This is a genomic window from Rhodanobacter thiooxydans LCS2 (assembly GCF_000264375.1).
In the GTDB taxonomy this organism is placed as follows: Bacteria; Pseudomonadota; Gammaproteobacteria; order Xanthomonadales; family Rhodanobacteraceae; genus Rhodanobacter; species Rhodanobacter thiooxydans.
On sequence record NZ_AJXW01000061.1, the window covers coordinates 1 to 52087 of the forward strand.

The following is a 52087-nucleotide window of genomic DNA, read 5'->3' on the forward strand; positions in this document are numbered from 1 at the left end:
CCAGCGCCGCCTCCACCTCGTCGTTCTTCTGGCTGGCGGTGCCGTGCAGGTTGATGTAGTCCACCAGCGCCGCGTCGAGGCCGGCGCGAGCCAGCGCGTCGTTGAGCGCCAGCTCGGCGCCGAGGCCGTCCGGGTGCGGCGTGGACATGTGGTAGGCGTCGCTGGATTCGCCGTAGCCGAGCAGCTGCGGTGCATCCGGCGCCGCCTCGATGCGCTCCAGCAGGGCGAAGCCGGCGGCCTCGCCGATCGAGATGCCGTTGCGTGCGCTGTCGAACGGGCGGCACGGTTCGGGCGAGACCAGTTCCAGCGCGTTGAAGCCGAACAGCACGCTGTCGCACAAGGTGTCCACGCCGCCGACCAGCGCCGCGTCGACCAGGCCGAGGCGAAGCATCCGCTCGGCGCTGGCGAACACCTTGGCGCTGGACGAGCAGGCGGTGGACACGGTCAGGCACGGCCCTTCCAGCGCGAGCGCGGCGGCGACGAAGCCGACCAGCGAATGCGGCGCGTGGATCGCCGGGCGCAGCATGTCGTCGGGCATGCCGCCGTCGGCATCGAGCCGGCGGTAGGCTTCCTCGGTGGCGCCGATGCTGGCGGTGGAGGTGCCCAGCAGCAGTGCCACGCGGGTGGCGCCGTAGCGCGCGCGCGCCGCGCGCACGCGGTCGAGCAGGCCGTCCTGCTGCAGGCCCAGCCAGGCCAGGCGGTTGTTGCGGCAATCCCAGGCGGCGAGCGCGGCGGGCAGGACGACGTCTTCCACGCCATCGACGCGGCCGATCCAGCACGCCAGCGGCGCGCTGCTGAAGTCGTTCGGTCGCAGGCCGCTGCGGGCGTGCGCGAGCGCGTCGAGCTGCGCCGCCAGGCCGCCGCCCATGGCGGAGGTGGCGGTGTAGGCGGTGACCGCGAGGGGAGTCATCGGGGAAGGCATCCGGAAAGCGTAGCGGCCACCCCTGTGAATGCCTAGTCTGCAAGCGGCGCGCGTTCAGCCGCCGAAGTGCCGCAGAAGGCGCGCGGCGACTATGCTGGTGCGTCCCGAATGCCACGCTTGCTCCGTGCCGCCGAATCCGTCTCCAACCCGCACTCCCTGGCGCTACCTGCGCGACCGCGACGTGCAGCATGCCGCGCTGGTCACCGCGCTGGCGCTGCTGTTCAGCGCGGGCCTGGTCTGGCTGGGCTACCTGATCCACGTCTGCCGGGTCGCCGCGCGCAGCCCGCTGGCGCCGCCGCGGCGCATGGTGGCGCTGGTGTTCGGCCGCCGGCTCGAGCGCGATGCGCCGGAGCACGACTACCAGCAGCGGCTGCGCCGTGCGCTGGCGCTGACCGAGCAGCAGCACACCGGTCACCTGCTGCTGCTCGGCGGCTGCAGCGGCAGCCAGTGCAGCGAGGCCGCCGCCGGCCAGGCCTGGCTGCGGCAACACGGCCTGCCCGACACGGTGCGGCTGGAGCTGGAGCAGGACTCGGTCGATTCGCTGGAGAACCTGCGCCACGCGCGCCGCCTGCTGTTGGCCGAGGCGGGCGACGGCGGCCTGCCGCCGGTGGCGCTGGTGACCAGTCGTTATCACCTGGCCCGCTGCCTGCTGCTGGCGCGCCGGCTCGGTTTCGACGGCAGCCCGGTCGCCGCCGAGCCGGCGTTGCCGCGGCAGCGGCGCTACCTCGGCCTGCTGCTGGTCGAGGCCAGCTACCTGATGTGGATCGACTTGGGCATGCGCTGGGCGCAGCTGATCGGGCACCGGCGGATGCACGCGCGGATCAGCTGAGCGCCGCCTTGTGCGCCGCGCTACCGCCCGGCAGACTGCACGGGCCGTGCGCTTTGCCGGCCTATCAGGGAGGAGACACCATGCCGCGTTCACGGCTCTTGTTGCTGTTGCTGCTGCCCATGCTGCTGCTGACCATGGCGTTCCGCCAGACGCCACTGGTCGACCCGCCGCCGATCGACGTGCCCGCCGGCCTGACCGCGGTGCAGGTGAGCAAGGCGGTCAAGGGCGCGCTGATCGGTCGTACCTGGGTCGTTACCGCCGAGCATGCCGACGGCATCGACGCGGCGCTGAACGGCAACGATTACCAAGCGAAGATCCACGTCGCCTTCGACACGCACCAGGTCAAGATCAGCTACGTCGACAGCACCAACCTCAAGTACAAGGTGAAGAAGGACGGCACCCGCCTGATCCACACCAACTACATGAACTGGATGCGTTACCTCAGTGGCGACATCGGCCGCGATCTGCAGCTGATTTCCGCCGGCGCCGAATCGACGCCGATGGCTTCGCCGGGCGGCTGATTCCCTCGCCATCCGCGATGACGACGGCCCCGCACGCGGGGCCGTCGCCGTTTCCGCGCGACGCCACGCCGCATCCGCCGCAGCGGTCGCCTTGCTAAGCTCGCCGCATCGAACCGACGACGCCAGACGATGAGCGAGCAAGCCAACCAGGCCGAAACCTTCCTGCGCGAACTGCAGGACCGCATCTGCACCGCGATCGAGCAGGCCGATGGCGGCGCGCGGTTCACCGAGGACGCATGGACGCGTGAGGCCGGCGGCGGCGGCCGCACCCGCGTGCTGCGGGATGGCGCGGTGTTCGAGCAGGCCGGGGTGAACTTCTCGCGCGTGCACGGCCACCCGCTGCCGCCCAGCGCCACCGCGCACCGGCCCGAGCTGGCCGGCGGCAGCTTCATCGCCACCGGCGTGTCGCTGGTGCTGCACCCGAAGAACCCGCACGTGCCCACCACCCACGCCAACGTGCGCTACTTCGAAGCGCACAAGGAAGGCGTGGAGCCGGTGTGGTGGTTCGGCGGCGGTTTCGACCTCACTCCGTTCTACCCGGTGGACGAGGACGTGCGCCACTGGCACACGGTGGCGCGCGACCTGTGCGCGCCGTACGGTGCGGACGTCTATCCGCGCTACAAGCAGTGGTGTGACGAATACTTTTATTTGAAGCACCGCGACGAGACGCGCGGTGTCGGCGGGCTGTTCTACGACGATCTCAACGAAGGCGGCTTCGAGCGCTGCTTCGCCTTCACCCGCGATGTGGGCCAGGGTTTCCTCGATGCCTACCTGCCGATCGTCGAACGCCGCAAGGCCACGCCGTACGCCGAGCGCGAGCGCGAGTTCCAGCTGTACCGGCGCGGCCGCTACGTGGAGTTCAACCTGGTCTACGACCGCGGCACGCTGTTCGGCCTGCAGTCGGGCGGCCGCACCGAGTCGATCCTGATGAGCCTGCCGCCGCGGGTGCGCTTCGAGTATGCGTACCAGCCGGAAGCCGGCTCCGCCGAGGCGAAGCTGGCCGAGTACCTGAAGCCGCGCGACTGGCTTTGACACAGCCTCGCGCGTAGGGCGGGCACGGCCCGCCGATTCCCGTTGGCATGCCGTAGGGGCGGGCAGTGCCCGCCCCTACGATCTTACGGCGTGGCACCGCTGAACTTCACAGGCGTTGCGCCCTTCACCGGGCCGATCTGCGCGCTGTCGCTGACCTTCAGCACCACCTCGCGACGAAATTCCAGCGTGCCCTGCACCACCGCGTGCGGGCCGATCACGATCAACGGCTTGCGCTCGCTGCCCCAGTGGAACCAGCCGTTGTTCGGCTTGTCGACCAGGACGCCACCTTCGACGCGCGAATCGGCGCCCACCGTGATGTCGCCCGCCACCGTGCCGATGCCGCCGGCGACGTGGGCGCCGTCCAGCGTGATCGCGCCGTTGACGTTGCCGACCCGGCCACCGACGTCGGCGCCGCGGGCCAGGCGGATGCTGCCGTTGACCGTGCTCACCTCGCCGCTGACCCGGCTGGCGCTGCCCAGGCTGATCGCGCCGTTGACCGTGCCCAGCTTGGTGGCCTGGGCCTTGTCGCCCAGCTCGACCTTGCCGTTGACGGTGCTGGCCTCGCGCACGCTGGCACCGTCGCCGACATGCACCGCGCCGTTGACCGTGCTGACGTCGCCAACCTGCTGGCCGGCTTCGACCTGTACCGAACCGTTGACCTTGTCGAGGTCGTTGTCGCGTGCGCTGGCCTGCGGCGGCAGGCCAAGGCCCAGCGCAAGCGCGGCGAGGATGAGGATTGTCGGGAATCGACGCATGGTGGTCTCCTTGAATGAGGGTACCGCACTAGGATGCGCCGCCGTCGCGAAGGGTTGGCCATGACCTGTGGCAGGGCCGCATTTGACGCTGCCCGGATCGGCCGGCACCATTTCGCATTTACATCCATCGTTGAGCACCTCCATGCACAAACTCGTCCTGATCCGCCACGGCCAATCGCAGTGGAACCTCGACAACCGTTTCAGCGGCTGGGCCGACGTCGACCTCACCGAGCAGGGCATGGCCGAGGCGCGCGAGGCCGGCCGTCTGCTGCGCGAGGACGGCTACACCTTCGACGTGGCGCATACCTCGGTGCTCAAGCGCGCGGTGCGCACGCTGTGGGGCGTGCAGGACGCGATGGACCTGATGTGGATTCCGGTGCTCACCGACTGGCGTCTCAACGAGCGCCACTACGGCGGCCTCACCGGCCTCAACAAAGCCGAGACCGCGGCGAAGTACGGCGAGGACCAGGTGAAGATCTGGCGGCGCAGCTACGACATCCCGCCACCGCCGCTGGAGCGCGACAAGAACGAATCGGTGCACGACCCGCGCTACGCGGCGCTCGATCCGAAGCAGATCCCCGACACCGAGTGCCTGAAGGACACTGTGGCCCGCGTGCTGCCGTACTGGCATGAAGTGCTGGCACCGGCGATCCGCTCCGGCCAGCGCGTGCTGGTCGCCGCGCACGGCAATTCGCTGCGCGCGCTGGTGAAGTACCTCGACGGCATCTCCGACGAGGCGATCGTCGAGCTGAACATCCCCAATGGCGTGCCGCTGGTGTACGAGTTCGACGACGAACTCAAGCCGCTCCGGCACTACTACCTTGGCGACGCCGAGGCGATCGCGGCGAAGATGGCCGCGGTGGCGAACCAGGGCAAGGCAAAGTAGCCGGCGAGCGGTGCAAGGCGGGCATGAGGCAACCTAGGGCGGACACCGTCCGTCGGCTTTTTCGTCCCAGCCCCATGTCGCGGCAGAGGCGGCGGGCGGTGCCCGCCCTACAGGTGTTCGGCATGGTGACGGGTGACAAACGTTAATCGTCAGTCGCGTGCCGCTCGACTAAGCTGCACGCAATTCACCCTGTGCCGATGCCGATGCCAGCCCACCTGACCCACTACCTGATCATGCTGCCGCTACTGGCCTGGATGGTGTGGCGGCGGGTGAGTCGCCAGTTCGGCCGCCAGCCGATCCGGCGCAAGCGGATGATTTTCCGCGTGGTGGTGTTCGCGATCATCGGTGGCCTGCTCGCGCTCGGCGGTTTCCATCGTCTTGCGCTGGCCGAAGGCCTCGCCGGCGGCATGCTGCTCGGCGCGGCGCTGGGCCTGCTCGGGTTGCGCCTGACCCGCTTCGAGGTCGACCCGGTCAAGGGCGACTGCTACGTGCCCAACCCGTGGATCGGCGCACTGCTCACCGTGTTGCTGCTGGGCCGGTTGGGCTGGCGCTTGTTGGTGGCGTGGCCGCAGATGCAGCAGGCGTCGGCCGAGGCGGCGTATGCGGGGCAACCGATGGGCTACGCCGCCAGCCCGCTGACCATGCTGGTGATCGGCCTGCTGGTCGGCTACTACCTCGCCTACTTCAGCGGCCTGCTGATCCACCACCGCCGCTTTCAGCGGGCGCATCCGGGTCGCGACGCCGCGCCGTAGGCCGCGACGGCGGGGCGCGCCGCTCCTCAGGAGGCCGGCGCGTCGAGGTAATCCAGGCTGGCCTGCAGCATCGAGGCCATGCCGATCTTCAGCGCATCCTCGTCGAGGAAGAATTTCGGCGAGTGGTTGGCCGGCGCCTTCGAAGCATCCTGGCCGACTGGCGTGGCGCCGACGAAGAAATACACGCTCGGCACTTTCTGCGCAAAGTAGGCAAAGTCCTCCGAGGCCATCCACGGCCGCGCCTCGATCACATGCTCGCCGCCGATCGCCTTGCGCAGGCTCTCGCGCACGCGCGCAGCCAGCGCGGGGTCGTTGACCAGCACCGGGTTGCTCTCGCCGAGCGGGATCTGCGTCTCGACGGTCGCGCCGTTCGCGGCGGCGAGGTGCTCGGCGATGCCCTTGAGGTTGTCGATCGCCTGCTGGCGCATGCCGGCGTCGAACGTGCGCAGGGTGCCCTGCAGTTCCACCTTGTCCGGCACGATGTTGTAGCGCGAGCCGCCCTCGACGATGCCGAAGCTGAGCACCGCCGGCAGCGTCCCGATGTCCAGCTTGCGGCTGACGATGGTCTGCGCGGTGCTGATGATCTCGGCGGCAGTGACGATCGGATCGACCCCGTTCCACGGCATCGCGCCGTGGGTCTGGCGTCCGTGCACCACCAGGCGGAACCAGTCGGAGCCGGCCATCGTCGGCCCCGGCCGCACCGCCACCGTGCCGGTGTTGAGCGCGCTGACCACGTGCATGCCGAACATTGCGTCGGGCTTGAAATCGCGCAGCATGCCCTGCTTGAGCATCAGCGCGGCGCCGCCCTCCTCGCCGGCCGGCGCGCCTTCCTCGGCCGGCTGGAACACGAACAGCACCGAGCCGTGCAGCCGCTGCTTCATCCCGGCCAGCGCCTGCGCCATGCCCAGCAGCATCGCGGTATGCGCGTCGTGGCCGCAGGCGTGCATCACCCCGACGGTCTTGCCGCGGTACTCGCCCTTCGCCTTCGAGGCGAACGGCAGGTTCACTTCCTCGGTCACCGGCAGCGCGTCCATGTCGGCGCGGAGCGCCAGCCGCGGCCCGGGCAGGTCGCCCTTCAGCAGGCCGACCACGCCGGTGTGCGCGATGCCGGTGTGCACTTCCAGCCCCAGCTTCTTCAACTCCTGCGCGACCAGCGCCGCGGTGCGCACCTCGCGGTTGCTCAGCTCGGGGTGCTGGTGGATGTCGCGCCGCCACGCGACGACCTGCGGCAGTTCCCGCTGCGCCATGGCCTGCGCGCCGGCGGCGTCGGTGGCGTGCAGCGGTGCGATGGCGGCGGCCAGCGCGATGGCGAGGGCGAGGGCGGTGCGATGCATGGGTGTCTCCGTGGGGTGGGTCGATGCCGGCGCGCGGCCGTCGTGGCGGCCGGTTCAGGGCACGATGCTGAAGTCGATTTCGATCGGATAAGGCGCCGGCGTGGCCGGGGGTGGCGGCAGCGTCCAGCCGGTGAAGCGGCCCGCCATGCAGGTGGCGACCGGCGTCGGCGGCAGCACCTCGATCCGGGTTGGCCGGCCGTCGGCCCGCAGGTCGGCGACCAGGGTGAACGGCGACTTGTCGGCCGGCGCATGGTGGGCGATGCAGTCTTTCAGCGCCGTGGTGACGGGATCGCCGATCCTGCTCCACAGCTGCTTCTGATAGGCCGGTCCGCCGGCGGCGGCCTCGGCCAGCCGGCCCTGCGTCACGCGCGCACTGAAATCCTGGCTGGGCGGCCCGGGGGTAGTGGCGAACAGCAGGGCGACGGCAAGCGGAAGAGGCATGGGTGGCTCCGGCAGCGATCCTCAACCGGCACGGTAGCAGTTCATTCGGGCCGATGCTCCAGCGCCAGGTACTCCTCGCTCTGCATCTCGATCAGGCGCGATTCGGTGCGGCCGAACTCGGCGCGCAGGCGTTCGCCGTCGTACAGCTCGGTGATCGGCGCGGCGGCGGACAGTACCAGCTTGACGTGGCGGTCATAGAACTCGTCCACCAGTTGCACGAAGCGCTTGGCGGGGTCCTCGCTGTAGATGGTGAATTGCGGCACGTTGGCCATGATCACCGCCGGCACTGCCTTGGCCAGCGCGATGTAGTCGGCCACCGCGCGTGGCCCTTCGCACAGCGCGGCGAACTCGAACCAGGCGATGTCATCGGCGCGCTTGACGAACGGGATGTCGCGGCCGTTGACGTGCAGGCTGCCGTGCTCCTGCACGTGGCCACGGGCCTGGCCGGCGAAGATCCGTTCCAGCGCGCGATGCGCCTCGGCGCCGGGCGGGGTGAGGTAGACCGACGCCTGGGTCAGCGCGCGCAGGCGCCAGTCGTGCGAGGAGGCCATCTCGACCACGTGGCAGTGCCGTTCGATCAGCGCGATCGCGGGCAGGAAGCGCGCGCGCTGCAGGCCGCCCCGGTACAGGTTGGCCGGTGCGGTGTTGGAGGTGGTGACCAGGGTGACGCCGCGCGCGAACAGCGCGTCGAGCAGGCCCGAGAGGATCATCGCATCGCCGATGTCGTTGACCAGGAACTCGTCCAGGCACAGCACGCGGCAGCGTGCGGCGAGACCGGCGGCCACCTCGACCAGCGGGTTCTGCCGCTCGCCCAGCGTGCGCAGATGCGCGTGCACCTCACCCATGAAACGGTGGAAGTGCCGGCGCAGCACCACGCCGTGCGGCAGGCTGGCGGCGAACAGGTCCATCAGGAAGGTCTTGCCGCGGCCTACCGTGCCCCACAGGTACAAGCCCGGCACGGCCTCCGGCGGCTCGTTGCCGAGCAGCGATTTCAGTCGGCCGAGCAGGCCATTGCCGTTCGCCGCCTCGGCGCACAGCGCTGCATGCATGCGGTCGAATTCCGGCAACAGCGCCAACTGGGTCGGGTCGAACTCCCAGCGGTGCGCGGCGACGCCTTCGAGATAGCGCGCACTGGGCGCGGGCGTGGGGGTTTCACTCATCGAGCGGGCAGGTCTTCGGAGGGGCGGCCGGCGTCAGGCATGCCGCTTCGGCGGCAGCCAGCCCTGCACCGCATGCTTGATCGCGCCGCGCAGGTCCATCAGCCGGCGGTGGAAGAAATGGCTAGTCTCGGGCATGCGCACCAGCTCGGGCCGATGCGCCAGCGTTTCAACCCAGTCGAACACCGCCTGCGGCTCGACGATCTCGTCGGCCTCGCCCTGCACGATCAGCCACGGGCAGCTCGGCAACGCGATCGCGTCGAATGGCCAGCGCCCGACCGGCGGCGCGACGCTGACCAGCGTGTCGGCGTGCAGGCGCACCGCGTTGGCGATGCTCACGTAGCTGCCGAACGAAAAGCCGGCCAGCCACAAGGCGTCGTGCGGGCGCATGCGGCGTACCCAGGCGACCACCGCGGCCAGGTCCTCGCCCTCGCCATCGCCCTTGTCGTACTCGCCCTGCGAACCACCAGCGCCGCGGAAGTTGAAGCGCACGGTGTCCAGCCCGGATTCGCGCAGCGCGCGCTCGACCATTGTCACCACCTTGTTGTGCATGCTGCCGCCCTCGATGGTGAGCGGGTGGCAGATCACCGCCACGCCGCGGCGCGCGCAGGCCGCTTCGGCGACGTCGCTGATCGTCTCCAGCTTGCCCGCCGGGCCGTCGAGCATGAAACTGGCGGCGATATCCGGAAAGCCGGCAGGTGCGGTGGAGAGCTCGGTGGGAGTCATGCACGTGATGATAACCGCCGCGCGCGCCGGCTGCCGCAGGTGCCGCGGATGAACCACCTGGCGCACGCGCTGCTGGCCGGCGACGAGGAGGCCCTGCGGCTGGGCGGCATGCTGGGCGATTTCGTGCACGGCCCGGTGAACGCGGCGCCGTTGCCGCCGCGGGTGATCGCCGGCATTCGCCTGCACCGCGCGATCGACGTCTATACCGACGCCCACCCCGAGGTGCTCGCCGCGCGGACGCTGCTGCCCGCGCCGTATCGCCGCTACGCCGGCATCCTGCTGGACATGTGGTTCGACCACTGCCTGGCGCGGGATTTTCCGCAGTGGAGCGCGCAGCCGCTGGCGGAATACTCCGCCGCGCTGCGCGCGCTGCTGTGGCGGCAGGACGCGCTGCTGCCGCCGGCGCTGCGGCGCTTCCGCGGCTACATGGAGACGCATGGCCTGCCGGCGGCGTACACCGACGACGCCATGCTGGGTGTAGCGCTGGGCGGCATCGGCCAGCGCCTGCGCCGCGCCAACCCGCTGGCCTCGGCGCTGCCGGTGCTGCAGCAGCGGGAAGCGCAACTGCAGCAGCGCTTCGAGGCATTCTTCCCGGAGTTGCGGGAGTTTGCGCGGGAGTGGGTCGGCACGCACGCGCAGTGAGTGGGTGTACTCCCTCCCCAGCGCAAGCAGGGGAGGGTTGGGGAGGGGTGCTTTTGATCTTCCCGGTGACGCGTAACCCCCTCACCTGAAGGACTTCCTGCAGGGGAAGGGGCAAACGAAAACGCCGCCGGAAGGCGGCGTTTGGCGAAAGCTTGTTGGATCAGGCGAAGTTACTTGGCCTGATCGGCCAGCCAGTGCACGGCGTTGGTCACCTGTTCGGCGGTGAGCGCCGGGTTGCCGCCCTTGGGTGGCATGAAGTTGCCGTCCGGGCCGTGATAGCCGTCGATCGCGTGCTTGACCAGGGTGTCGATGCCCTGCGCCAGGCGCGGGCCCCAGGCGGCCTTGTCGCCGGTCTTCGGCGCGCCGGCGACGCCGGAGCCGTGGCAGCTGGTGCACAGGTGGTCGTAGATCGCCTTGCCGTCGGTGGTGCCGCCATAGGCAACCTGCGAAGCGGCGGCCTTGGCGGCGACGTCAGCGGCCACCTGCATGGCGGCGCGGCCGGTGTTGCCGGCATAGACGGCGCCGTCCGGCGCGAGCCGCGCGCTGACGCGGGCCGGCTGTTTCGGGTTGGTTTCCTTCGGCTCGTGCTCGTGGATCGCCAGCGCCGCGAGGATCAGCACCACGGTCAGCACGACCAGACCGCCGATCATGATCGAGAACTGGCGCAACACGCTCTGGTCGGATTTGCTCATGGAACCGCTCACGCACGTACTCCTGTCAGAGGGCGGAGCGGAACGCCACGATGGCTGCCCGGCCTGCCTGAATAGTCTGTTGCTGTCGTGCCGGCCGAGGAATGCGCCCCGGTGCGGCTCCCCGCGAGTGGGTCCGCGGCGCGAATCACGCTTGCCGCCCGGCCTGATGCGGGTCGGACAGGCAACAGTCGGCGATTATAAACGAAGCGCGCGACAAGTTTCAGGTGTGCCGTGGCGCCCCCGCCAGCGGCCCCCCGGGGGCCTGCGGATGGCCGCGCGGCGGGCGTCGCCCCTGCCATCGGTCATGTCGCACCCATGTCAACCGGCATTGTCCAAGTTCGTTGAACTGCCCCTATGCTTCGCTCACCCTGATGCGTGCCGGCAGGGCCCGGCGCGCATCCGTCGTTTTGCCATCGCTTGCTGCACAGCCGTGCGCCGGTGGGCCGCACCGTCCAGTCCAGGAGTTTTACATGTCGCGTTTTTGGAAGATCGCGTTGATCGTCGTTGCCGTGGTCGTGGTGGCGGCGGTGGGCTTCCGCCTGCTGCACAAGCCCGCTCCGGCCGGCACTGCCTCGACGCAGGCGGCGAGCAAGAACAAGGGCGGCAAGGGCGGCAAGGACGAACCGCCGCCGGTGCCGGTCACCGTGGTGCCGGTGGTCAAGCAGAACGTGCCGGTCTACCTGACCGCCCTGGGCACGGTGCAGGCGCTCAACACGGTGGCCGTGAACCCGCAGGTGGGCGGCCAGCTGCTCAGCCTGCATTTCAGCGAGGGTCAGCCGGTGAAGAAGGGCCAGCTGCTGGCGCAGATCGACCCGCGCACCTACCAGGCTGCCTACGACCAGGCGGTGGCGCGCCAGCGCCAGGACCAGGCCCTGGCAGCCACCGCCAAAAGCAACCTGACGCGCAGCCAGGACCTGGCTGCCAAGGGCTACATCTCCAAGCAGGACCTGGACACCCTGCGCAACACCGCCGCCCAGTACGAAGCCGCCGTTGCCGCCGATGCGGCCAACGTACGCGACACCCAGGTACAGCTGAACTACACCCGCGTGCTGTCGCCGATCGACGGCCTCGCCGGTATCCGCGCGGTCGACCCGGGCAACGTGGTCACCACCTCCAGCGCGATCGTCACGCTGACCCAGCTGCACCCGATCAACGTAATGTTCACCCTGCCCGAGCAGAACCTCGACATGGTGCGCAGCGCCGCCGCGAAGGAAGGCGCCGCGCTGCAGGTGACCGCGCTGGACCGCACCGACGCGCACCCGATCGCCAGCGGCGGCGTGCTCAAGGTGATCGACAACCAGATCGACACCAGCACCGGCACGTTCCGCCTGAAATCGGAGTTCCCCAATGCGAACAACGAATTGTGGCCCGGCCAGTTCGTCAACGTGCGCCTGCTGGTGAACACCGTCGACGGCGGTCTGGTGATTCCCGCGCAGGCGGTGCAGCGCGGGCCGGACGGCGACTACGTCTACCAGGTGCAGGCCGACAGCACGGTGAAGATGCAGGCGGTGACGGTGGCCGGTGAGGTGGGCGACAGCCACGTGATGGTCGGCAGCGGCCTCAAGGCAGGCGACCGCGTGGTCACCGAGGGCCAGTTCCGGCTGAAGCCGGGCAGCAAGGTCAATGCGCTGAAGCCAGGTGAAGTGCCGGCGGCGCCAACCGCGGCCGAACTGGAGAAGGCCAAGCAGAATGCCAAGGGTGGCGGCCGTCGCCGCGACTGAGCGGCCGTGCGCCGGCCGGCAGCATGCACCGCGGCCGCGAACGGCTGGCGGTGCCCGGCCATGATCGCGGCTGAAACCGCACCAACACGTCACGGATAGCCATGGGATTCTCGACCCTCTTCATTCGCCGCCCGATCGCCACCTCGCTGCTGATGGTGGCGGTGCTGCTGCTCGGCATCCTGGGCTATCGCCAGCTGCCGGTGTCCGCCCTGCCGGAGATCGAGGCGCCCAGCCTGGTGGTCAGCACGCAGTACCCGGGCGCCAGCGCCAGCACCATGGCGGCGCTGATCACCACGCCGCTGGAGCGCAACCTGGGGCAGATCTCCGGGCTCACCATGATGAGCTCGGACTCCTCCGCCGGGCTGTCCACGATCATCCTGCAGTTCTCGATGGACCGTGACATCGACATCGCCGCGCAGGACGTGCAGGCGGCGATCAACCAGGCCAAGGGCACGCTGCCGGGCAACCTGCCGTACCCGCCGGTGTACAACCGGGTGAATCCGGCCGACGCGCCGATCCTCACCTTGAAGCTCACCTCCGACAGCCGCCAGCTGCGCGAGGTGAACGACCTGGCCGACTCGATCATTGCGCAGAAGCTGTCGCAGGTGCAGGGCGTGGGCCTGGTCTCGATCGCCGGCAACGTGCGCCCCGCGGTGCGCGTGCAGGTGAACCCGGCGCAGCTGTCCAACCTCGGCCTCACCATGGAGGACGTGCGCAGCGCGCTGACCCAGGCCAACGTCAACGCGCCCAAGGGCACGCTGAACGGCAAGACGCAGAGCTACTCGATCGGCACCAACGACCAGCTGAGCGACGCGGCCGAGTACAAGAGCACCATCATCAGCTACAAGAACAACTCGCCGGTGCGGCTGTCCGACGTGGCGAACGTGGTCGATGGTGTGGAGAACGATCAGCTTGCGGCGTGGGCGAACGGCCAGCCGGCGGTGCTGCTGGACGTGCGCCGCCAGCCCGGCGCCAACATCGTGCAGACGGTGGAGCAGATCCGCCGCGTGCTGCCCGAGCTGCGCAGCGCGCTGCCGGCCGACGTGCACCTGGACGTGTTCGCCGACCGCACGGTGACCATCCGCGCCTCGGTGCGTGACGTCGAGTTCACCCTGATCCTCACCGTATTCCTGGTGATCGGCGTGATCTTCGTGTTCCTGCGCCGGCTGTGGGCCACCATCATCCCGTCGGTGGCGGTGCCGCTGTCGCTGATGGGCACGTTCGGCGTGATGGCGTTCACCGGCATGTCGCTGGACAACCTCTCGCTGATGGCGCTGACCGTGGCCACCGGCTTCGTGGTGGACGACGCGATCGTGATGATCGAGAACATCGTGCGCTACATCGAGCAGGGCAAGGACGGCAAGGAGGCGGCCGAGGTCGGCGCGAAGGAGATCGGCTTCACCGTGCTGTCGTTGACCGTGTCGCTGGTGGCGGTGTTCCTGCCGCTGCTGTTGATGCCCGGCGTCACTGGCCGGCTGTTCCACGAATTCGCCTGGGTGCTCACGATCGCGGTGACCATCTCGATGCTGGTGTCGCTGACGCTGACGCCGATGATGTGCGCCTACCTGCTCAAGCCCGACCAGCTGCCCGAGGGCGACGACGCGTACGAGCGCCATGCCGCGGCCGGCAAGCGCACCGTCTGGTCGCGCATCGTCGGCATCTACGAGCGCTCGCTCGACTGGGTGCTCGACCATCAACGCCTGACCATGCTGGTGGCCGGCGCCGCGGTGGTGCTCACCGTGTTCCTGTACATCATCATCCCCAAGGGCCTGCTGCCCGAGCAGGACACCGGCCTGATCACCGGCGTGGTGCAGGCCGACGACAACATCGCCTTCCCGCAAATGGAAGACCGCACCAAGGCCGTCGCCGAGGCGCTGCGCAAGGATCCCGCGGTGGCCGGCGTGGCCGCCTTCATCGGCGCCGGCACCATCAACCCCACGCTCAACCAGGGCCAGCTCTCGATTGTGCTGAAGGACCGCGGCGACCGCGACGGCCTGGACGATCTGCTGCCGCGGCTGCAGCATGCGGTGGCCGGCATCCCCGGCGTGGCGCTGTACCTGAAGCCGGTGCAGGACGTGACCCTGGACAGCCGCGTGGCCGCCACCGAGTACCAGTATTCGCTGTCCGCGGTGAAGTCGTCGGAGCTGGCCGGCTATGCCAGCCAGATGACCCAGGCGATGCGCCAGCGGCCGGAGCTGGCCGACGTGGACAACAACCTGGCCGACAACGGCAACGCGCTCAAGCTCACCATCGACCGCGAGAAGGCCAGCCGTCTCGGCGTGCCGGTGCAGACCATCGACGACACCCTGTACGACGCCTTCGGCCAGCGCCAGATCTCCACCATCTTCACCCAGCTCAACCAGTACCGCGTGGTGCTGGAGGTGGCGCCGGAGTTCCGTACCAGCGACGACCTGCTGACCAAGCTCACCGTGCGCGGCAACGGCAATGGCGCGCTCACCGGCAGCACCGCGACCAGCTTCGGCCAGCTGAAGTCGAGCAATTCGGCCACGCCCTCGGGCATCGGCAACACCGGCAACATCGGCTTCGAGATCGGCGCCGGCGGCAGCATCCCGCTGTCTTCGCTGGTCAGTGCGCAGATGACCAGCGCGCCGCTGGTGGTCAGCCACCAGCAGCAGCTGCCGGCGGTGACGCTGGCGTTCAACGTGGCGCCGGGCTACTCGCTGTCCGACGCGGTGGCGGCGATCCACCAGGTCGAGGCGCAGCTGAACTTCCCGCCGCAGATCCGCGGCGAGTTCGTCGGCAAGGCCGCCGAGTTCGCCTCTTCGCTGGGTGATGAAGTGCTGCTGCTGCTGGCCGCGATCGTGGTGATCTACATCGTGCTGGGCGTGCTGTACGAGAGCTACATCCACCCGCTGACGATCATCTCCACGCTGCCGCCGGCCGGCGTGGGCGCCTTGCTGGCGTTGATGCTGTTCGGCATGAGCCTGTCGGTGGACGGTATCGTCGGCATCGTGCTGCTGATCGGCATCGTCAAGAAGAACGCGATCATGATGATCGACTTCGCCATCGAGGCGCGCCGCACCGGGCTCGATGCGCGCGATGCGATCCGCCGCGCCTGCCTGCTGCGCTTCCGCCCGATCATGATGACCACCGCCGCGGCCATGCTCGGCGCGCTGCCGCTGGCGCTGGGCAACGGCATTGGCGCGGAACTGCGCCGGCCGCTGGGCGTGTCGATCGTCGGCGGCCTGTTGCTGTCGCAGCTGGTCACGCTATACACCACGCCGGTGATCTACCTGTACATGGAGCGTTTTTCCGACTGGTTGGCCGCCCGCCGCGAGCGCCGGGCGCTGACCCGCGCCCCGGCCAGCCGCGCGGCGTGATTCCACCGCGGTGTTCTGCTCCCTCTCCTGCTCGCAGGGGAGGGTCGGAGTGGGGTTGCTCTTCGCGCAACCTCGCGATCAACCTTTCCGCGGCCCGGACGTTGAGGGTGGGATGATTTGTCCCCGCACCTTCGTCCGTCCCCGTCCGCGTTGACTCCATGAACCTCTCCGGTACCTTTATCCGTCGCCCGATCGGCACCTCGCTGCTGGCGATCGGTCTGTTCGTGGCCGGCACGATCTGCTACTTCCTGCTCGGCGTGGCGGCGCTGCCGAACATGCAGTTTCCGGCGATCTTCGTGCAGGCCAGCCAGGCCGGCGCCGACGCCAGCACCATGGCGTCGACCGTGGCCGCGCCGCTGGAACGGCACCTGGGCCAGGTGCCCGGCATCGAGACGATGCGCTCGTCCAGCTCCGAGGGGCGCAGCTTCGTCTTCATGCTGTTCCGCACCGGCACCGACCTGGATGCCGCCGCACGCGACGTGCAGGCGGCGATCAATGCGGCCGCGCCGGACCTGCCCAGCGGCCTCAACGGCGCGCCCAGCTACCAGAAGGCGAACCCGAACGACGACCCGATCATCGCGCTGGCGCTGACCTCGGACACGCAGTCGGCGGCCGACCTGTACAACCTGTCCGACACCCTGCTGGCGCAGCGGCTGCGTCAGCTGCCCGGGGTGTCCTCGGTGGAGATCGCCGGCGCGGCCACGCCGGCGATCCGCGTCGACGTGAACCTGCGCGCGCTGAACGCGATGGGGCTGTCGCCCGACCAGCTGCGCAACGCGCTGAGCGCAGCCAACGTCACCTCGCCCGAAGGCTTCCTGTCCAACGGCGCCAGCACCGTGTCGATCAGCGCCACCGCCCAGTTGCACAGCGCGGAGGACTTCGCCCAGCTGGTCATTGCCAGCCGCAACGGCACGCCGGTGCGGCTGTCCGACGTGGCCAGGGTCTACGCCGGCCAGCAGGACGCCTACCAGGCGGCCTGGTTCCACGGCAAGCCGGCCGTGCTGATGTACGTCTACAAGAAAGCCGACGCGAACATCATCGCCACCGCCGACCTGGTCAAGGAGCAACTGCCGGTGCTGCGCAGTTACCTGCCGCCGGCTACCGCGCTGACCCCGTTCTTCGACGGCACGCCGACCATCCGCGCCTCTTTGCACGAGGTGCAGGCCACGCTGCTGATCTCGCTGGCGATGGTGGTGCTGGTGATGGCGCTGTTCCTGCGCCGGCTGGCGCCCACCCTGATCGCCGCGACGGCGGTGCCGCTGTCGCTGGCCGGCGCGTTCGTGGTGATGTACATCCTCGGCTACACGCTGAACAACCTCACCCTGCTGGCGCTGGTGATCGCGATCGGCTTCGTGGTGGACGACGCGATCGTGGTGATCGAAAACATCATCCGCCACCTCGACGCCGGCATGTCGCGCATGCAGGCGACCCTGGCCGGCGCGCGCGAGATCGGCTTCACCATCGTCTCGATCACCGCATCGCTGGTCGCGGTGTTCATCCCGCTGCTGTTCGCCGGCGGCATCACCGGCATGTTCATGCACGAGTTCTCGATGACCCTGGTGGCGGCGATCGTGGTCTCGGCGCTGGTTTCGCTGACCCTGACGCCGGCGCTGTGCGGACGCTTCCTTGGCGGCCATGCGGCGAAGGAGCCGGCGCCGCCGTCGCGACTCGCCCGCGCGCTGGACGGTTTCCATGCCGGCATGCTGCGCGTGTACACCCGTGCGCTGGATTTCTCGCTGCGCCACGCGCTGGCGTTCTCGCTGACCCCGCTGGCGCTGATCGTGGCCACCTTCTACCTGTTCGGCGTGGTCAAGGCCGGGCTGTTCCCGGCGCAGGACACCGGCCTGATCTGGGGCCGCGCCAGCTCCAGCGCCACCGTCTCGTTCGCCGAAAGCCGCCAGCGACTGGAGCGGCTCACCGCGATGCTGATGGCCGACCCCGACGTCGCCACCGTGGGCTCGCGCCTGGGCAGCGGCCGGCAGGGCACCAGCGGCTCGTTCAACATCGATCTGAAGACCCGCGCCGACGGCCGCCACGACGACACCTTCGCGGTGCTCGCCCGGCTCAGCGCGAAGGCCGCCCACTATCCCGACCTCAACCTGCGCCTGCGCCCGGTGCAGGACCTGCCCAGCGGCGGTGGTGGCGGCACCAGCCAGGGCGCGCAATACCAGGTCTCGCTGCAGGGCAATGACCTGGCCAGCCTGCAGGCATGGCTGCCGAAGCTGCAGGCCGAGCTGAAGAAGAACCCGAAACTGCGCGATGTCGGCACCGACATCGACGAGGCCGGCCTGCGCCAGAACATCGTGATCGACCGCGACAAGGCCGCGAGGCTCGGCGTGTCGATCGGCGCCATCGACGGCGCGCTGTACGACGCGTTCGGCCAGCGCCAGGTGTCCACCATCTACTCGGACATCAACCAGTACCAGGTGGTGGTCAACGCGCTGCCCGAACAGACCGCCACGCCGGAGGCGCTCAACCGCATCTACGTGCGTTCCAGCAGCGGCCGGATGATCCCGATCACCGCGTTCGCACGGCAGGAACCGGGGCTGGCGCCCTCGCAGATCACCCACGAAAACCAGTACACCACGATGGACCTAAGCTTCAACCTCGCGCCGGGCGTGAGCATGGGCGAGGCGATGGCGGTGATCCAGGCCACCGTGAAGAACATGCGCATGCCCGGCGACATCCGGGTGCAGATGGGCAACGACTTCCGCCGCTTCCAGCAGTCGCAGAGCGGCATGGGCTGGCTGATTCTCGCCGCCGTGATCACCGTCTACATCGTGCTCGGCATGCTGTACGAGAACCTGATCCATCCGATCACCATCCTGTCCACCCTGCCGGCTGCCGGGGTGGGCGCGTTGCTGGCGCTGTGGATCACCGGCACCGAGCTGTCGGTGGTGGCGCAGATCGCGCTGGTGCTGTTGATCGGCATTGTCAAGAAGAACGCGATCATGATGATCGACTTCGCCCTGGTCGCCCAGCGCGAACACGGCAAGAGTCCGCTGGAAGCGGCGCGCGAGGCGTGCACGGTGCGCTTCCGCCCGATCATGATGACCACCATGGTCGCCATCCTCGCCGCGCTGCCGATCGCCATCGGCCTCGGCGAAGGCAGCGAACTGCGCCGCCCGCTCGGCATCGCCCTGATCGGCGGCCTGCTGATCTCGCAAAGCCTCACCCTGCTCAGCACCCCGGCGCTGTACGTGATCTTCTCGTGCCTGGCCGAACGCAGAAGGGCGTGGTGGGCGCGGCGGCAAGGGCGCAAGCCGATGGTGGCGCGTCCCGGTATCGGTTGATCCGGTTGCCTGTCGCGCGATATCCAGCTGAACGCTTCGCCAGAACGCTCACAACCCGTTAACCGCAAGCCGGCTATCACAGGCCCACTCTTCCCGGAAGGAGCGGCGCGATGGGCAACGAGACCGGCAAGGCAGATTTTTCCAATGTGCAGGGCGGGGTGGAATCCACCGCGCCGGATGCGCCGCCCAAGGCGGATTTCAGCAACGTGCAGTCGCAGGTCGGCTCCACCGCTGACAGGGATACCACCTATACCGTGGCAGCTGGCGACAACCTCACGAAGATCGCGAAACACTTCTACGGCGACGCGAATGCATGGAAGCCGATCTTCGACGCCAACCGCGGCCAGCTTTCCGATCCGGACCGGATCAGGGTCGGTCAGGTCCTGAAGATCCCCGCCAAGTCCTGAAGCAGGAGGTACCCCCATGAAGATGACTCGCCAACCCTTGATCCTTGCCGTGTCGCTGGCTGCGATGCTGGTGCTGGGCGCCTGCGGCAAGAACAACAACGAATCGGCGGCGCCGTCGCCGTCCACCGCACCACCACCGGCGGCGACGGCGCCCGCATCGGCGCCTGCGCCCGCACCGGCCACCACCGCTCCGAGCGCGATGAACAACGGCGCGCCCGCCACGGTCACGGTCGGCTCGGTAGAGCTGGGCTCGACGGTCGACGCAAACCACAAGATCCTCGCCAGCGGCACCAGCTTCGCACCGAAGGACACCATCTACGCCTCGGTCGACACCAGCGGCAACGGCAATGCGACGCTGGCGGCGAAATGGACCTATCAGGATGGCCAGGTGGTGCACGAGGACAGCAAGACGCTCAATGCGATGGGCCCGGAGACCACCGCCTTCATGATCAGCAAACCGGACGGTTTCCCGGCCGGCAACTACAAGGTGGACATCTCGCTGGACGGCAACCAGGTCGCCAGCAAGGATTTCTCAGTCAAGTAAGTTGCGACCAAGGCAGAGATGCGGGAAGCGTGGCTATGTCGCGCTTTTCTCGCGGGCTGGTGCACACACGCCGCTTCGGCTTGGAACAGCGGTTCGCCCATGTGCGGGAGAGCTGTTCGGCCATAACCATATAGCTGGCACAGAATAGAGCCCTTCAGCTGGTGAAAATCTCGGAGGTCCGCTGCGTGCCGTCGGCGATTCCGTACCGTTGGCGATTCAATGAGGCCGCAGCTCTTCGCTGCGGATCACTGCATTTTCGGTTAGAGGGCCGCAGTCGTCGGAACATGCTTCAATGAGGCCGCAGCTCTTCGCTGCGGATCACAGCATATCGAGAAAGAAGAACCCTTCTGGGCGATCGAGCTTCAATGAGGCCGCAGCTCTTCGCTGCGGATCACCTGCGGAAGCCGATGAAGATCTGCTCGGTGCCGCTGCTTCAATGAGGCGGCAGCTCTTCGCTGCGGATCACTTGGGACCCGGCCAATGAGAGCGTGGAGGACTTCGAGCTTCAATGAGGCCGCAGCTCTTCGCTGCGGATCACCGCGTTGCTGCGCACGTCGGTGGGGCTGTTCGTGGTGCTTCAATGAGGCCGCAGCTCTTCGCTGCGGATCACGGCGCTTGGTCGGATCGTCCAGGCCGTTGAGCCGCGCGCTTCAATGAGGCCGCAGCTCTTCGCTGCGGATCACCAGCATCTGCTGGTTGATCGCGGACAGCGCGCCGGCGCTTCAATGAGGCCGCAGCTCTTCGCTGCGGATCACGCGGCTGGGCAAGCGCTACGACGCCGTAGCCACCATGCTTCAATGAGGCCGCAGCTCTTCGCTGCGGATCACCGCGCTGCGGCGTGAAGGAGGCCGCCAGCACCGCGTCGCTTCAATGAGGCCGCAGCTCTTCGCTGCGGATCACCGCAACGCCAGCATGTACGCCAAGGGCATCCTGTCGCTTCAATGAGGCCGCAGCTCTTCGCTGCGGATCACCAAGCCGCAGGCGCAGCAGGCGGTGGCCTACCTGGTGCTTCAATGAGGCCGCAGCTCTTCGCTGCGGATCACGAGGAAGGCGCCCGCGCTGTCGCGGGTGGCCTGGTCGCTTCAATGAGGCCGCAGCTCTTCGCTGCGGATCACCTGCGCCGAGGTCGTGGATACGTGGTCGATCTGATAGCTTCAATGAGGCCGCAGCTCTTCGCTGCGGATCACCGTAGGGATGGACGGCGCCGCGCGGCGCACGACGCCGCTTCAATGAGGCCGCAGCTCTTCGCTGCGGATCACGCACCTCGTCTAATGTTCCGCTGCACTACGATCCTGTGCTTCAATGAGGCCGCAGCTCTTCGCTGCGGATCACCGTCGTGTAGCCACGGCTCGCCGGTGCGGGGGTTGTGGCTTCAATGAGGCCGCAGCTCTTCGCTGCGGATCACGAAATTCACGCATGAGGAGCGGGCACATGAGTATCGGCTTCAATGAGGCCGCAGCTCTTCGCTGCGGATCACCTCGCTTCGGCGTGAGCCGCGCCACCGGCTATCGCTAGCTTCAATGAGGCCGCAGCTCTTCGCTGCGGATCACCGCCATGCGCTTGCGCCTGGCCGATGGCCGCATCTAGCTTCAATGAGGCCGCAGCTCTTCGCTGCGGATCACGAGACAAAAATGGTAAACAGCGCAAGAAGAAGAACGGCTTCAATGAGGCCGCAGCTCTTCGCTGCGGATCACAACAGCGCGACCAGTACGAACCAGCCCGCGAAATCTGGCTTCAATGAGGCCGCAGCTCTTCGCTGCGGATCACGGCGCGCAGTAGTCCCATTCCACGGGATACCCCATGCTTCAATGAGGCCGCAGCTCTTCGCTGCGGATCACCTCGGCGGCGGTATCCCACGGCCGAACAACCGGCGAAGCTTCAATGAGGCCGCAGCTCTTCGCTGCGGATCACTCGTTCACCGTGCCGTCCAGCACCGCGCTCGGGGAGCTTCAATGAGGCCGCAGCTCTTCGCTGCGGATCACCGAGGCCGAAAGGGGAGGAAGTCTCTTTTTACTCCGGCTTCAATGAGGCCGCAGCTCTTCGCTGCGGATCACCACCGGCAACGGCGTCATTGAGTTGCTGATGGCCCAGCTTCAATGAGGCCGCAGCTCTTCGCTGCGGATCACATGCGGCGCGAGCCGAGGCCGTGCGCATCGAAACCGAGCTTCAATGAGGCCGCAGCTCTTCGCTGCGGATCACCTTACGTCTCGTGAAAAGCATGAGCGCATCGCCTTTGCTTCAATGAGGCCGCAGCTCTTCGCTGCGGATCACCAACCCTGGCATCACGTATGCGCGGCGCGCAGCCGCAGCTTCAATGAGGCCGCAGCTCTTCGCTGCGGATCACTTCTCGTGACCCTCCACCACGTCGGTCTCGGTATCGCTTCAATGAGGCCGCAGCTCTTCGCTGCGGATCACCGGGGAATGCCGCGATGATACGCATGGCTTAGATCCTGCTTCAATGAGGCCGCAGCTCTTCGCTGCGGATCACCCGCGCGCCTTGCTCGCCGGTCACATCGTTGACGAAGCTTCAATGAGGCCGCAGCTCTTCGCTGCGGATCACATGGTCGGGCAGACGGTGGCGGTGTTCGCCGCAGTTGCTTCAATGAGGCCGCAGCTCTTCGCTGCGGATCACATCTGCGAGACGGCCGGCATGCTCGGCGCGTGGCTGGCTTCAATGAGGCCGCAGCTCTTCGCTGCGGATCACAAGCAGAAGGTCACCGCCCTGCGCGGTGCGTTCGAGCTTCAATGAGGCCGCAGCTCTTCGCTGCGGATCACGCACAAGCACGCGCCGATGCGAGCGCATTGCCTCGCGCTTCAATGAGGCCGCAGCTCTTCGCTGCGGATCACCGCGTGCGCTGGCCGGTAAGCATCGACCAGCTGCAGGCTTCAATGAGGCCGCAGCTCTTCGCTGCGGATCACGCCGCTTCGGCGGCGTAGTCGCAACCCTTTAGGCAAGCTTCAATGAGGCCGCAGCTCTTCGCTGCGGATCACCCCTCGACCAGTCCGGCGCCGACAGCGCCATGGTGAAGCTTCAATGAGGCCGCAGCTCTTCGCTGCGGATCACGTGAGCCTCCGCGCGGCAGCCGACAAGCTGTACGCCGCTTCAATGAGGCCGCAGCTCTTCGCTGCGGATCACGACGGAGCCGGTCACGCTGATACTGCCGCAAGCGCCAGCTTCAATGAGGCCGCAGCTCTTCGCTGCGGATCACCTCCAGCGCCGCCTGGCGCGCAAGTTCGGTCACGTAGCTTCAATGAGGCCGCAGCTCTTCGCTGCGGATCACCGCCGCCCAGGCGCATAGCGCACCGAGAAACCCGCAGCTTCAATGAGGCCGCAGCTCTTCGCTGCGGATCACGGCACGCTCAATTCCCTCAGCAGCACCGACCTGCTGCTTCAATGAGGCCGCAGCTCTTCGCTGCGGATCACGATCCCATACAACGCGACAGCAAAAGCGGTCGGCGGGCTTCAATGAGGCCGCAGCTCTTCGCTGCGGATCACATCAGGCCAGCACGGACACGCCGGCCAGTGTGTATTCGCTTCAATGAGGCCGCAGCTCTTCGCTGCGGATCACTGCGGCGGATGAGCCGCATCCGCTCGCCGCGCTGAAGCTTCAATGAGGCCGCAGCTCTTCGCTGCGGATCACCCACGGTGGTCATGGCGGACGCTGGCACGGTCTACGCTGCTTCAATGAGGCCGCAGCTCTTCGCTGCGGATCACCCGTGCAATAGAAACTCATCGGAACCGCACCGGTGGCTTCAATGAGGCCGCAGCTCTTCGCTGCGGATCACCGGTGTACAAGGCGGGCGGCACCACCGTCTGGCGCAGCTTCAATGAGGCCGCAGCTCTTCGCTGCGGATCACGACCCGAACTCATGCCGGACCACATCGCCGGACTTGCTTCAATGAGGCCGCAGCTCTTCGCTGCGGATCACAGGCGCCATGTATCTCGCAACGTCTTCCGGGAGGCCGCTTCAATGAGGCCGCAGCTCTTCGCTGCGGATCACCCACGTAGACGAGCTGGCCGCCGGCGGTGTCCAGCAGCTTCAATGAGGCCGCAGCTCTTCGCTGCGGATCACACGTGGCGGCCTGCTGTCGCTGGCGGCCTACCAGAAGCTTCAATGAGGCCGCAGCTCTTCGCTGCGGATCACGCTTTGCGGTGAACGCCGGGCTGCAGCTGGAAGCCACGCTTCAATGAGGCCGCAGCTCTTCGCTGCGGATCACCGCAGGGCGCTGGCGAGGGCTTTGCGGGGGAAGTTGCTTCAATGAGGCCGCAGCTCTTCGCTGCGGATCACTCAGCGAGAGGGCCGTCTTGGGGCCTCCCAGTGCCGGCTTCAATGAGGCCGCAGCTCTTCGCTGCGGATCACCGCATGACCGAACCCGTATCCAGCGCCATCGGCATCGCTTCAATGAGGCCGCAGCTCTTCGCTGCGGATCACGGCCAAAGCGGGTGAGGTCGTCGACCAGGATCACGTCGCTTCAATGAGGCCGCAGCTCTTCGCTGCGGATCACCCACGGACGGGGGCGCCGGCGAGGCTGCCGCGTAGCTTCAATGAGGCCGCAGCTCTTCGCTGCGGATCACACCCTGACCGCCGGCCAGCGCGCGTGGTACGCGAAGCTTCAATGAGGCCGCAGCTCTTCGCTGCGGATCACCAAGTTGGGCTCGCCGTGGTCGATCCTCTACAGCCCGCTTCAATGAGGCCGCAGCTCTTCGCTGCGGATCACCTGGACGGCCTGACGATCGCCGGCGGCTACATCGAGCTTCAATGAGGCCGCAGCTCTTCGCTGCGGATCACCGGCTTCGGCCTACGTTCCTCCTGCGTATGGCAACTGGCTTCAATGAGGCCGCAGCTCTTCGCTGCGGATCACCGAAGATTGTACCGAGAAGGTCATGGAGTGTCCTTCGCTTCAATGAGGCCGCAGCTCTTCGCTGCGGATCACCGTAGCGCGGCAGGCGCTTGGCGCGCACGTCGTCCATGCTTCAATGAGGCCGCAGCTCTTCGCTGCGGATCACCATAGACCACCTTGCTGCCCACGTCCGGCAGCGCGCCGCTTCAATGAGGCCGCAGCTCTTCGCTGCGGATCACCTGGCGTATGCGGACGGTCTCATTCCAGAGATCGAAGCTTCAATGAGGCCGCAGCTCTTCGCTGCGGATCACGCCGCCGAGGTGCACTGGAAAGTTGCGTGATCGCTGGCTTCAATGAGGCCGCAGCTCTTCGCTGCGGATCACTTACTTCGACGAGGTGCAGGGGTTGGACTGGTTGCAGCTTCAATGAGGCCGCAGCTCTTCGCTGCGGATCACATGGGAGAAGGACCGCGTGACGACGCACGGTTACCGCGCTTCAATGAGGCCGCAGCTCTTCGCTGCGGATCACTACGGGGTTTCCATACACTCCGCGTCCAGGGGTGAGGCTTCAATGAGGCCGCAGCTCTTCGCTGCGGATCACGCGGTGGCGTTCAGCGCCGGCAGCATCTCGCGCAGGCTTCAATGAGGCCGCAGCTCTTCGCTGCGGATCACCCAGGTGGCCGACCTGGGCGCGGTGTACAGCACCTGGCTTCAATGAGGCCGCAGCTCTTCGCTGCGGATCACATGGGTATCATCGAAGTTAGCATCGAGCTCATCGACGCTTCAATGAGGCCGCAGCTCTTCGCTGCGGATCACCGCCCTGCGCGCCGAGCGCGCCGAGCGTGCCGACGAGCTTCAATGAGGCCGCAGCTCTTCGCTGCGGATCACCGGTCGCGGCACTTGAGGCCCAGTGCGCGCCGGTCAAGCTTCAATGAGGCCGCAGCTCTTCGCTGCGGATCACGTCAGATCATCGGGGTGAGTCTTTGGCCCCGGTTCAGCTTCAATGAGGCCGCAGCTCTTCGCTGCGGATCACCAGGTACTGATCGCTTCCGATGATTTCTGTGTACGGGCTTCAATGAGGCCGCAGCTCTTCGCTGCGGATCACAAGAGTCTGCCGCCGAGATCCGCGCCCAGCGCGAATCGCTTCAATGAGGCCGCAGCTCTTCGCTGCGGATCACGTTTCAAGAGAACTGGCCATGGAGAAGGCTCACCTTGCTTCAATGAGGCCGCAGCTCTTCGCTGCGGATCACCCCAGCGCATCGTGGAGACCTGATCATCATGGCCCTGGCTTCAATGAGGCCGCAGCTCTTCGCTGCGGATCACCTTTTGCGAGTTCGATATAGAACGCTTGACGGTTTATCGCTTCAATGAGGCCGCAGCTCTTCGCTGCGGATCACCCCGTAGCGCCACTCGATAAGCGGGTGGTTATCCGGCTTCAATGAGGCCGCAGCTCTTCGCTGCGGATCACCTTTTACAAGGCCGGACAGGATCGCATCGACACACTGGCTTCAATGAGGCCGCAGCTCTTCGCTGCGGATCACCCACGCAGGATGTTCAATGGGGTTCTGACCTTTGGAAGCTTCAATGAGGCCGCAGCTCTTCGCTGCGGATCACCCTGTTCAACTCGCAGAAGCAGTTGGACACGCAGTACGCTTCAATGAGGCCGCAGCTCTTCGCTGCGGATCACATTGCGGGCTGATTGTTGGACATGACGTGGACTCCTGCTTCAATGAGGCCGCAGCTCTTCGCTGCGGATCACAGTCCTTCCGCAAGTCGTTGTGCGGGTTGACTGTTTGGTGGTTGCGTGCGAGAGGTATCTGCCACGCTCGCATGCCAAGCTAGCGCGCGTGATGCCGGATGGCAACATGGGCGGGTAACTGCTTGATTGTCAGAGAGCGTTGCCGTGCGAGCGGTGGCCGGGTTTCGCGGTGTCACTGGAGTGCTCGTGGCGATGGGGCGAGAGAAGACGAGGGTGAAGGTTTGAAGGTCAAACGATAATGGGCTCCCTGGCGACGGGGTCGAACTTGTCTCCCAGGCTGACCACGCGAGGCTTGACCTTGTCGGCAGGGCCGATGTCGATGACCAGCAGGGCATCGGTGCGGCGCAGGATGATGCCGTCGAGCAGCTGCAGCATTTCGGCGTGCCGACGCCGGCTCAGACGGCACTGGAAGACCGACAGCTGCAACCATTCACCGAACCCTTTCATGGTCTTGAATACACGCCGCCATCGCTTGTCGTCGCGGATGTCGTAGGTCACCAGGTACAGATGTTCGTCCATGGTCGTCTCGCAGGTTGCGACGCGCTCAGCGTGTCGTGAAGTTGGGGTAGTCGTCGAGCTCGCCGAGCAGAAAGCGCCCGAGCAGGCGCGCCTGCAGCTCCAGCAGTCGGCGATAGCTCAACCGGTAACCGAATAGTGGATGCGTGATCTCATGGCTGAGTCGGCGCTCGAAGGCGGCGATGAAACGCTTGCGCCCGCTGGCATCGAGGTTGACGCTACCTGCGGCGCTTACGAAGTCGCTGGGGCGTACTTCGCCATTGTTGATGACCTGCATGACCACCGAGTCGGCCAGCAAAGGGCGGAACGGCTCCATCATGTCCAGCGCCAGCGCGGGGCGGCCATAACGTGGCTGGTGATAAAAGCCGCGGAATGCATCGAAACCCACGGCCGTCAGCGTAGTCGTCCAGGTGCGCGCCAGCATCGTGTAAGCGAACGACAGCATGGCGTTGACGGGGTCGGTGGGCGGGCGCCGGTTGCGCAGGGTGAAATCGAAGGCAAGCAAAGCCTCGTCGCCTGGCGTGGCCGGCCTCAAGGTCTGGCGGAACTGACCGAAGTACAGCGCGGCGGCCTGGCCTTCGATGCCGAGCAGGGTCTCCAGGCTTTCGGCGCGCTCGGCCTGCTGGCGGATGCGCTTCAGGTCGGCAAGCAACCGCTCGGGTTTCTCTTCCGGCTTCCAGTTGCGGCGTAGCTGCGTGCGGCAGTTGGTGATCTTGGCGGCCACCAGGCCGCGGGCGAGGCGCAGGCAGGTGGCGTCGTTGAAGCTGGCGCGGTATTGCCCGGTGCGCAGCTCCACGTTCTTGTGCCCGTTGCCCTGGGTGTGGCCGAAGAAGAAGCCGCCGTAGCTGTGCCAGCTTACCGGGATGTCGCGCTGCATCAGCTCCTGCAGGCATGGCGTGGTGATGTAGACGTTGCCCTGGATCACCACCTGCGAAACCTCGCGCAGACGTGCGCTGGCGAGCATGTGGCCGTCCTTGTCGGTCACCTCCAGCACCTCGCCCTTCTTCGCCAGCTTGGCGCTGTAATGCTGGATGTACAGCGGCAACGCTTCGTGGTGCGGCACGGCCAACGGGCGTGGCGCCAGCTCGAGCTGATGAAGGAACTGCACCTCGTCCGGCAGGCAGATGGTCACCAGCGAACAGCGCGGGCACTTGGGGCTGTCCACCAGCGGCGCGGGGATGCGTCCGCCGGCAGCCATGGCGCGCAGCTCGGCGATGGCGTTGCGGGTGAGCGTAAGCAACTCGTCATCGAAGGCAACGGCGACGCGCTCCTTGCTGGCCACGTAGTAGATGGCGCCTTCCTCGCAGGTGTAGCCATGCTCGCGCAGCAGCAGGCCCTGGGCGCACAGCTGCACGCGTTCCGGGTCGTAGACGCCACGTGCAGTGTGCGGGCGCCTGCCGCGCTTGTAGTCGACGGGAGTGACCGTGCTGCCTTCGCCTTCGATCAGATCGAGCTTGGCGACAAGCCCGAGCTTGTTGGAGGACAGGGTGATCGAGCGCGCATGGATCTCGGCGTGTTCTTCCTCGGCGGTTTCGGCATCGGGCAGGTCGCCGGAAGGTTTGTCCACGCGCTGGTGCTTGTGGCGGCCTTCCACGGTGTCCGCCGAATCGGCCCACTCGCCTTGCACCCATTCCAGGTAAGCCAGGCGCGGACAGTAAACGTGCTCGTTGAGCATGCGCACCGGAATCGGCGGTTGATCGCCGCCCAGCTCCGGAAACGGAAGTTCGAGATCCCCCTGCTTCGGTTCCATCGAAAGCCGCTCCCTTGTGGCGTTCGCCGATCCGTATCCGGGTTTTACTACCGCGCGGCTGGGACGGCAACTTCTTGCGCCATGCGTGGCAGCTTCAATCGCCGATCAGGGCAGCCAATTGATCGCGCGCCGTGCGCGGCAGCTTGAGTTCGGTGGCGATGGCCGGCCAATGAGCCACGGCGTCGCGCACTTCGGCCTCGATGGCTTTCGCCTGCGTTCCGTCGAGCCGGTAGAAGGTGTGGGTGGCTCGCAGGTTGGCCAGCCGCGGGCTGGGATCGTGCGCATCGATCGCCAGTGCATGTTCGCGCTTGTCCGGGTTCGGATTGATGTCGAAAGCGGGTGCCAGCCGCCATCCGTCGGATGTGCGCAGGAAACCGTGGTTGCGCAGGTGATCGTCGCGGTTGCCGATCAGGATGGAGAACGCGATGCGCCGGTAGAGCTGGGCAAGGTCGTCGCCAATGCCGCCCGGGTCGCCGTGGCGCTGGATGGCCTGTGCGATATCCAGATAGCTGCCGCCCTCGCCGTCATTGCGGCCGGTGAGGGTCATGGTCGAGGCATACAGGCGACGCGAATCGCCCTGACGGTCGAAGCGCCGCACGGTAAAACTGCGGTAGCCACGGCCAAAGCGCAACAGCCGGGCGTCAGGGACGATCAGGCCGGCAGCCCTGGCGAGTCGCCAGGCCAGGTATTCCCAGGCGCCGACGTCGCGACGATCGTCGTGGGCGGGAAACTTGGCCAACCACAGCGCTCCGTGCTCGTCGGCAAACGTAGCCTTCGGACGCGCCCCGCCCATGCTGGTGCCAGGAGCCATCAGTTGCGCCAGCCAGCGCGCGTACTCAGGGCGCTCCTCGGCATCCTCTCGGCTCAGTTCGCGGGCAATCGCTTCCAGCTCACGCAAACGCGTCGCCGGCGGAGCGCTGCGCTCGCGCTCATCGACCCAGGCGTGCGGCGGCTCGGTTCGGCGAAGACGCAAGGCGCCCATGCGCGTGCAGTCGTCCACCCCGGTCAGGAAATCCCATTCGGAGAGACGCCGCAGGCGCCGCTTCGCTTCGCGCGCTTCCAGCGCCTCGCGCCGCTCCATCAGCATGCGGCCCCAGCGATCCGGCGAAATGTCGCGGAAGATGCCGAACAAGGCCTGCTCGCGCGCAGGCCACGACGGCCCTGCGACCAGAGGCAGGTCGGGCGCGATGGCCACGCTCCGGCGTTGTTCGAGGTAGTCGCGGTGGTAAGCGAAGCCGATCGCCTCGCTGGTACCGCTCCGCTCGCAGCGCAAGCTGCCGATGGCCATGGTTGCCCCGAGCGTGGCGTCGTCCAGCACCACGTCCAGCACGGTTTCGGAACGCGCGCTCACGGCTTGCGCCTGCCGCGCGGCGCGCCCACCTGGCGAATGTCCTGCAGGCGGCGGCCGAGTTCGTCCTCCTTGGCCAGTAGGTCGATGTCGTGATCCAGTCCCAGCACCTCCATCGCGCGCAGCAAAGTGGCCAGACTGCTTGAACCTTCGCCTTGCTCCAGCTTGCGCAAGGTGGGCAACGACACATCGGCCCGCGCCGCCAGGGCTGCCTGCGTCATGCGCCGCCGCAGGCGTGCTGCGCGCAAGCGGGCGCCGAGGGCTGTGAGGCGCTCGGCGGCGGCGGGGAAGATGGGCGGGGTGCGCTTTGGCATGGACAATAAAATATGCTTTTAAATGACATAAAGCAATTTTATTTTCTATTTGAAGGCATGGGTTTGAACATTCCCAAACCGTAGTGGCAGGCGAAGCCCAGTGCCAGCGGGCCGCTCAGCGGTCGGGCAAAGGTCAGCCTCCAGAAGCTGCCCAGGCGATCAGGCTGGCTCAGTCCACGCTGGCTTCGGAAGCGACGGAAGCGACACTGGCTCAGTATTTATCTTGCCTGCTATTCACGGATTGGCCTGAATAAGCCCAGCCCAAACGTACTGGAGTGGCCGAGCCGTATCGGCCCGTGGACAGGGGAGGAAAATCGCAGTTGCAACATCTGTCCACGGCGATCGCCAACAAGCACGCGTTTTTTCACCTGCCGACGCGGTACATGCACTGAGACCCATTGAGGAGGACCGAAAAAATCGACCTCAACATCCTGTTCAATCCCACGCTGGAGCAATTCACGGCGAATCTGATTGACCACAGACTCGCCTTCGCGCTCCTTGCCTCCACGCAGGTGGTAACGGGCGGGCACGAACGGTGTCACCGATTCCCAGGTGGTTGAGGGGTGGCTGTCGAATCCCGGTGGTACCGCAACGTCTTGATCCAACGCGATCAACCGCACCTTCCATTCGTCTAGGCCATCTACCGTTGAAGCCAGGGACACATCACGCATTGCGGCACGCAGAATCGCATCCTGCTCATCAGCATCGAACGAACGCGCGCCTCTCCATACAAGCAGCCGAGTTGGTTTGCGATCCTCGCACCAAGCGAAAAATTCGGCGTGGCGTCGAGGACCAACGAGTGGGTTGCCGTCGACCGTCTTGCCAGTCATGGCCGTAACTGCCTCGCGAAGCTCACGGCTGGCGCGCGACCAGGTCATTTCGTTGTCGCCGCTTTTAAGCCGAAGCAACTCGCGAATCGTGGCGCCCCGAAAGCGTGACGTGAGGCGCACGATGGCGCGCTGGTCAGGCTGGACGTTCCAGCCGATCGCAAACTGCAATAAAAAGCAGCCTTGCCGATGTGCTGTCACGCGCCTCCGTTCGCGCGCGGCGGGTCGCGACGGTCGAACTGTGTAGAGCCACCTCGCGCCCATGGGGACGGTTCGCCTCACTGCCTCAGGATTGTCAGTCGTTCGCTCGATATCCTCGCGCGTGGCCGTGGCGAGCGGCGACAGCACGGGAGCAGCGCCTGCCCCGCGCTTGTCAGCGAGCGTACAGTTAGCCTGCGGGACTGAGGTTGACTCGTTGGCCACGCGAATGCGCGTGAGAGTCTCGGCGCGTCCGAAGTAGGTCATTCGCTCCAGGCATAGACCGAGCAACTCGCGAAGGTCGTCGGTCCATTCACATCCCTCGATGAACCACCACACAGGCTCCCCTGGCGGAACGCACCAGTAGTTGTCCTGAACGAGGCTCGTGCCGTAGCTGCGCCTTCCTGCGTCAGCGATGCGTTGCCAGTCCTCCGCCGGCTTTCCAAGGATCTGTTCGAGGCGCTTGATGTTCGCGTCGTCACGGGCTGCTTGCTTGAGGGCCTTGACCTCGATCGTCCATCGCCCACCGTCGGCGATTTCCAGTGACAGTTTCTTAATTTTCTGCTCTTTGACCTGCTTCTCGATCTTCTTCTCGTCCTCGGAGAGTTCCTTCTCGCCTTGCTGTCCCTTCTTGCCCTTCTTTGGGACCTTGGGTGTCCTCGCAAAGACACCCACGTCACGCCAGTTCGGCGGGTCCATCGCAAACTCGGTCGGGTGGTACTGCCTAAGCGGAGTTCCCTTCCGCGAGCCAGGCGGCAGATGAAACGCGTATGTGCTCTTGCACAAAGCAGTCTGCAGCGTCTCGAGCTGCGCGACGTCGGGCTCTTCCACTGCTTCGCGCGCCCACTGGTACCAGCGTGCGGTCACGGCACGCACCAGGCGCCAGGGACTCGGCGGCCACTCCCCATGCGGATCGTCGTAGGGGTTCACGCGCCACGGCGTGGCGTGGAATCGCCCAAGCGGGAATTCTTGTCGGAGGACGATTTTCATCCCTCGGTCTCTTCCGCACCGTCGTCTTCGTCGCCGCCGGTTGCCGAACCTGCCTGGCCCTCTCGATACAATTCTTCGCGCGGCCAGAACACGTCCGTGATGCGCTGCTCACCGAAGCCTGCGGCCGTGATGGCGGTCTTGATGTCGACGTCGAGTTCGACGTCCTGCTCGTAGCTCTTGATGGCCGTGCGCCGGAGGTGGCATCCGGATCGGAAGCGGAAGGGCGACTCAAGGAGCTTTTGAACCTTCCAGAGTGCGAGCGCGACCAGGAACTCCTGCTGCTTTTCAGAGAGGCCAAGCGTGGTCTCCCCCTTCTTGCGCCCGAATGACCGGATAAGGCTGGCGTCGATGACGAACGTCGCGCGGATCGACTCGGCGGTCGCGTCATCGACTGCAAAGATGGGTTGCCCCGACGTCGTCTTGTCGAGCCGATCGAACTTCACACCAGACCGATCGACGCGACTAGCTCCGAACGCCTCAAGGTGCGCGGTAAGCGCGCGCGGAATCTTGATCTGCCATTTTGGAAACAGCACACCGTGAACGAGCGAGTTGGGGTCGACCTCGAAGATTGTCTTGAAGACGTTCCACCACTGGCTGGCCGGCGGATGTGCCTTGTTTCCGTCGGGAAGGACAATGCCAAAGCGGTCAACAAGGTTCTGTCTCAGGGTGAGCGGCTCGTCCTTCCCATCCTTGTTCTTCTTTGTTGCTTTGGCATCTCCGCTAAGGACGACGCCGTCAAGGAAGTAATCGGATGCGATGCGATGTCCCTCGGTAATACTCGTGACGACGACCTCACGGTCCTTCGTCGGCTCCTTGCCCTCCGTCGTGCTTGTCACGCACCGGATGTGCGGCATCCCACTGAGATCCTCGACAAGGTCGAGGTCGTGGGCGCCGCGCTGGCAGACCGTCTCAAGGTGGTTGGCCATGCTCGCCGCGCTGTCGACAATGCAGACGTTCTCGGTGCTGCCGTCTTTGCGCGGCGCCTTGTAGATGACATGTCCGATCTCGGGGAACCCGGCGGGCTGGAAGCGGTCGCCGACTATCGGCTCGAGCGTCGCGGTCAGGACGAGCGGGGACTCGCCCTTCAGAACGTCTGCGGGCGTGAGCTTCTTCGGGGGACTCTTCTTCTCTGATTCAGGCATGAGCTTCTCCTCGTTGCGGCCGGCGTCGAGGACGAAGCCAGCGTTTGAACAGGACCGCCCTATCGCGGTCAGAAAGTGTGTACAGCAGGGCCGCCACGAGGCGGCCCGGCTCGTGGACGGCGAACGTTGCGTCGAAGGCCGCGAGGTGCGCACGAGCCATCGCGTAGCGGCTGCTCGCAAGCCGTACCGCGGCGTCGAGATTGCCTGCCCCAATCAGCGTGACGAGAGCGCGCGCAGCCTCCGTCGTTCGTGCGCCGGTCTTTTCCGCGAGCAGGTCGTCGGAGAGGTCGCGGACGACTAGGGGGCGCCGATCGATCAGGGGCTGGAGGAGCCCAAGGAGCGCAAGCTCTCCGTCGGCGCTCGGTACGTCGCCATCGGGTGCGATGACGCCGCTAAACTCATTGGGAACGCGTCTCCAGTCGAAGAGCGCAAGCCGCGAGAGCCAGGCGAGGAGCAGCTCTTCGTCCAAGTCACCCGCCAGCCACCGACGAGCGTGCGACGTGGTCGCAAGCAATGGTGCGCGGTTGCGCGGACGCCGGGTACCGGTCGCGTCGAGTCGCTCCTCCTCGAGGAGCCGACGCGACAGCACCGCACTGAGGACACGGGCCAGTCGCCCTGGACCCCACGTCCACCGCGCCGGCGCGACCTTCGAGTGCTCGAACCACCTCGGCTCGGTCGTCCAGTCGTAGACATGGTTGCCGCTCAGCTCGCGGGCCCACTCCACGCCAAAGCGGAACCCCGTGAACGGCAGCGTCTTCGGGAAGGAAGAAACGAGAGACAGGGCAAGGCGTGCCTCGACGCCGGGCTGTTCATCGGCGAAGAGCGACGCCAGCCACTCGAGGGGCAAGGGCTCCCACCGGACCTTGCCCTCGCGGAAGCTGCGGTTCCGGTCTATGCGGTCCAGCGCGCTGACCAACGCGTCGAGCAGTGCGATGCCGGCTTCGTGGTTGCCAGGCTCGGCTGCGACGTCGAGGAGCGTCGACTCGATGGGGCCACGAAGCCCCACGAAGCGCTTCCCGTCCTTCGGAAAGCTGCGCTGTTCTATCAGCGCGGTGACGCGCTCGAGCGTTGTCGCCGTCGCCGCTCCCGACGCAGCGTCTGGGGCGAGCGGAAGGCGAGTCTCCAAGCGAGGTTCGAACGTGTTCGAACTCGTCGTACGACCGAGCGTGAAACGGCGGAACTCGCTGACCCCGCCGTCCACACCTCTCTTTCGGATCGCCGAGGCGAAGGCGGCGGGCGTGAGTGCTCCGCGACCATGTAGCTCAGCGCGTCCACGCGAAAACAGCGAGCTTGCCTCGGCGAGCGACATCGGTCGGCTCCAAATCGGAATCCAGAGTTCGCCACGGAGTCGGCCCGCCTCCTTTTCTTCGCTCGCGGCAATGGGTTGCGTGACGAAGGGGAAGGCACCGACGGCACGTGCAGACCGAGCCCCGAGTCGTCGAGATGCACCGCCGGCGAGGAACGACAACCCTTCGCAGGCAAGTGCCATCGCCCACGGCGAAACCTGCCCTTCGCGCGCAGGTGCCTGGCCGCTGTTGTAGAGTTTCGTGGCTTCGCTGAACCACGACCCGGCTCCGAGCTTCTCAGCGAGCCAGTCAGATGGCTGCCCTTGCAACAGAACCTTGAGCTGGTCCTGGGGCTGGACAACCTTGCGGAGGGTGTCGTTCGCTTTTTTAACGGAGGCCTGATGCTTCTCGTGGGCCTTTTCGGTTCCCTTGGTGCGAGCGTCGTCAGCCTTGCTTATCGCCTTGGCGCGCGTCACCTCCGTGCGAGCGCTGGCTGCATTGGCGATCGCCTCGCCATGCTTCGCTTCCACTTGGTTCAGCGCGTCGTTGCGAACTTGGTCGGCTGCCGTTAGGGCATTCGCGTGTTCCGTCCTCGCCTCCTTCAGGGTGCTGATGGCACTTTTGAGAGCGCTGACAGCCTTCTTCCATCCTGCGGCGAAGTCACGACGACCTGCGTTGCCACCACTTCCAAGCAGTGGATTGAAGCTCACACGCGAGTGCGGTACCGCGTGAGCAGCGAATAGCTGAACTGCCGACTCCTGCGCAGTGGCTTGCCATGCTGCCAGAGGAGCTCCCGACTTGGCCTTGGTCCCTTCCTTCTGCGCGTCGGACCACGCTTTGTTGTACTGGGTCCACTCCTGTGTATCAGCGATCCGCACCAGTTCGTCGAGCAGTTCGTCGAGCGAGTTCGGGCCGCCGACCACCTGCAGCACTTCGTCCCGCCACGCGATGCGTGTGCTCGGCCACCGCTTGGCAAGCACGCGCAGGAGCCCGAGCGACGCGAGGTAGTTGCCGAGGCTGTCGGGCCACAGTCCCGGCAAAGCCAGCACGGCCAGTCGAACTTCAGCGGCCATCGCGCACCTCGCTCGGTTTGGTACTGGCGCTCGGCTGCGCGCTCGCGCGCCAATCCGCGATCCGAACGAGCGCTTCGAGATACGCGAGCGCGAAGGGACCGAGCTGACGTGGCTCGTCCGCCGGAACGACACCAGCGTCGCTCGTCTCCTCGGGGCGCCATGGGCCGAGCAGATCGGCCACCAGGCCGGTCCAACCATGCCCGGTTTGCACGAACTCGCTGCCCTCCCAGCGACCCTCGGCGCCGTCTTTCGCGATCGAGAAGTCGAGCGGCCACTGGTCGTCGCCGACCGTCAACACGTTCGGCTCAACTCGGACACCGAAGACATCGTCTTCGCCAGTCGTCGACCGCATCACGGTCCGGGCCTTTCCGTGGTGCGCCGCCGCAAGGTAGACCGCGAGCGCTGGATAGGGCTTCGTCTCGCTATCCTGGTACCGCCTCCACATCGCGAGCGCAGAGGCGACCTCGTGGCGGAGACCGGGGTGGAACTGGAGGTGCCCGGCCCATCGCACGCCGGTGACGGCGCGCAGCGACTTCAGCTCGGCTTCGTTGAGCCTGTCATCGATGGCCCATCGAAGGCGAACAACGTCTTCTCGACCACGCCGACGAGTCTCGTCGGGCAGCGCGTGTGCCTGCGGTCGAAGGCTGGCGAACGCGGCGCGAACAACAGAGGCATCGCCCACGACGTCGGCGGCAACGACGCGCGGGCTCTTCGCGAGCGGCGCGTTGGGAATGCCAGAGCGATCGGGCAACGCGGCCTGCCACTGCGGATGCGCCTTGCCGAGATCATGGAGCCCCGATGCCTCCACGACAGCCGTCTTCGTGTCGCCGGTCAGCGAGAGCGCGGTGCTCAGCTTCTCGGCCGCGTCTCTCGCATCCTTGAGGTGGACGTCGAGTTTCGACCAGTATCCGACCTCGGTCCACGCATCGTCCCGCAGCGTCGCGCCACGCCCGGCACGGGGCACTTCGGCGAGCACGTTCGCCCTGTCGCCCGTCCAGCCTTGAGTAGCGTCGTAGCCGCCGACGTCGTGTTTGAACATCACGAGCATGCCGGGCCGGATGTCCCAGTGGTTCACGCGCTCCCAGCGATCGGCCTCGTCATCCCACAGCCACGCCTTGGCCTTGCTGCTCTCGATCATCTTCTGCACGCGAACGAATGAGACTGGACAGCCCTCCTTCGCGGGCTCCAGCAGCGGGCCGTCGAGTTCCTTACCGCGCGGAGGGCTGTCACCGGTCCAGTAGCGCCAGAACACCGTCACGTCGAGATCGGGATCGGTGCCGCGCACGAAGGCGCTGACATCGGTGAAGCCACCGTGAACGTCGCGCTCGGTGGAGAAGAGCCCATGGACGTCGAGCGCGCGTGGCAGCGGGCTCGGTTTGGGCTGCAAGGCATCCTTCTGCTTGCACGCGTTCAGCCCGGCGATGGCCTCCGAGAACGCCTTGTTTTGAGAGAGAGAGGCGAAAGCCTCGACGAGCTTCTTGGCGCGTTCGATATCTGCGGCTTCGTACGGCCCGATGCGCTCGACCTTCTTGTTGCCGCCTTCCTTCGGCGTCTCCCAGACCCAAGCCTGAGCTTCCTGGTCGTCCCCCTTTCGGTTCAATCGACCCAGGCGCTGCAGCATCGATGGCCACGGCGCAAGCTCGGTGAAGAGACGATGCGCCGAGATATCCACGCCCGCTTCGATGACCTGCGTGCTCACGCAGATGAGGCCTGGATCGTGCTCCGGCAGCCCGCCCGCCTTGCGCTGGGCGTCGAAGTCGATGAGGCGCTGCTCGTGACGTGCGCGGTCCTCGCGACGAAACCGTGACGTGAGGAGAACCTTGTGGTTGGCCGAAGGCAACGCGCCAAATACCGCGCGTGCCATGTCGACGGTGTTGCAGATGACGAGCGAGAGCGTGCCAGCTACGTGCTTCGCCTTCACGGAGGCGGCGATGGCGTTAGGCGTGGCGGCCGTGGCTGCAGCGGACTTTGCTGCGCCTCGCTTCTTGCCTCCGCTGGTAGTCGGTTGCGCAGCTGCCTCTGGGTGCCACCATGCCAGAGGGCGCTTCGCCGCGCGCCACCACTTGAGCCCTGCGTCACCATTAAGCGCGGTCTTGAGCTTGCCTTCGAATGCGATCTGCTCGTTCGATGGCTCGGCGAGCGCATCACGCACTCTATCCGTAGTACCGAGGAACGACTGGCCTACCGTGGCGCTCATCCACGTCGTCGGGCACGGCTTCAGCGACTCGAACCGCTTGCGCCGCATCCAGTCGAGCTGTGACGTCGTCCACAGGCCCGGCCCCATGAGCTGGACCTCATCGATCAGCCACCGGCAGTCGTTGTTGAGCAGGCCGAAGTGAATCGGCCACTCGAAGCGGCTCATCGAGTAGCCGCGGTTCAGAGCGCGAGAGAGAAGCTGGTCCTGCGTGCCGACGAGCACCCAAGGCTTGTCGGGCTGTCCCACCCACTCGTCATCGATGGCGCCGCCCATGAGCTGATGAACCGCGACGCCGACCTCGGGTTTCTTTGCCTTGAGCGCATCGAAGTAGGTTTGCAGCCGCTGCACGGTCTGGGTCACGAGACTACGCATCGGCAGGCACACCACGAGGTGCAACGGCTCTGGTTGCTTATCGACAAGCAACCGCCATGCCCACGCCAACGCAGTCTCCGTTTTCCCAAGTCCTGTTGGAACGGAAAGCACGTCAGGCAAACCATCGAGCGCCACTAGCGTCTGCCAATCGTGTGGCGAAAATCCGCGGGTAGCAGTACGGAAAAATGCCTGGAAGGAGTCCTTTCGCGTCATATGGTTACGCTGCGGCTCATCTAGCTAGTTGTCAGGTGTCGCGGGAAATCGCGATAAGGGACGCGTACTGAATGTAGTAGTGTGCGTCCAGTAGCTTACTAAACGATTTAGGTCTCAGATCGTGAGACTGCGGCGGCGATGTCGAGCATTCTTATGCTCCTACATCCCCCCGAACAACGCCTCCAGATCCTTCTCGTCAAACCGCAGCCGCGTCGTGGCGCCGCCGCCTTCGAGCACGGCGCGGGCCAATTCGGCCTTGCGGCCTTGCATGGCCTGGATCTTTTCCTCCACCGTGCCTTTGCAGATCAGGCGGTAGACGAAGACCGGTTTCTCCTGGCCGATGCGGTGGGCGCGGTCGGTGGCTTGCGCTTCCACGGCGGGGTTCCACCACGGGTCGTAGTGGATCACGGTGTCGGCGGCGGTGAGGTTGAGGCCGACGCCGCCGGCTTTCAGGCTGATCAGGAACAGCGGCACCGCGCCCTGCTGGAAGCGCTTGACCATGGCGGTGCGTTCGCGCGCCGGGGTCTGGCCGGTGAGGGTGTAGTGGGCGATGCCGCGCTGGTGCAGGGCCGCTTCGATCAGGCCCAGCATCTCGGTGAACTGCGAGAACAGCAGCACGCGGCGGCCGTCGGCGAGCAGGCCGTCGAGCAGTTCCAGCAGGGCGTCGAGCTTGGCGCTGGCCTTCACCTTCTTCGCGCTGGCGAGCTTGACCAGGCGCGGGTCGCAGCAAGCCTGGCGCAGCTTGAGCAGGGCGTCGAGCACGATGATGCCGCTCTGCGCGAGGCCGCGTTCGGCCACCGCCTGGCGCACGCGTTCGTGCTGGGCCAGGCGCAGGGTTTCGTACAGGGCACGCTGGTCGTCTTCCAGTTCCAGCGTGCGCACGATCTCGGTCTTGGGCGGCAGGTCGGCGAGCACGTCGTCCTTGCGCCGGCGCAGCAGCAGCGGGCCGATGCGCCGGTTGAGCCGCTGCTGGCGCTCGCGGTCGCCGTGTTTCTCGATCGGCGTGCGGTAGTAGCGCGCGAACTGGCGCTGGCTGCCGAGCAGCCCCGGTTCCACCGCGTCGAACTGCGCCCACAGTTCGCCGAGGTGGTTTTCCAGCGGCGTGCCGGTCATGGCGAGGCGGCGCGTGGCGGGGATCTCGCGCACGACCTGTGCGGCCTGGCTGGCGGCGTTCTTGATCGCCTGCGCCTCATCGAGTATCAGCAGGGAGAATTTCGCCTCGATGAGCTTGTCGCGGTCGCGCGGCAGCAGCGGGTAGGTGGTGATGACCAGGTCGTGCGCGGCGATCTCGTCGTAGCGGTCGGCGCGGTCGGCGCCGTGGATCACCAGCACCTTCAGCGCCGGGGCGAAGCGCGCCGCCTCGGCCTGCCAGTTGCCGACCAGGCTGGTCGGCGCCACCACCAGTGCCGGCGCATCCAGCCGGCCGCGCTGTTTTTCGCCGAGGAGGTGCGCCAGCACCTGCACCGTCTTGCCCAGCCCCATGTCGTCGGCGAGGATGCCGCCCAGGCCCGCCGCGCCGAGGAAGTCCAGCCAGGCCAGGCCCTCGCGCTGGTACGGGCGCAAGTTGGCCTTGAAGCCCTTCGGCGCCTTGGTGCTGCGCGTGGCATGGTCGAGCAGGACGAGCTGCGCGCGCAACGCGTCGCCGCCGCGCCAGTGCAGTTGGTTGTCGTCGGCCAGTGCCTGCAGCGCGCGCGCCTGGCTGCGGTGCAGGCGCAGCGCCTCGCCGCCTTCGAGCCATTCCAGCAGCGGTTCGATCAGCGTGCGCAGGCGCGCCAGCGGAATCTCGACGCTGCGATTCTCATCCACCGTCACGCGCCAGGTGGCACGCTTGCTTTCGCGCGCGGGGGCGACACGCGGAAAGGCCGGGTCGGCCAGTACGCGGCGCAGGATCGGCAGCAGGTCGACGCGCTCGCCGCCGACGTCGATGCCGAGCGAGACGTCGAACCAGGCCTGGCCGCTGGGCTGGATGTCGGCGTGCCAGGCATCGATGTCGACCAGTTCGTCGTGCGGGAAGCCAGGTTCGTACTCGATGCGGAAGCCGGCGGCAGCGAGCTGGTCGATGGCGTCGCGCCAATCGCGCGGCGCCAGTGGCGGCTTGCCGGGGTGCGGATGCAGCAGCACGTCGTTGGCGGCGAAGTCGTGGTCGTGGGTGATGTACTCGTACAGGGTCGGGCCGCAGCGCGCGGCGCCGAGTTGTTCCAGCCGCTGGACTGCCTGCCGCTCGGCCGACAGGTCGCGGTGGATCTCGTGCAGGCGCCCGTCGTGCAGGCTTCGTTCGACCGCATGCTTGCGGGTGGCTGGCGGCAGGCGCGCGCCGGCATAGTCGAACTCGACACGTGCGACGCCGATGTCGTGGGATTTTCCGGCCCATTTGCGCAGGGTGACGGTGCGCAGCCGCAGCACCGCCTGCGGGCGCTCGCGCACCACGTGGGCCGGGCCGCGGTCGATCGGCTCGGGCAGCGCCGGGCTGCCGCGCTGCAGGCGCAGGCGCAGTGCGGCGACTTGCGGAGGTTGCAGCACGGGTGCGTATGAGAGGCGGTCGAGCAAGTACGGGTCGCCGTCGACGCGGCCGTAGCGGCCCTGCGCGGGCTGCACGTACCACAGGCCGGCGCCGCGCAGCAGCACGGCGTCCTCGGCGTCCACCCGTGCGCGCAACTGCTGGCTGCCGTCGGTGGCCTCCTGCCAGTACAGCTGCAGGGGCCGCGCTTCAGCGCGTTGCAGCGGTATCGAGCCGCGCTCGAACCAGACCGGGAAGTGTGCCAGCAGGCATTCCAGCGCCTGTTCTTCATGGGCAGCACGGATCGGCACCCAACGTTGGCTGCCGACGATCACGTACTGGTGCGGTACCAGGGTGGCCAGGGCGGCGGCGGCTTCGATCGGCCAGCCGCCGGCCGGGGTGGGCACCGCACCGCGGCGCGGGTCCAGCTGCAGCGGCTGCGGATCGACCAGCTCGCTGCGGTTGCGCTGCTTCGACGGGCGCAGCCACGCCGGCCAGGCCAGCAGATCCGCGACCGGCGATCCGCCGCCGGCGCGCAGCAGCACGCCGAAGCGGCGGTCCGGCTCGGCCTCGTGGCTGGGTGCAGGTGGCTGCAGCGTGCGCAACCAGTCCTCCCACGAGGCCAGCCCCGATGTGCTGCTGTCGGCGGTATCCGCTTTGGCGCGCTGCGGCTGCAGCCGGGCCGGTGCGGTCGGCGCTGCTGTCCGCACGACGTCGCCGGTCGCCACCAGCAGCATGGCGGCGGCGTGCTTGCAATCCACGCCGACCGGGCAGCTGCAGTCGCAGTCCAGGGTCAGCCATTCGCCGTGGTCGTGCACGTCCACCTGGCAGTCGTACTGCTCGCCGCGGCTGCCCTCGACCTGCGCGCTGAGCATGTGCACGCCGTTCTCGATGTGGCTGCGCAGTGTCGACACGCTGCCGTCGGCCGCATAGACACGGGCGCGTGCCAGCGTACGGTCGTCGAAGTTCGAGCGCCATTCGGCGTCTTGCAGCAGGCGGGTGAGTTCGTTGCGCATGGATCGGGGCGGATCGGCATCCGGCAAACGTGGATTCTTGCATGCCGGCGGCGTCGTCGGTGGCCCGAGGCCGGCATTCGCGCGACAATGGAACATTGCCATCCGCGGTTCTGCCGCCCTTGCCAGGGAATCCCCGCACGCCATGCCCCAGACGCCGAAGATCATCTACACCCTCACGGACGAAGCCCCGTTCCTCGCCACGCAGTCGCTGCTGCCGATTGTCACCGCGTTCGTCGGCACTGCGGGCATCAAGGTGGAGACGCGAGACATCTCGCTGGCCGCGCGCATCGTCGCGCTGTTTCCCGAGGCATTGCAGGAAGGCCAGCGCGTGCCCGACGACCTTGCCGAGCTGGGCCGCCTCGCCACCACGCCGGAGGCGAACATCATCAAGCTGCCGAACATCAGCGCCTCGATGCCGCAGCTGAAGGCGGCGATCAAGGAGCTGCAGGGTCAGGGCTACGCGCTGCCGGACTATCCGGACGAGCCGAAGGACGCGCACGAAAAGGACGTCAAGGCGCGCTACGACAAGGTGAAAGGCAGCGCGGTGAACCCGGTACTGCGCGAGGGCAATTCCGACCGCCGCGCACCGGCCTCGGTGAAGAACTACGCGCGCAAGCATCCGCACAAGATGGGCGCCTGGAGCCGCGATTCGAAGACCCACGTGGCGCACATGGACGGCGGTGATTTCTACGGCAGCGAAAAGTCCGCCTTGATCGACAAGGCCGGCAACGTCAGCATCGAATGGTTCGGCAAGGACGGCAGCCACGCCGTGCTGAAACCGAAGACCGCGCTGCTGGCCGGCGAGATCATCGACGCTGCGGTGATGTCGCGCCGCGCGCTGGCCGCCTTCATCGACGCGCAGATCGAGGATGCAAAGAAGCAGGGCGTGCTGTTCTCGCTGCACCTGAAGGCCACCATGATGAAGGTGTCCGACCCGATCATGTTCGGCGTGGCGGTCGGCGAGTTCTACAAGGACGTGCTGGTGAAGCACGCCGATGCGCTGAAGCAGGCCGGCTTCAACCCGAACAACGGCATCGGCGACCTGTACGCGCGCCTGGGCACGCTGCCGGAGGCGACGCAGGCGGCGATCAAGGCCGACCTCGACGCGGAGTACGCCAAGCGCCCGGCGCTGGCGATGGTCAATTCCGACAAGGGCATCACCAACCTGCACGTACCCAGCGACGTGATCGTCGATGCCTCGATGCCGGCGATGATCCGCGACTCCGGCAAGATGTGGAACGCGCAGGGCCAGCTGCAGGACGTGAAGGCGGTGATCCCCGACCGCTGCTACGCCGACGTCTACCAGGCGGTGATCGAGGACTGCAAGGCGCACGGCGCGTTCGACCCGGCCACCATGGGCAGCGTGCCCAACGTGGGCCTGATGGCGCAGGCGGCCGAGGAATACGGCTCGCACGACAAGACCTTCCAGATCGCCGGCGATGGCGTGGTGAAGGTGCTCGACGAGGCCGGCGGCGTGCTGCTGCAGCACGAGGTGGAAGCCGGCGACATCTGGCGCATGTGCCAGACCAAGGACGCGCCGGTGCAGGACTGGGTGAAGCTGGCGGTGAGCCGCGCGCGGCACACGCCGGCGGTGTTCTGGCTCGATCCGGCCCGTGCGCACGACCGCCAGGTGATCGCCAAGGTCGAGCGCTGCCTGAAGAACTACGATACCAGCGGCCTGGACATCCGCATCATGGATCCGGTGGCCGCCACGAAGTTCTCGCTGGAGCGCATCCGCCAGGGTCTGGACACCATCTCGGTTACTGGCAACGTGCTGCGCGACTACCTTACCGACCTGTTCCCGATCATGGAGCTGGGCACCAGCGCGAAGATGCTATCGATCGTGCCGCTGATGGCCGGCGGCGGCCTGTTCGAGACCGGCGCCGGCGGCAGTGCGCCCAAGCACGTGCAGCAGTTCCTCGAAGAGGACTACCTGCGCTGGGATTCGCTGGGCGAATTCCTCGCGCTGGCCGCGTCGCTGGAGTTCGAGGCCGGCCGCCAGGGCAGCGCCGAGATGGACGTGCTGGCCAAGACGCTGGACCAGGCCAACGGCAAGTTCCTCGACACCGATAAGTCGCCCTCGCGCAAGCTCGGTGGCATCGACAACCGCGGCAGCCACTTCTACCTCGCGTTGTACTGGGCGCAGGCGCTGGCTGCGCAGGATGCGAATCGGGCACTGAAGGCAAAGTTCGCGCCGCTGGCCAGGGCGCTGACCGAGCACGAGGCGACCATCATCGACGAACTGGTGCGCGTGCAGGGCAAGCCGGTCGACATCGGCGGCTACTACCACCCCGACCTGGCGCGGGTGAGCGCGGCGATGCGGCCCAGCGCCACGTTCAACGCGGCGCTGGCGAAGCTGTCGGCCTGAGCTGCCGATCCTGCGTCACGCAACGGGGCACCTCGCGGTGCCCCGTCTGCTTTTGCCGGTCGGCAACCTTCTGCTCAGAGCTTGTGAAGAAAACCACTTCCTGTGGTTTTCTTCAGTCGCGAGTCCGGTATACGCCCGGACTCGCTCACATGAAACAGTCACTGGCATGACTGTTTCATGTCCGGCCCTTGGGCAACCGCTCCCTGCGTTGCCTCGACTCAGGCATCGGGCAACTGCTCCTGCGTTGCCTCAACTCGGGCATCCATGCCCTCGCCATGCCCTCGCCGTGGCCGGTCTGAGAGGTTGAAAAGTTCACAACCTCTCAGTATCGCCCTGCGACAATGGCGGCCTTCGAAACCGGAGTCTGCCGTGATGCGCCTGCTACCCCTGGCTTTCCTGCTCGTGTCGGGCGTGCTGGCGCCGGCGTGCGTGCCCGCGGCGCCTGCGCAGGTGCCGGCGGTGGCCAGCACCGCCGCACGGCCGTCGCCGCAGGATGTGGCCGATCTGCCGGTAGTGGTGGTGAGCGGCGTGGTGCCCGGACCGGGCTTGTGGAAGGTGAGCAAGGGCGGCCACGTGATGTGGGTGCTCGGCACGCTGTCGCCGCTGCCGCGCGCGATGCAGTGGCAGTCGCGTGAGGTGGAAGAGGCGGTCGCCGCCTCGCAGCAGGTGCTGCTGGAGCCCTCGGTACAGCTGAAGGCCGACGTCGGTTTCGTCGGCAAGCTGTTCCTGTTGCCCTCGGCCTACGGCGCGCGCAAGAACGACGATGGCGCCACCCTGCAGCAGGTGCTGCCGCCGCCGGTATACGCGCGCTGGCAGGTGCTGAAGCAGAAGTACCTGGGCGACGATCGCGGCGTCGAGCGCTGGCGGCCCTTGTTCGCGTCGCAGGAGCTGTACAGGAAGGCGCTGAAGGCGAACGGACTGAGCCGCTCCGGCGGCGTGTGGGCGAACGTCGACGCCCTGGCCAAGCGCCATGGCGTGCAGGAACTGGCGACCGACTACCACGTGCTGATCGAGCATCCGCGCGCGGCGATCAAGGCGTTCAGGCAGGCCGCGCCGCGCGACGTCACCTGCTTCATCCGCACCCTGGACAGCATCGAGCACGACCTGCCGGCGATGACCGCGCGCGCGAACGCCTGGGCCACCGGCGACCTGCAGGCGCTGCGTGAACTGCCCGACAGCGATCGCCGCGACGCCTGCGTGGCGGCCATCGCCGGCGCCGGCTTTGCGCAGGCGCTGGGCCTGGCCGACGTGCCGGCGCAGCAGCGCGCCACCTGGCTGGCCGCCGCGCGCAAGGCGCTGCACGACAACGCGCAGAGCTTCGCGCTGCTGCCGATGGACGAGCTGCTGAAGCCGGGCGGCTACCTCGCCGCCTTGCAGGCCGTGGGTTACCAGGTCGATGCACCGGAGTAATCCCCGTAGGGCGGGCACCGCCCGCCGCTCTCGCGTGCAGAAGCCGGCGGGCAGTGCCCTACGACAGAAGCGTCATCCGCAAGCGGATTCTTGCCCGGTGATCAGGAGGTCAGGCGCTGGCCAGATCCAGTTGTGCGATCTCGTTGTCGCTCAGCTGCAGGGAGGTGGCGCCGAGCAGTTCGCGCAACTGTTCCACGCTGGTGGCGCTGACGATCGGCGCGGTGAGGCCGGGGCGGGCGATCAGCCAGGCCAGCGCGACCTGGGCCGGGGTGGCGTGGTGCGCGGCGGCCACTGCGTCCAGTGCGGCCAGTACCTGCAGGCCGTGCGGGTTCAGGAATTTCTTCACCGCGCCGCCGCGTGCGGCACTCTTCGCCAGGTCGGCCGCGCTGCGGTACTTGCCGCTGAGGAAGCCGCTGGCCAGCGCGTAGTAGCTGATCACTCCAATGTTCTCGCGGCGCACCAGCGGTTCCAGTTCCTGCTCGTAGCCGGCGCGGCTGACCAGGTTGTATTCCGGCTGCAGGCTTTCGTAGCGCGGCAGCCCATGTTGTTTCGACATGGCCAGTGCGTCGGCGAAACGCGCGGCGCCGAAGTTGGAGGCACCGATCACGCGCACCTTGCCGGCCTCGATCAGCCGGGCGAACGCACCCAGGGTTTCTTCCATCGGCACGCTGGCGTCATCTTCATGCGCCTGGTACAGGTCGATGCAGTCGACCTGCAGGCGCTTGAGCGAGCCGTCCACCGCCTGCTGGATGTTGACCGGCGACAGGCCCGGCTGCTCGGCCCACTTGGCAACCTTGGTCGAGATCACCACCTGCTCGCGCTTGCCGCTCTGCTTCAGCCACTTGCCGAGGATGGTTTCCGACTCGCCGCCGCGGTTGCCCGGCACCCAGGCCGAATAGACGTCCGCGGTGTCGATCAGGTTGCCGCCGGCATCGACGAACGCGTCGAGCAGTTCGAACGAGCGCTTCTCGTCCACGCTCCAGCCGAACACGTTGCCGCCGAAGGCGAGCGGGGCGATGGAGAGTGGCGAATTGCCGAGCGGGCGTGGTTGCATGGCATGCCTCCGGTGGCGGCGAACTTGGGGGTCGGCGCGCGAGTGGTCGCACGCCTTCCTCCAAGTGGCTGCATATCGGCGGCATTCAAGTCCGCGCGGCGTTCAACGCGGGGCCATGATGCGCGGCTATACGCTGGCGCAGCAGGCCAGCAGCCGGGTGGTCTTGACGGCAGGATCGGAGCCGACGCTGCCCTCGGGCGGGCCGGGCGCGGGCTCCGGTTCCGGGCGCCAGTCCAGGTCGTCCTTGTGCAGCAGGTGACCGTGCAGGAACAGCAGATCTTTCCACAGCGAGTGCATGGGGAAGCCTCCTGAAGGAGAGTCTTGGGCTTGGGGAGCGCTCAAGATACGTGCGCGAAAGGCCGCCAAAAAGCGATATATTCGCAAGCCAGACTTGAGGCTTATTCAACATGGGAAGACTGCCGCTGGGGCTGCTGCAACAGTTCGTGCTGGTCGCCCGGCTGGGCAACCTGTCGCGCGCCGCGGCGCAGGCCAACCTCACCGTCAGCGCGCTCAGCCACCAGATGCGCCAGCTGGAAGAACGGCTGGAACGACGCCTGTTCGAGCGCGGGCCGCGCGGGGTGAAGCTGACCGCCGAGGGTTGCGTGCTGCTGGAAGCGGTCGGCACGCACTTCGACGGCATCGAGCATGCGCTGGCCGGGTATCGCACGCGCCACCACGACGCGCTCACGCTCAGCGCCAGCCCCGGCATCATGTCGAGTTGGCTGGTGCCGCGGCTGCCACGGCTGGTGGCCGCGCATCCGGAGCTGGAACTCAGCCTGCAATCGGGTTCGACCCTGGTGGATTTCGAGCGCGAACCGGTGGACGTCGCCCTGCGCTACGGCTGCGGGGAGTGGGCAGGCCTGCACAGCGAGCGGCTGTTCGGCGAGTGGATCGCGCCGGTGGCTGCGCCGGCGTTGATCGCGCGGATGGGCGGCGCCGACCCGCGCGATCTGTCGCGCTGGCCGCTGCTCGGCGAACCGAATCCGTCCCGGCGCTGGAGCGACTGGTTCGGCCGCACCGGCGGCACGCCACCGGCGCGTTACGTGGCGCAGTTCGACAGTCTGGACGCCTTGCGCCACGCCGCGCTGGAAGGCCTTGGCGTGGCGCTGGGACGGATGGTGACCTCGAAGTCGCTGATCGACGCCGGCCGGCTGGAAGTGCTGGGCGACAACTACCTGGCGGTGGAGGAGGCCTACTGGCTGGTGTACCCGCCGCGCTCGCTGGAGCACCGCGGCCTGCAGCTGTTCCGCGAATGGCTGCTGGCCGAGGCGGATGACTACCGTCGGCAGATGTCGGCGTTCCGCCCCGACGACAAGCCGGTCGGCTGATGCGGTTCCGCAAAGTGGTCAAACGCGTCATCATCATGGGTCGTTGTCGAATGTCAGGAGTTGAATCATGAAATCGCGCGCCGCGGTGGCCTGGGCCGCCGGCCAGCCGCTCAGCATCGAGCAGGTCGACGTGGCCGGGCCGAAGGCCGGCGAGGTGCTGGTGCGCATCGTCGCCACCGGCGTCTGCCACACCGATGCGTTCACCCTGTCCGGCGACGACCCGGAAGGGCAGTTCCCGGTGATCCTCGGCCACGAGGGCGGCGGCATCGTCGAGGAAGTGGGCGCGGGCGTGACCTCGCTCAAAGTCGGCGACCACGTGATTCCGCTGTACACGCCCGAGTGCGGCGAGTGCAAGTTCTGCCGCAGCGGCAAGACCAATCTGTGCCAGAAGATCCGCGTCACCCAGGGCCAGGGCCTGATGCCCGACGGCACCTCGCGCTTTTCCTTGAACGGCAAGCCGCTGCTGCACTACATGGGCACCAGCACGTTCAGCGAGTACACCGTGCTGCCGGAGATCTCGCTGGCGAAGATCAACAAGGCCGCGCCGCTGGAGAAGGTCTGCCTGCTCGGCTGCGGCATCACCACCGGCATCGGCGCGGTGCTCAACACGGCGAAGGTGGAAGCCGGCGCCACGGTGGCCGTGTTCGGCCTGGGCGGCATCGGCCTGTCGGTGGTGCAGGGTGCGGTGATGGCGAAGGCCGGGCGCATCATCGCGATCGACCGCCACCCGGAAAAATTCGCGATGGCGAAGGCGCTCGGCGCCACCGACTGCATCGACACCGGCGATTACCCGGACACGCCGATCCAGCAGGTCATCGTCGAGCTCACCGACGGTGGTGTGGACTATTCGTTCGAGTGCATCGGCAACGTGCAGGTGATGCGCTCGGCGCTGGAGTGCTGCCACAAGGGCTGGGGCGAGTCGATCATCATCGGCGTGGCCGGCGCCGGGCAGGAAATCAGCACGCGGCCGTTCCAGCTGGTCACCGGACGCGTGTGGCGCGGATCGGCGTTCGGCGGGGTGAAGGGCCGCTCGCAGCTGCCCGGCTACGTGGAACGCTACCTGGGCGGTGAGATCCGCATCGACGAGATGATCAGCCAGGTGCTGCCGCTGGAGCGCATCAACGAGGCGTTCGAGCTGATGCATGGCGGCCAGGTGATCCGCTCGGTGATCCACTACTGACGTAGAATGCGCCCACGCCGGCGGCCCCATCCTGCCGGCGGCGCCCATCCTCGTTACGCCAGCACGTCCATAAGGTTGTCCCATGAACCGCACCGCCATCCTCGTCGACGGCGCCTTCTTCCTCGCCCGCTACCGCAAGGTGTACGGCGAGCGCGACGCCGGCGATGCGCGCGCGGTGGCCAAGACTCTGTTCGGCATGGCGCTGGAGCACCTCAAGGCGGTCGACCGCCCGCGCGAGCAGCTGTACCGCATCTACTTCTACGACTGCCCACCGCTGGAAAAGAACCTCGTCAAGCCGATCAGCGGCGACAGCGTCGACTTCGGCCACACCGGCGCCGCCGCGTTCCGCCGCGAGCTGCACGACCAGTTGCGCCGCCAGCGCAAGATGGCGCTGCGGCTGGGCCGGCTGGCCGAGCGCGGCGAGTGGCAGTTGAAGCGCAACGCCTACCAGCAGCTGCGCGAGGGCAGCCTGCGCTGGGACGACCTGCGCGACGAGCACTTCGAGCCGGACATGCGTCAGACCCAGGTGGACATGAAGATCGGCATCGACATCGCCGCGCTGACCTACAAGAAGCTGGTCGACCAGATCATCCTGGTGGCCGGGGACGCGGATTTCATCCCGGCGGCGAAGCTGGCCCGCTACGAGGGCATCGACTTCATCCTCGACCCGATGTGGCAAGGCATCGCGCCGGACCTGCACGAGCACATCGACGGGCTGCAGTCGGTGTGCCCGCGGCCGTTCTGAGCCGTCTACCGCGCCTGCACATGATTTTCGTGATATTGCATCAAGTACGGATGGCCAACACGCCAAGGAGTCAACCATGAACCGTGCAACACGAGTGGCAAGGACGGGTACGGTACGCCGGGCCGCGACCGTGCTGCTGGCGGCCTGGCTGGGCCTGCCCGCGCTGGCCGGCGCGCAGGTGGCGCAGGCTGTTTCGGCCGAGTCGGACCAGCCGGTGGACGAGCTGGTGCCGCCCACCAGCGCCAGCGACTTCACCGCCTCGCAGCTCGACAGCGTGCTGGCCGGCAGCTGGCGCTCGCCGGCGAACCGCGCCCGCGACGCGTACCGTCACCCCAAGGCCACTCTGCAGTTCTTCGGCGTGCGGCCGGACCGCACGGTGATCGAGATCACCCCCGGCGGCGGCTGGTACGCCGAGATCCTGGCGCCGCTGCTGCATGACAACGGCCACTACGTCGCGGCGGAAAAGCCGCCCGCCGCCGACAGCGAGGCGCGCAGCGACGACAGTGCCCTGCGCAGGAAATTCGCCGCCGACCCGGCGTACTACGGCAACGCCCGCATCGTGCAGTTCGATCCGAAGGCGCCGGTGCTTGGCGCGCCGGCCTCGGCCGACCTGGTGCTGACCTTCCGCAACGTGCACAACTGGGCCGTGGCCGACACCGCGCCGGCGATGTTCAAGGCGTTCTACGCCGTGCTCAAGCCCGGCGGTGTGCTCGGCGTGGTCGACCACCGCGCCGCCGAAAACGCCTCGCTGGAAGCGGTGAAGCGCAGCGGCTACCTGCCTGCCAGCTACGTGGTGAAACTGGCGACCGAGGCTGGCTTCACACTGGACGCCAGCAGCGAGCTCAACGCGAACCCGAAGGACACCAGGGATTATCCGAAGGGCGTGTGGACGTTGCCGCCCACCCTTGCGCTGGGCGAGCGGGACAAGGCGAAATACCAGGCGATCGGCGAGTCCGACCGGATGACCCTGCGCTTCGTCAAGCCCGCGGCGCCGGTGACCGCGTCGCGCTGAGCCGAAGCGCAGCATGCTGCTCGCGCTGAACAAGCCGTACGGCGTGCTGTGCCAGTTCACCGACGATCGCGGTCGCGCCACGCTAGCCGACTTCGTCATGCAAAAAGACGTCTATGCGGCTGGACGGCTGGACCAGGACAGCGAGGGCCTGCTGCTGCTCACGGACGACGGCCGCCTGGCGCATCGGCTCACCGACCCCCGCCACAAGCAGGCCAAGACCTACCTGGCGCAGGTCGAGGGCGTCATCGACGAAGCCGCGCTGCAGGCCTTGCGCCGCGGCGTGGTGCTCAACGACGGCCCGACCCTGCCGGCCGAAGCTGCCTTCGCCAGCGAACCGGACTGGCTATGGCCGCGCGATCCGCCGGTGCGCTTCCGCCAGTCCATCCCCACCAGCTGGCTCAGCCTGACCCTGCGCGAAGGCCGCAACCGCCAGGTACGCCGAATGACCGCGGCGGTGGGCTTCCCGACGTTGCGCCTGATCCGCGTGCGCATCGGTGAGCATGCATTGGAGGGGTTGGCGCCGGGCGAAACGAGGATCATCACGTTGTAGGCGTGCAGTCTATGCGCGATGCCTCCCGCCTTGTCTGCGAAAAGTGTCCCGTGCAGGGTACGCTCCTACAGGTGCTACGCGTCGGAGGCGGATTCAACTCCGAAGT

36 protein-coding genes and 1 CRISPR repeat array are annotated in these 52087 nt (G+C 67.1%); of the genes, 18 read left to right on the forward strand and 18 right to left on the reverse strand.

The annotated features are described in order from the left end of the window. Window positions 1–910 (reverse strand): beta-ketoacyl synthase N-terminal-like domain-containing protein (locus UUA_RS12550; RefSeq protein WP_008437445.1); only part of this gene is annotated, 910 nt, incomplete at its 3' end. 136 nt (window positions 911–1046) lie between these two features. Between UUA_RS12550 and UUA_RS12555 the strand changes: the two genes are divergently transcribed. The 3 genes from UUA_RS12555 to hemF all read left to right on the forward strand — a co-directional run bounded on the left by UUA_RS12555 (window position 1047) and on the right by hemF (window position 3304). Beyond that, window positions 1047–1751, forward strand: coding sequence for a YdcF family protein (locus UUA_RS12555; protein ID WP_039953987.1), 705 nt, complete (start codon window positions 1047–1049; stop codon window positions 1749–1751). An 80-nt stretch (window positions 1752–1831) separates the two neighbouring features. Beyond that, entirely contained in the window at window positions 1832–2272 is a 441-nt protein-coding gene (locus tag UUA_RS12560) for a hypothetical protein (RefSeq protein WP_008437447.1), read from the forward strand. Window positions 2273–2401: 129 nt separating this feature from the next. Then, window positions 2402–3304 (forward strand): oxygen-dependent coproporphyrinogen oxidase, encoded by a 903-nt coding sequence (gene hemF, locus UUA_RS12565; protein ID WP_008437449.1) that lies wholly within the window; start codon window positions 2402–2404, stop codon window positions 3302–3304. Window positions 3305–3387: 83 nt separating this feature from the next. Here hemF and UUA_RS12570 read toward each other — a convergent pair whose 3' ends face one another. Continuing rightward, window positions 3388–4059 carry a DUF4097 family beta strand repeat-containing protein gene (locus UUA_RS12570; RefSeq protein WP_008437451.1) on the reverse strand — a complete coding sequence of 224 codons (672 nt, stop codon included), beginning with the start codon at window positions 4057–4059 and terminating at the stop codon, window positions 3388–3390. Between the two features lie 142 nt (window positions 4060–4201). Here UUA_RS12570 and gpmA point away from each other — a divergent pair, with 142 nt between their 5' ends. Next, window positions 4202–4945: a 2,3-diphosphoglycerate-dependent phosphoglycerate mutase gene (gene gpmA, locus UUA_RS12575; protein ID WP_008437452.1), complete on the forward strand. Its 744-nt coding sequence runs from the start codon at window positions 4202–4204 to the stop codon at window positions 4943–4945. 203 nt (window positions 4946–5148) lie between these two features. After that, on the forward strand, window positions 5149–5697 hold the full coding sequence (locus UUA_RS12580; RefSeq protein ID WP_039953988.1) for a CcdC protein domain-containing protein: 549 nt from the start codon (window positions 5149–5151) through the stop codon (window positions 5695–5697). Between the two features lie 26 nt (window positions 5698–5723). Here UUA_RS12580 and UUA_RS12585 read toward each other — a convergent pair whose 3' ends face one another. From UUA_RS12585 to UUA_RS12600, 4 genes are read right to left on the reverse strand one after another with little or no spacing between them, the layout of a single operon-like run. Continuing rightward, entirely contained in the window at window positions 5724–7031 is a 1308-nt protein-coding gene (locus tag UUA_RS12585; protein WP_008437455.1) for an amidohydrolase, read from the reverse strand. 54 nt (window positions 7032–7085) lie between these two features. After that, the gene (locus tag UUA_RS12590) at window positions 7086–7472 is read right to left on the reverse strand and encodes a hypothetical protein (RefSeq protein ID WP_008437456.1); all 387 of its coding nucleotides are present in this window, start codon (window positions 7470–7472) and stop codon (window positions 7086–7088) included. A gap of 41 nt (window positions 7473–7513) precedes the next feature. Beyond that, entirely contained in the window at window positions 7514–8632 is a 1119-nt protein-coding gene (zapE, locus tag UUA_RS12595; protein WP_008437458.1) for a cell division protein ZapE, read from the reverse strand. A 33-nt stretch (window positions 8633–8665) separates the two neighbouring features. Beyond that, window positions 8666–9355: an alpha/beta hydrolase gene (locus UUA_RS12600; RefSeq protein ID WP_039953984.1), complete on the reverse strand. Its 690-nt coding sequence runs from the start codon at window positions 9353–9355 to the stop codon at window positions 8666–8668. 48 nt (window positions 9356–9403) lie between these two features. Between UUA_RS12600 and UUA_RS12605 the strand changes: the two genes are divergently transcribed. After that, complete coding sequence (locus UUA_RS12605; RefSeq protein WP_008437460.1) at window positions 9404–9997, forward strand: acyl carrier protein phosphodiesterase; 594 nt, start codon at window positions 9404–9406, stop codon at window positions 9995–9997. Window positions 9998–10167: 170 nt separating this feature from the next. Here the strand turns inward: UUA_RS12605 and UUA_RS12610 are convergent, their stop codons facing one another. Further along, a complete protein-coding gene (locus tag UUA_RS12610) occupies window positions 10168–10689 on the reverse strand; it encodes a c-type cytochrome (protein ID WP_008437461.1) in 522 nt (173 codons plus the stop codon). 470 nt (window positions 10690–11159) lie between these two features. Here UUA_RS12610 and UUA_RS12615 point away from each other — a divergent pair, with 470 nt between their 5' ends. The 5 genes from UUA_RS12615 to UUA_RS12635 all read left to right on the forward strand — a co-directional run bounded on the left by UUA_RS12615 (window position 11160) and on the right by UUA_RS12635 (window position 19995). Beyond that, window positions 11160–12410, forward strand: a complete 1251-nt coding sequence (locus UUA_RS12615; RefSeq protein ID WP_008437462.1) for an efflux RND transporter periplasmic adaptor subunit — start codon at window positions 11160–11162, stop codon at window positions 12408–12410. Window positions 12411–12511: 101 nt separating this feature from the next. Continuing rightward, window positions 12512–15751, forward strand: a complete 3240-nt coding sequence (locus UUA_RS12620; protein ID WP_008437463.1) for an efflux RND transporter permease subunit — start codon at window positions 12512–12514, stop codon at window positions 15749–15751. Window positions 15752–15909: 158 nt separating this feature from the next. Beyond that, complete coding sequence (locus UUA_RS12625) at window positions 15910–19044, forward strand: efflux RND transporter permease subunit (protein WP_008437465.1); 3135 nt, start codon at window positions 15910–15912, stop codon at window positions 19042–19044. Between the two features lie 110 nt (window positions 19045–19154). Further along, window positions 19155–19451, forward strand: a complete 297-nt coding sequence (locus UUA_RS12630; RefSeq protein ID WP_008437466.1) for a LysM peptidoglycan-binding domain-containing protein — start codon at window positions 19155–19157, stop codon at window positions 19449–19451. A gap of 16 nt (window positions 19452–19467) precedes the next feature. Beyond that, window positions 19468–19995 (forward strand): hypothetical protein, encoded by a 528-nt coding sequence (locus UUA_RS12635; RefSeq protein ID WP_008437467.1) that lies wholly within the window; start codon window positions 19468–19470, stop codon window positions 19993–19995. Between the two features lie 213 nt (window positions 19996–20208). Next, a CRISPR array of direct repeats spans window positions 20209–26595; the repeat unit is 36 nt; unit sequence GCTTCAATGAGGCCGCAGCTCTTCGCTGCGGATCAC. Window positions 26596–26823: 228 nt separating this feature from the next. Here UUA_RS12635 and cas2 read toward each other — a convergent pair. From cas2 to UUA_RS12680, 9 genes are all read right to left on the reverse strand, one after another. After that, window positions 26824–27114, reverse strand: a complete 291-nt coding sequence (gene cas2 / locus UUA_RS12640) for a CRISPR-associated endonuclease Cas2 (RefSeq protein ID WP_008437470.1) — start codon at window positions 27112–27114, stop codon at window positions 26824–26826. Window positions 27115–27139: 25 nt separating this feature from the next. Continuing rightward, complete coding sequence (locus UUA_RS12645) at window positions 27140–28861, reverse strand: CRISPR-associated endonuclease Cas4/Cas1 (protein ID WP_008437472.1); 1722 nt, start codon at window positions 28859–28861, stop codon at window positions 27140–27142. 94 nt (window positions 28862–28955) lie between these two features. After that, window positions 28956–30212: a type II toxin-antitoxin system HipA family toxin gene (locus UUA_RS12650; RefSeq protein WP_008437473.1), complete on the reverse strand. Its 1257-nt coding sequence runs from the start codon at window positions 30210–30212 to the stop codon at window positions 28956–28958. After that, entirely contained in the window at window positions 30209–30523 is a 315-nt protein-coding gene (locus tag UUA_RS12655; protein ID WP_008437474.1) for a helix-turn-helix domain-containing protein, read from the reverse strand. Before UUA_RS12655 ends, UUA_RS12650 begins: the two co-directional genes overlap by 4 nt. 230 nt (window positions 30524–30753) lie before the next feature. Then, window positions 30754–32538 (reverse strand): type I-G CRISPR-associated protein Csb2, encoded by a 1785-nt coding sequence (csb2, locus tag UUA_RS12660; RefSeq protein WP_008437475.1) that lies wholly within the window; start codon window positions 32536–32538, stop codon window positions 30754–30756. Next, entirely contained in the window at window positions 32535–33680 is a 1146-nt protein-coding gene (locus UUA_RS12665) for a type I-G CRISPR-associated protein Cas7 (protein ID WP_008437476.1), read from the reverse strand. Before UUA_RS12665 ends, csb2 begins: the two co-directional genes overlap by 4 nt. Beyond that, a complete protein-coding gene (gene cas8g1 / locus UUA_RS12670) occupies window positions 33673–36039 on the reverse strand; it encodes a type I-G CRISPR-associated protein Cas8g1/Csx17 (protein ID WP_008437477.1) in 2367 nt (788 codons plus the stop codon). Before cas8g1 ends, UUA_RS12665 begins: the two co-directional genes overlap by 8 nt. Beyond that, window positions 36029–38821, reverse strand: a complete 2793-nt coding sequence (gene cas3g, locus UUA_RS12675) for a type I-G CRISPR-associated helicase/endonuclease Cas3g (RefSeq protein ID WP_081491560.1) — start codon at window positions 38819–38821, stop codon at window positions 36029–36031. The genes cas8g1 and cas3g overlap by 11 nt, the downstream gene beginning before the upstream one ends. 159 nt (window positions 38822–38980) lie before the next feature. Then, a complete protein-coding gene (locus UUA_RS12680; protein ID WP_008437479.1) occupies window positions 38981–42334 on the reverse strand; it encodes a DEAD/DEAH box helicase in 3354 nt (1117 codons plus the stop codon). 142 nt (window positions 42335–42476) lie between these two features. Here UUA_RS12680 and UUA_RS12685 point away from each other — a divergent pair, with 142 nt between their 5' ends. Together UUA_RS12685 and UUA_RS12690 are read left to right on the forward strand one after the other, a co-directional pair. Beyond that, the gene (locus UUA_RS12685; RefSeq protein ID WP_008437481.1) at window positions 42477–44702 is read left to right on the forward strand and encodes an NADP-dependent isocitrate dehydrogenase; all 2226 of its coding nucleotides are present in this window, start codon (window positions 42477–42479) and stop codon (window positions 44700–44702) included. Window positions 44703–45074: 372 nt separating this feature from the next. Continuing rightward, window positions 45075–46112: a TraB/GumN family protein gene (locus UUA_RS12690; protein WP_008437484.1), complete on the forward strand. Its 1038-nt coding sequence runs from the start codon at window positions 45075–45077 to the stop codon at window positions 46110–46112. 109 nt (window positions 46113–46221) lie between these two features. Here UUA_RS12690 and UUA_RS12695 read toward each other — a convergent pair whose 3' ends face one another. Beyond that, window positions 46222–47166, reverse strand: a complete 945-nt coding sequence (locus tag UUA_RS12695) for an aldo/keto reductase (protein WP_008437487.1) — start codon at window positions 47164–47166, stop codon at window positions 46222–46224. Between the two features lie 126 nt (window positions 47167–47292). Further along, complete coding sequence (locus UUA_RS19825; RefSeq protein ID WP_167316984.1) at window positions 47293–47463, reverse strand: hypothetical protein; 171 nt, start codon at window positions 47461–47463, stop codon at window positions 47293–47295. 110 nt (window positions 47464–47573) lie between these two features. Between UUA_RS19825 and UUA_RS12700 the strand changes: the two genes are divergently transcribed. From UUA_RS12700 to UUA_RS12720, 5 genes are all read left to right on the forward strand, one after another. Beyond that, a complete protein-coding gene (locus UUA_RS12700) occupies window positions 47574–48494 on the forward strand; it encodes a LysR substrate-binding domain-containing protein (RefSeq protein ID WP_008437495.1) in 921 nt (306 codons plus the stop codon). Between the two features lie 67 nt (window positions 48495–48561). Further along, window positions 48562–49674: an S-(hydroxymethyl)glutathione dehydrogenase/class III alcohol dehydrogenase gene (locus UUA_RS12705; RefSeq protein ID WP_008437497.1), complete on the forward strand. Its 1113-nt coding sequence runs from the start codon at window positions 48562–48564 to the stop codon at window positions 49672–49674. Window positions 49675–49756: 82 nt separating this feature from the next. Then, a complete protein-coding gene (locus tag UUA_RS12710) occupies window positions 49757–50419 on the forward strand; it encodes an NYN domain-containing protein (protein WP_008437499.1) in 663 nt (220 codons plus the stop codon). Window positions 50420–50495: 76 nt separating this feature from the next. Then, complete coding sequence (locus UUA_RS12715) at window positions 50496–51431, forward strand: class I SAM-dependent methyltransferase (RefSeq protein WP_081491561.1); 936 nt, start codon at window positions 50496–50498, stop codon at window positions 51429–51431. A gap of 13 nt (window positions 51432–51444) precedes the next feature. After that, on the forward strand, window positions 51445–51981 hold the full coding sequence (locus UUA_RS12720) for a pseudouridine synthase (RefSeq protein WP_008437502.1): 537 nt from the start codon (window positions 51445–51447) through the stop codon (window positions 51979–51981). The last annotated feature ends 106 nt before the right edge of the window (window positions 51982–52087 follow it).

Bases quoted from the DNA above. Each gene is read 5' to 3' on its own strand.
- UUA_RS12580 (WP_039953988.1), top strand. From the start codon at position 5,149: ATGCCAGCCCACCTGACCCACTACCTGATCATGCTGCCGCTACTGGCC.
- UUA_RS12560 (WP_008437447.1), top strand. From the start codon at position 1,832: ATGCCGCGTTCACGGCTCTTGTTGCTGTTGCTGCTGCCCATGCTGCTG.
- UUA_RS12625 (WP_008437465.1), top strand. From the start codon at position 15,910: ATGAACCTCTCCGGTACCTTTATCCGTCGCCCGATCGGCACCTCGCTG.
- cas8g1 (WP_008437477.1), bottom strand. From the start codon at position 36,039: ATGGCCGCTGAAGTTCGACTGGCCGTGCTGGCTTTGCCGGGACTGTGG.
- UUA_RS12655 (WP_008437474.1), bottom strand. From the start codon at position 30,523: ATGCCAAAGCGCACCCCGCCCATCTTCCCCGCCGCCGCCGAGCGCCTC.
- cas3g (WP_081491560.1), bottom strand. From the start codon at position 38,821: ATGACGCGAAAGGACTCCTTCCAGGCATTTTTCCGTACTGCTACCCGC.
- UUA_RS12685 (WP_008437481.1), top strand. From the start codon at position 42,477: ATGCCCCAGACGCCGAAGATCATCTACACCCTCACGGACGAAGCCCCG.
- UUA_RS12585 (WP_008437455.1), bottom strand. From the start codon at position 7,031: ATGCATCGCACCGCCCTCGCCCTCGCCATCGCGCTGGCCGCCGCCATC.
- UUA_RS12690 (WP_008437484.1), top strand. From the start codon at position 45,075: ATGCGCCTGCTACCCCTGGCTTTCCTGCTCGTGTCGGGCGTGCTGGCG.
- UUA_RS12620 (WP_008437463.1), top strand. From the start codon at position 12,512: ATGGGATTCTCGACCCTCTTCATTCGCCGCCCGATCGCCACCTCGCTG.
- UUA_RS19825 (WP_167316984.1), bottom strand. From the start codon at position 47,463: ATGCACTCGCTGTGGAAAGATCTGCTGTTCCTGCACGGTCACCTGCTG.
- UUA_RS12615 (WP_008437462.1), top strand. From the start codon at position 11,160: ATGTCGCGTTTTTGGAAGATCGCGTTGATCGTCGTTGCCGTGGTCGTG.
- UUA_RS12695 (WP_008437487.1), bottom strand. From the start codon at position 47,166: ATGCAACCACGCCCGCTCGGCAATTCGCCACTCTCCATCGCCCCGCTC.
- zapE (WP_008437458.1), bottom strand. From the start codon at position 8,632: ATGAGTGAAACCCCCACGCCCGCGCCCAGTGCGCGCTATCTCGAAGGC.
- UUA_RS12610 (WP_008437461.1), bottom strand. From the start codon at position 10,689: ATGAGCAAATCCGACCAGAGCGTGTTGCGCCAGTTCTCGATCATGATC.
- UUA_RS12630 (WP_008437466.1), top strand. From the start codon at position 19,155: ATGGGCAACGAGACCGGCAAGGCAGATTTTTCCAATGTGCAGGGCGGG.
- UUA_RS12710 (WP_008437499.1), top strand. From the start codon at position 49,757: ATGAACCGCACCGCCATCCTCGTCGACGGCGCCTTCTTCCTCGCCCGC.
- cas2 (WP_008437470.1), bottom strand. From the start codon at position 27,114: ATGGACGAACATCTGTACCTGGTGACCTACGACATCCGCGACGACAAG.
- hemF (WP_008437449.1), top strand. From the start codon at position 2,402: ATGAGCGAGCAAGCCAACCAGGCCGAAACCTTCCTGCGCGAACTGCAG.
- UUA_RS12715 (WP_081491561.1), top strand. From the start codon at position 50,496: ATGAACCGTGCAACACGAGTGGCAAGGACGGGTACGGTACGCCGGGCC.
- UUA_RS12680 (WP_008437479.1), bottom strand. From the start codon at position 42,334: ATGCGCAACGAACTCACCCGCCTGCTGCAAGACGCCGAATGGCGCTCG.
- UUA_RS12590 (WP_008437456.1), bottom strand. From the start codon at position 7,472: ATGCCTCTTCCGCTTGCCGTCGCCCTGCTGTTCGCCACTACCCCCGGG.
- UUA_RS12600 (WP_039953984.1), bottom strand. From the start codon at position 9,355: ATGACTCCCACCGAGCTCTCCACCGCACCTGCCGGCTTTCCGGATATC.
- UUA_RS12645 (WP_008437472.1), bottom strand. From the start codon at position 28,861: ATGGAACCGAAGCAGGGGGATCTCGAACTTCCGTTTCCGGAGCTGGGC.
- UUA_RS12635 (WP_008437467.1), top strand. From the start codon at position 19,468: ATGAAGATGACTCGCCAACCCTTGATCCTTGCCGTGTCGCTGGCTGCG.
- UUA_RS12700 (WP_008437495.1), top strand. From the start codon at position 47,574: ATGGGAAGACTGCCGCTGGGGCTGCTGCAACAGTTCGTGCTGGTCGCC.
- UUA_RS12605 (WP_008437460.1), top strand. From the start codon at position 9,404: ATGAACCACCTGGCGCACGCGCTGCTGGCCGGCGACGAGGAGGCCCTG.
- csb2 (WP_008437475.1), bottom strand. From the start codon at position 32,538: ATGAAAATCGTCCTCCGACAAGAATTCCCGCTTGGGCGATTCCACGCC.
- UUA_RS12705 (WP_008437497.1), top strand. From the start codon at position 48,562: ATGAAATCGCGCGCCGCGGTGGCCTGGGCCGCCGGCCAGCCGCTCAGC.
- UUA_RS12665 (WP_008437476.1), bottom strand. From the start codon at position 33,680: ATGCCTGAATCAGAGAAGAAGAGTCCCCCGAAGAAGCTCACGCCCGCA.
- UUA_RS12570 (WP_008437451.1), bottom strand. From the start codon at position 4,059: ATGCGTCGATTCCCGACAATCCTCATCCTCGCCGCGCTTGCGCTGGGC.
- UUA_RS12720 (WP_008437502.1), top strand. From the start codon at position 51,445: ATGCTGCTCGCGCTGAACAAGCCGTACGGCGTGCTGTGCCAGTTCACC.
- gpmA (WP_008437452.1), top strand. From the start codon at position 4,202: ATGCACAAACTCGTCCTGATCCGCCACGGCCAATCGCAGTGGAACCTC.